Genomic DNA, 57,671 nt, shown 5'->3' with positions numbered 1-57,671 from the left:
GGCTGCGGCCGCCGCGGGCCTCGCTCAATGAAATGGGCCGGGCGCTGCGCCGGTCGGGCTGGGCGCTGTCGCTGCCGGTCTTCGTGCTGGGCGGCATGTATGCGGGCGTGTTCACCGCCACCGAGGCGGCGGCTGCCGGCGGCCTGGCGGCGCTGCTGGTGTCGGTGATCGTCTATCGCAATTTCGGCATCCGCGACCTCTGGGCCTCGGCCATGGATGCCGCGCGCACCTCGGCGATGCTGTTCATGATCCTGGCGGCGGCGGGCGTGTTCGGCCATGTGCTGACCAAGATGCGCGTTCCGCAGGAACTGGTGGAACTGGTGGTGCACTGGGAGGTGGGCGTCGCCGGCTTCCTGATCGCGATGATGCTGCTGATCGCCCTGCTCGGCATGTTCCTTGAGACGATCTCGATCATCCTGATCACCACGCCGGTGGTGCTGCCGGTGCTGGCCCATCTGGGCATCAACCCGATCTGGTATGGCATCCTGTTGACCATCAATCTGGAAATGGCCCTGATCACGCCGCCGGTGGGCATGAACCTGTTCACCATCAAGGCGATCACCCACGCGCCGATGGGTGAGATCATCCGGGGTGTGGCGCCTTATGTTCTGCTGATGGTGCTGGGGTTGGGGCTGGTGATGATATGGCCCGACATCGCCTTGTGGCTGCCATCGACCATGGCCTTGCGCTGAGACGGGAGGTGGCGCCCCGTTATTTCTCCCGGCCGGTAACCTTGCGCGCGAAAGCGGCGAGCGCCGGCCGGGTCTTCACATAGGCCTTCAACTGCGAGACATGGCGGTCGGCCTCGCTGCGCAGCGAGAACCGGCCCAGGCCCAGAATCTCGACCGGCGCGCCATACATCTCGCTGTGCTTCTCATGCGCGGTCGGGAATGCCTTGATCAGCGCGTCACGCCAGGTCTCGGACCATTCGGGCGCGCACAGGAACACCTTGCCCGGCGTGATCGCGAATGGCCGCAGCGGCGACTGATCGACGAGGATATGCCGGCCCAGCCCCGCCGCGACATCGGGCCAGTACGGGTTGAAATGGTCGTCCAGAATGACGATGCCGCCTTCGGCCAGCGCCCCGGCGGCGAGGCCCAGATCGTTCGCGGTCAGCATTTCGGTGTGCCCGCCATCGACGCTGAACAGTCGCACCGGACCGACGGTGGCACGAATGTCGCCAACGGTCATGTCGGTCGAACTGCCGGCGCGGATCACCACGCCCTCCTCGGTTCCACAATGCTTGCGCAGGTTCTCAAGGAAGCGGCCGCGATCGCCCTGGCCCGACAGGTCGACATTCAGTTCCTGCTGCTCGAACAGATCGATCGCCAGCCCCTGTTCGTCCTGGCGCAGCGTCAGTTGCAGAACCAGGAACAGTTTGCCGTGATGCACGCCGATTTCGGCCACGGCGCCTGCCACACCATGATCGCTCTGGCTGTCGCCGAGCCTCGCGATCACCGCCGCGCTGAAATCGTCGAGCCAGCCCTGAACACCGTGCAGGCCATGGTCGACATAGCGCGTGAGGCGGGCTTCGGAATAGCGACGGGGGCTCGGCATCGTGGTCATCCTCAGGCGCTGACGGGGCATATCTGATCACGGGAGACGATGCCGCGCTTCGTGTGGCGCCGCAAGCGTTACATCTGTCCGATGTGATGCCGCCCGATGGCCCCTGGCGCGGCGAACCGCCGGCGCGCGGCGTCAACCATGATTGATCGCCGGACGGGCGTGGCTGGCACGGGATGGGGCAATGATGGCATCGTCGCATCCGCAGCACCTCCCTCTGTCGTCGCCCGGTCGCCCCCGCCATCGACTGGCGGTCCGCTCCACGAGGTCATCATGCCGTCCCGTGCATCCGGCTTTCCGAGCTATCCGGCCCTGTATGCAGCGATCGAGCGTGCCTGCACGGATGCGGCCTTTCTGAAGAGCCTGGTTCAAAACCCCGCGCAGGCACTGGCAGAGGCCGGGGTGGAGGTGCCGGCGGATGCCGATCTCCGCATCCACCAGCCGCGACCCGGGCGGCTGCTGCTGACGCTGCCGCCGATGCTGGCCACGGATTGCGGCGACGTGGACGCCCTGCCGGATGATCCGGCGCTGCGGCCGATGGCCGAGGCGATGCTGCGTGCCGCGCGCGAGCCGGCATTCCGCGAGGATCTGCGGGTGGCGCCGGTCGCAACCCTGCGCGGCCAGGGCGTGGTTCTGGCACCGGGCATGACGGTCGACGTCATCGATGCCGAACCCGGACGGATCGACATCATCATTCCCGAGGTCATCCCCGAACCGGCGCCGACCGGCCTTGCCTCGTTCGCCGGCCGGCTGGCCCGGACCGCCATGTCCGATGACCCGGACCTGCCGGATGACATGCTGGATGATGATGATCTGGACGGCGTCGCAGGCGGCGCCCGTCCCGAGGAGCGCGCCGGTTCCGCAAGTCCCCGGTCCGGCGCGGGGGGCGAGGCGATCGTGGTGACAGGCGGCGCGGGGATGGTCGGCGCCTCGGCGCTGCTCACCCTGGGCGGCATGGTTGCCTTCGGTATCCAGCGCCATGGCCGCGCGGATTGAGAGCCGGGTGACCCGCCGCGGCGGCTGTTGAGAATTGCGTCAGGTCACAGAGCTGTTCTCACCGTCAGCCGCGGCGTCTGCTATGATCTGGCCGCTTTCGGCAAGGGGTCAGGGGAGATGGACGCGTGACGACGGGCGGTATTACCGGACTGGTTCTGACACTCGCCCTGCTTCTTGTCGTCATCGCCGCCATTCAGCCACTCGCCCGGCGGCTGGGGCTGGCATCGAACGTGCTGCTCGCGGCGGTGGGGGTCGCCATCGGCGCTCTGGCCGCTTTCCTGCTGTTCACCTCGTTTACCGATGTGTTCAACGAGGCAGCACGGGCGGTCGTCTATCTGAGGATCGACAGCCAGACCATCATCACGGTTTTTCTGCCGCTGCTGCTGTTCCAGACCGCGCTCACCATCGATGTCCGCCGGCTGTTGGATGACATCGCGCCGATCCTGCTGCTGGCCGTGGTGGCGGTGGTGGTGACCACCGCCGCGATCGGATTGGGGCTGTCGGCGATTTTCGGCGTGCCGATCCTGGGCTGCCTGCTGCTGGGCGCGATCGTGGCGACCACCGATCCGGCCGCGGTGGTGGCGATCTTCCGCGACATCGGCGCGCCGGCCCGGCTGACCCGGCTGGTCGAGGGCGAAAGCCTGCTGAACGACGCCACCGCCATTGCCCTGTTCTCGGTGCTGATGGCCGCACTGGTCACCGCGCGCGCAACCGGCGTCGAAGAGCCGGGCTCCGCCATGCTGCTGGATGCCGCCAACGATCTGGCCGTGGGGTTGATCGGCGGCGCGGTGTTCGGCCTGGTGGTCGGCCGGCTGGTGGTGGCCGGGCTGCTGCTGCTGGACGACATCAAGGCCGCCGAGGCGACGCTGACCCTGGCCGGCGCCTATATCATCTTCGTGGTCGGCGAATACACCCTGGGGGTGTCGGGCGTGGTGGCGGCGGTGGTGGCCGGGCTGGTGGTCTCGGCGCTGGGCCGGTCGCATGTGGCGCCCGAGAACTGGCGGCATCTGCTGAACGTGTGGGAGCAGATCGCCTTCTGGGCCGGGTCGATGATTTTCGTGCTGGCGGCGCTGATCGTGCCGCGGCTGATGGAAGACGTCGACATCTATGACATCCTGACCATCGCGACACTGGCGCTGCTGGCGCTGATCGGCCGGGCGCTGACCCTGTGGCTGCTGCTGCCGGTGCTGAGCATGCTGAGGCTGTCGGCCAGGGTCTCGCACAGCTATCGGGCGGTGATCCTGTGGGGTGGCCTGCGCGGCGCGGTCACGCTGGTGCTGGCGCTGGGTGTGGTCGAGGCGCCCGGCCTGTCCGACGGGCTGAAGCGCTTCGTGGCGGTGACAGCGACCGGCTATGTGCTGTTCACGCTGTTCATCAACGGCACCACGCTCCGGCCGCTGATTTCCTGGCTGGGGCTGGACCGGCTGTCACCGGTGGGCGAGGTGCTGCGCCGACAGGTGCTGGCCCTGTCGCTGACCGATGTCAGGGGGGCGGTCGAGGATGCCGGACGGCGCTATGACGTGAGCCCGACCGTGGTGCGCGAGGTGGCCCAGTCCTATGCCCGGCGCGCCGAGCAGGTGTCGAGCGATACCGATATCGAGACCGAGATCGCCGATCGTGAACGGCTGGGCGTGGGGCTGGTGGCGCTGGCGGTGCGCGAGCGCGGGCTGATCCTGGATCTGCATGAACGCCGCACCCTGTCGACCGCCACCGTCGACCGGCTGCTGCGCCTGACCGAAGCGCTGCTGGAAGGCGGCCGCAATGAAGGCCGCCTGGGCTATATGCGCGTGGTGCGCACCGCGCTCGATTTCGAGCACGGATTCCGCGTCGCCTATTGGCTGCACCGGCGGATGCGCATCGACCGGCCGCTGGCGCGCCGGCTGGCCAACCGCTTCGAGATGCTGCTGGCCTTCCGGCTGTCGATTCAGGAACTCAGGCCCTATGTCGACGAGCGGATCCGGCCGATGCTGGGCCGGCGCATCGCCGAGCTGATCGCCGATATGCTGGATGGCCGCGCCCGCCAGGTGGCCGGTGCGCTGGACGCCATGCGGCTGCAATATCCCGATTATGCCGAGGCGCTGGAGCGACGGTTCCTGGCGCGGATGGCCGAACGCCACGAACTGGCCCGCTATGACGCGCTGGCCGAGGAAGGCCTGCTGGATGCGGAACTGCATGACGATCTGCGCCGGGGCGTGACCGCGGCCGAAGCCCGCCGCGATGCCCTGCCACGGCTGGATCTGGGCCTGGACACCAACGAGCTGATGCGCCGCCTGCCCCTGTTCGTGGAACTGGGCGATGACATGCGCGCCCGTGTCCGCCAGTTGCTGCGGCCGGTCTTCGTGCTGCCGCGATCGGTGATCTTCCGGGCCGGCGACAAGGGCGACGGGGTGTATTTCATCTCGTCGGGCGCGGTCGAGGTGCGGATCGAGGACCGGCGCATCCGGCTGGGGCGTGGCGATTTCTTCGGTGAGATGGCGCTGCTCGACAACCGTCCGCGCAGCGCCGAGATCGCGGCCCTTGGCTATTGCCAGCTCCTGTTTCTGGATGCCGGTGACTTCCGCCGCCTGATCGGCGGCGATGCTGATCTGCTGCACAAGTTCGAGACCATCGCCAAGGCGCGCGCGGCCCAGAACCGCAGCGCCGCCACCTAGCGACGGAGATGCGGCGGTTGGCCGCCTATTAAGTCCCGATGCGGCAGCGGGTCAGGCGGGTGCCGCCATCCAGAAGCAGGGTGGTTTCGGCGGGGGCGGTGCGCGCGATGATCCGGCCGGCACGGATGACCGACAGCCGGGTCGCGCGCAGGCGCAGGGCCTCGACCTCGTCGCCGGCATCCAGGATCACCATATCGGCCCGGCATCCGACATCGAGACCATAGCCATCCAGGCCCAGCAGGCGGGCGGGGTTGGCGGTCACGGCCTGAAAACAGCGGCGCATGTCGTCGATACCGGTCATCTGCGCCACATGCAGGCCCATCGACGCCACGTCGAGCATGTCGCCCGATCCCAGCGGATACCACGGGTCCATGGCGCAATCCTGACCGAAGGCAACCGTCAGCCCCGCGGCCATCAGTTCCGGCACCCGGGTCATGCCGCGACGTTTGGGATAGGTGTCGTGGCGGCCCTGAAGGGTGATGTTGATCAGCGGGTTGGCGATCACGCCCAGATCGGCCTCGGCCATCAGCGGGATCAGCTTGGACACATAATAATTGTCCATGGAATGCATCGAGGTGAGATGCGAGCCGGTGGCCCGGCCGTGCAGCCCCAGGCGATGAACCTCGGCGGCGAGCGTTTCCACATGGCGCGACAGCGGGTCGTCGCTTTCATCGCAATGCATGTCGACCCGCAGGCCCCGTTCGGCCGCGATCTCGCACAGCCGCGCCACGCTGCGGGCGCCATCGGCCATTGTCCGCTCGAAATGCGGGATGCCGCCGACCACGTCGACGCCACGATCCAGGGCCTCGATCAGCAGAGCTTCGGTGCCCGGGCGGCGATAGAGGCCGTCTTGCGGGAAGGCCACCAGTTGCAGATCCAGCCAGGGCTTCACCCGCGCCTTCACGTCCAGCAGCGCATCCACCGCCAGCAGCCGGGGATCGCAGACATCGACATGGCTGCGGATCGCCAGCAGGCCGCGCGCGATTGCCCAGTCGCAATAGGCGAGCGCGCGGTCGACCAGCGCCTGATGGGTCAGTTCGGGCTTAAGCTCGTTCCACAGCGCGATGCCTTCCAGCAGCGTGCCGGACCGGTTCACCCGCGGCATGCCATAGGAGAGGGTCGAGTCCATATGGAAATGGGCGTCGACGAAGGGCGGGGTGACCAGGCAGCCCGCGGCATCGATGGTCTCGGCGGCGGCGGCGCCGCGCGCGGCGATGCCCGGCGCCACCTCGACGATCCGCCCGCCGGCCACGGCGATGTCGACCAGTGCGGTGCCGGCGGGTGCGCGGCGGGCGTTCAGAACCAGAAGATCGAGGGCCATGGGTTCAGCGTTCTCCCTTGCGGAACGGCACCATCAGCGCCTGAGGATAGGCGGCACGCCTGGACATGACCACCAGTGCCAGAATGCTGAGCACATAAGGCAGCATCAGGAACAGTTGATAGGGCAGGGCGCCGCCGGTCATCTGTTGCAGGCGGGTCTGAAGCGCATCGAAGAAGGCGAAGAGCAGCGCGCCGAGCAGGGCCTTGCCCGGCCGCCATGACGCGAACACCACCAGCGCGATGCAGATCCAGCCGCGCCCGCCCATCATGTTGAAGAAGAAGGCGTTGAAGGCCGAGAGGGTGAGAAAGGCGCCGCCAACCGCCATGAAGGCCGATCCCACCATCACCGCCAGCATCCGCACACCGGTGACCGAGATCCCCTGGGCATCGGCGGCGGCCGGATTTTCACCGACCATCCGCACCGCCAGCCCGGCGGGTGTGCGGTACAGCACCCAGGCCACCGCCAGCACCAGCACCAGGGCCAGGATGGTGGGGGCGGTCTGCTGGCCGATCACCTGGCCCAGCCAGGGCAGGGCCGACCACCAGCCATCGCCGAGCGGCGCGAAGGGGTCGACTGAGGGCGGCGTGCTGATCTGCGGCAGTAAAAGGCGATAGGCGAAATAGGACAGGCTGGTGGCCAGCATGGTGATGCCAAGGCCGGTGACATGCTGCGACAGGCCGAGCGGCACGGTCAGCGTGCCGTGCAGCAGCCCGACCAGCATGCCGGCCATGGCGGCGGCGGCGATGCCCACCCACAGATCACCACCCTGATAGACCGTCATCCAGCCGACCATGGCGCCCAGCGTCATGATCCCCTCGATGCCCAGGTTCAGAACGCCGGCGCGCTCGCAGATCAATTCGCCGAGCGTGCCGAAGATCAGCGGTGTGGCGATGCGCAGCACGGTCGCCCACAGGCCGGCCGAGATCAGAAGCTCGATGATGTCCATGACGGGTCAGCTCCGGAAAATCGGCCGGGATCAGCCACGGCGCAGGCGGTAGCGGGCAAACAGCATCGCGGTCAGCATGCACAGCAGCGAGACCGCGACCAGCACATCGGCGATATAGGTGGGCACGCCGACCGCGCGGCTCATGGCGTCGGCGCCGACGAAGATACTGGCGACCATCAATGCCCCCAGGATCACCCCCAGCGGGTGCAGTTGGGCCAGCATGGCGACCACCACGCCGCCGGTGCCATAGCCGGGCGACATGTCGAGGGTGAGATAGCCGGTGCGGCCGGCAACCTCGCTGACACCGGCGAGGCCGGCGAGGCCGCCTGAGATCAGCGCCACCAGCAGCATCACCCGGCCGGTGCTCATGCCCGAGAACCGGGCCGCGCGCGGGCTGGCGCCGACCGCGCGCATCTCGAAGCCCAGCACCGTGCGGGTCATCATGATGTAGATCAGCACCGCCGCGACCAGCGCCAGGATCAGCCCGCCATGCAGCCGGGTGCGCGGGATCAGCCGTGGCAGTTCGGCGGCCATCGGCAGAGTGTCGCTCTGCGGCCAGCCCATGGCCATCGGATCCTTCATCGGCCCTTCGATCATCATCGACACGAACAGCAGCACGATGAAGTTCAGCAGCAGGGTGGTCACCACCTCGTCGACGCCGAAACGGGTTTTCAGCACCGCCGGGCCCAGCAGCAGCAGACCGCCGGCGAGGGCGCCGGCCAGGATGACGGCCGGCAGCAGCAGCGCATCGGGCAGGCCCAGCGGCGCGGTGCCGATCCAGACCGCGGCCAGCGCGCCACCGTAAAGCTGACCCTCGCCGCCGATATTCCACAGCCGGGCGCGGAAGGCGACGGCGGCGGCAAGCCCGGTCAGCATCAGCGGCGCCGCGCGGGTGAGGGTTTCGGTGATGGCGAAACGGCTGCCGAAGGCGCCATCGGCCATCGCGCCATAAGCGGCCGGCACCGAGGCGCCGGATATCAGGATCAGAACCGCCGAGATGGCGAAGGCGGCGGCAAGGGCCGCCACCGGCACCAGCACAGACAGCCAGGCGGGGGTTTCGGTGCGGCGTTCAAGTCGCATGGGCAGCCTCGGTGGCGGATGCGGTGTCGCCGGCACCGGCCATCAGCAGGCCGAGACCGGCTATGGTGACCGCCTCACGTCGGGCAGGCGTGGTCAGATGACCGTCATGGATCACCGCCACCCGGTCGGACAGGGCCAGGATCTCGTCCAGATCCTCGGAAATCAGCAGGATGGCGGCGCCGCCGTCGCGGGCCTCCAGCAGACGTTCATGGACATAGGCGACGGCGCCGATATCCAGGCCACGGGTGGGCTGGTTGGCCAGGATCAGCCCCGGATGCAGGGCCAGCGCCCGGCCCAGGATCAGTTTCTGCATGTTGCCGCCGGAAAGCTGGCGGACGGTGGCATCCACCGACGGGCAGCGCACCTCATAGGCCCTGACCAGATCGGCCGCATGGGCGCGCGCCGGCCCCCGGCGCAGAAAACCGGCGCGGGAGAAATCGGGCCGGTTGCGGCGTTCGGCGATGACGTTCTCCCACACCGTCATGTCGCCGATCAGGCCTTCGCTGTGGCGGTCTTCCGGAATGCGGCCAACCCCCATGCGCACCATCCGCGCCGGATCGGGACGTGTGATCGGCTGACCCAGAATGGTGATGCGGCCGGCCTCGGGCCGGGCCATGCCGGCGATCAGATCGGCCAGCAGTGACTGGCCATTGCCCGAGACGCCGGCGATGCCGACGATTTCACGCGCATTCACCGAAAGCTGCACATCATGCAGCCGGGGCTTGCCGCCGGGGCCGGTCGCCGAGACGCGGTCCAGGATCAGGGCCGGCGCGCCGGCCGCCACTGGCGTGCGCATCGGCCCGGTGACCTTGCGCCCGACCATCAGCTCGGCCAGCATCGCGCGGTCGAGCCCGGCCGCGTCGCGCTGTTCGATCAGCCGGCCGGCGCGCAGCACCGCCACCCGGTCGCTGACCGCCATCACTTCCGGCAGCTTGTGGCTGATGAAGATGATCGACAGCCCGCAGGCGACCATGGCGCGGAGCGTGACGAACAGCCGCTCGCTTTCCTGCGGGGTCAGAACGGCGGTGGGCTCGTCCAGGATCAGGATCCGGGCGTCGCGATACAGCGCCTTCAGGATCTCGACCTTCTGGCGCTCACCCACCGACAGGGCGCCGACCCGGGCATCAGGGTCGACCGTCAGGCCGAAACGGGAACCCAACTCGGCCAGGCGCCGGCGGGCCTTCGCCCGATCGCGCCGCAATGCCCATAACGGCTCGGTGCCGATGGTGACATTGTCGATGACGCTCAGATTCTCGGCGAGGGTGAAGTGCTGATGCACCATGCCCAACCCGGCCGCGATCGCGGCCCTGGGCGAGCCGCCGGGCAGCGGCCGGCCGAAGACCTCGATATCGCCCGCATCGGCCACGTAATGGCCGAACAGGATGCTCATCAAGGTGGTCTTGCCGGCGCCGTTCTCGCCCAGCAGCGCCAGGATCTCGCCCCGCCGCAGGTCCAGGTCGATGGCGTCGTTGGCCGTAAGCGCGCCGAAGCGCTTGGTAACGCCCGAGAGCCGGAGAACGATCTCCGGCGCCCGGCCCGTCGCCACCACCGCGGGTTCAGCGGATGTGGTCATGGATGCAAGCGCCCCGATGCGGATACGGTGTCGTGGAGGATGCGGCCCGAGGTGGCCGCATCCATGGTCGACAGTTTCCCTGCGCCAGCCGTTTACATCGTGGATTTGGGCTCGGTGTCGTCGACCGCGACCGTGAAGCCGCCATCCAGGATCGCGGCCTTCTTCGCCTCGACCCGGGCCTTCAGATCGGCCGGGATCTTGTCGTCGAAGGTGCCATAGGGGGCAAGCGAGGCGCCGCCCGGCTTCATGTTGGAATAGCTGCCGTAATCCTCGGCCTTGAAGCTGCCGTCCTTCACGGCCGCGATCGCCTTGTCGATGGTCGGCTCCATATGCCACAACGCCGAGGCGACGACCGTTTCAGGATACTGGGCCTGGGTGTCGATGACATTGCCGATCGCCAGAACGCCCCGCTCCTTGGCGGCATCCGACACGCCGAAGCGTTCGGCATACAGCACGTCGGCGCCGCGCTCGATCATGGCGAAGGCGCTTTCCTTGGCCTTCGGCGGATCGAACCACGAACCGATGAAGCTGACCATGAATTTGGCCTGCGGGTTCACCTCAAGCGCGCCGGCCATGAAGGCGTTCATCAGCCGGTTGACCTCGGGGATCGGGAAGCCGCCGACCACGCCGATGACGTTCGATTTGGTCATGCCGCCGGCGATCATGCCGGTCAGATAGGCGGGCTCCTGGATGTAATTGTCGAACACCGAGAAATTCGGATCCTGCGGCTTGAACGACGAGCCCATCAGGAAGGCGGTTTCGGGATAGTCGCGGGCCACGCGGCGGGCGGCCTGTTCAACCGCGAAGGCCTCGCCGACGACCATGTCGGCGCCCTTCTCGGCGTATTCGCGCATCACGCGCTCATAATCGGCATTGGTCACCGATTCCGACCATTCATAGTCGATGTCGCCGCGTTTGGCGGCGGCGTCGAGGGCAATGTGGATACGGCTGACCCACTGCTGCTCGATCGGCACGGTGTAGACGCTGGCAACCTTGATCTTGTCGGCGGCGTCAGCGTTGCCGGCCATCAGCGCCGAGACGGCGACGGTGGCGGCGAGGGCGGCGGCCCTGAGCTTTGCGAGCAGCATGGATGAGCGATCTCCGAAGGGTGTCGCGGAACTTTCATGATAACGCAAGGACTGCGCCAATGCCTCAAGATCCGCCAAATCCACGGGCAGAAAACCTGCGCTGCCCGTCGGTTGCCGCCGAATGCCTCAGACTTGTGCAGGCGGCGTGACCGATTGGGCAAATTTTGACCAAATGGTACGCAAATGCAATCGATGTTTCCGACGTGGTGCGGCTGGTCAGGGCGTGGCACCCATGCCCAGCACATCGCCGCTCTGGCCGCTATCGTTGCCCGCTTTTGCCCAGCGGCCATGCTCGACGGCGGTGAAGAAATCGGCCAGCAGGCGGTTGACGGTGTCGGGCTCTTCGAGATTGGCGGCATGGCCGGTCATCGGCAGCACGGTCAGGCCGGCCGCGGGCAGGGTGGCCTTCAGGAACAGATTGGCCTCGATCGCCGGCGCGTCGCTGTCGCCCACGATCAGCAGGACCGGCAGGTTCATCGTGCGGAATTCGTCTTTCAGCGCGAACAGCGACGGCCGCCTTGCCTGATAGCCGCGCAGGGTCTGCGCCGCGCCCAGCGGTGAATGATCCAGGAACACGGCCATCGCCTCGTCGGCGCCGCGCGGATCCTTGGCGGCGAAGGGCAGCCGGCCGGCCGACGACATGTAGCTGCGCCCGGCGGCCTCCAGGCCGTCCTCCAGGATACGGGCGGCCGTGGCCTCGCAATTCGCGGCGAAATCGGCGCGCTGCTCCGGCCGCGCGCCATAGCCGGCGCCGATCGCGGTGATCGATCGGGCGCGATCGGGATGACGCAGGCCGAAATGCAGCACGGCGAAACCGCCCATGCTGCATCCCACCAGATGGGCGCGCTCAATGCCCAGTCCGTCCATCACCGCGCGGATGTCGTCGGTCGCCTGCGCCTGGCCGTATTCGTCCACCGTCGCCGGCACATCCGATGGCGGATAGCCGCGAGCATCATAGGCGACACAGCGATGGCTGCGCGCGAAGCGCCGCATCTGCGGTTCCCAGCTCCGCCGGTCGCCGGCGAATTCGTGCACGAACACGATCGCCTCGCCATGCCCGGCCTCGATCACATGCAACCGCACACCGCCATTGGCGACGAAGCGCCCCTCGACACTGCCCATCGGTCATTCCTCCACATGCATCGGCATGATCCACGCCCTTGGTGGATCTGCCCTTGTCATTGGGGGAAGCCTAGCGGGGGCAACCGCCGGATGCCACTCCGCAGCATGCCCGTCCGTTCTTTCAGGGCGGGGCCTCGATCAGTGCGGCCATGGCCGCGGCATCGTCGCCGGGCTCGGCGCCAAGGCCTGCAATCACGCCCAGACGGTCGGCCCGGTCGCGGTTCTGGCTCACCTTCCATTTGCCCTCGATGCGGGCGATCGGAATGTCCAGACCGACAATGCCCTTCATCTGGGCGGCGATGAAGCCGGCCGGGGCATCGGTCATCGCCCAGGGTTGAGGGCGCCCGGTTTCCTGTGCGGCGGTCAGTGCGGTCAGTTGCGCCGACAGCCAGGCCGGATCGTCGGTGATCCGCGGCCGACCCCGCACCTGGACAGTGACATAATTCCAGGTCGGGACAACCTTGCCGTGCGCCGCCTTGGACGCATACCACGCGGGCGTGACATAGGCGGCCGGTCCCTGGAACACCACCAGCGCCTCGGCTGAGTCGCGGAGGTCATCGATCTGGGGGTTGGCGCGGGCAAGATGGGCGCGCAACAGGTGGTCGCCTCCAGCCGTCTCGATCAGGTCGAACGGCAGCAGATTGGCCATCAATCCGCCCGATCCGGCGGTGATCAGGGTGGCAAGCGGATGGTCGCGCATCAGCGCATGCAGCACCGCAGGGCGGTGTTCCTGAAAGATCCTGGGCTGGTACATCGGATGGCATTCTCTCGGCGGCGGGCGCGGGGGGCAGCGCCACTGTCGCGGCCGGATGGTCTGCCGTCCAGGGCCGGTTCTGGCCAAAGTGGCTGGTCCAATCGCCCGCCGCCGGCTAACCCTTGCGGCGCACCACCCGGTACAGATAGGTCAGCACCATCAGCGCGATCACGCCCTTCGACACCGGATCCATATAGGCGGCGACCAGATCGTACTGGCTTTCCAGCACATAGCCGGCAAGGGCGAGCAGGCTGGTCCAGATCAGCGAGCCCAGGGTGGACCAGACCAGATACCGCCCCATCGGCATCGCCGCGATGCCAGCCGGCACCGAGATGAGAGTGCGGATGGCGGGGATCAGACGCCCGAAGAAAACGGCCTTGCCGCCATGGCGCTCGAACCAGCCATGGGCCCGGTCGACCTCGTCGGGTGAAATCGTCAGCCAGCGGCCGTGGCGCTCGGCCAGATGGCGGATGCGCCGCCGCCCCAGCCGCCGCCCCAGCCAGTACCAGGGCAGGGTGCCGATGACCGACCCCGCCGTGCCGGCCAGAATGACGCCGGTGATGGTGAGGTCGCCGCGCGCGGCGGCAAAGCCCGCCACCGGCATGATCAGCTCCGACGGGATCGGCGGGAACAGGTTTTCCAGCGCCATCAACGCGGCGACACCGATATAGCCTGCGGATGAGACGACACCCACGATCCATTCGAACATTCCGGCTCCACTGGCAGTGACCCATGGCCGCAGGGTGCGGCCGTGGATGAGGTAAGCATGATCGGTAATGGACCAATGCCGAAGCAGGCCGCTTGTTCCAGAATGGCCGATCAGGGCGGGCTGCATGACAGTTCGCCGCAGCCATCGGCGGCGCGGGAGGGTATTCTGACGGCACTGCCTCTCGCCCACCTCGTCTCGTATCCGGAAACACGCTGCCGATGACCGATTGCCACGCCTCACCCTCCGCCCCCGACGCCGACCCGACCGGCACGACCATGGCCGCCAGTGACGCGGAGCGGGCCTATAACGCCCGTGCCGCCGTGCCCGACCACCCGGTGATCTTCGCGCGCTGGGCGTCGGAGGCGGCGGCGGCCCGGGCGGACTTCACCCGCAGCGGCCGCTTCCGGCCGGCGATCGTCTATGGCCGGCGTGGCGATCAGGTGCTGGATCTGGTGATGCCCGAAACCCGGCCCGTGGCCGGCGGCGGCGTGCCGGTGCCGCTGCTGGTGTTCTTTCATGGCGGCTATTGGCAGGCCATGAGCCGCGAGAGTTTCACGCAACTGGCACGGGGGTATGCGGCCAGAGGCGCGGCGGTGGCGCTGGTCGACTATACGCTCGCACCCGCGACCACGGTTGCCGGCATCGTCGAGGAAGCCCGCGAGGCCGTGGCGCTGCTGTGGCGGCTGGCGCCGGCGCTCGGGCTCGATCGCCGGCGCACCGTGGTCGCGGGCCATTCCGCCGGCGGCCAGATCGTCGGCATGCTGGCGGCCACAGACTGGGCGGCGCGCGATCCGGCGCTGGCGGCGGCGGCGCCGCTGATCGCGGGCGGCGTGGCGATCAGCGGCGTGTTCGATCTGGAGCCATTGATCGCGACCAGCATCAACGCGAAACTGGGCCTCGATGCCGCCGCGGCCCGCGCCGTCAGTCCGCACAGGCTGGCACCGCAGCCATGCACACGGCTGGTGCTGGCGGTGGGCGGTGACGAGTCGTCTGAGTTTCACCGCCAGAGTCGCGATTTCGGGCGCCGCTGGCGGGCCGCCGGTGCCCGGGTCGATACGATCGATCTGCCGGGTCGGCATCACATGAGCGCGGTCGAGGCGCTGGGCGAAGACGATCATCCGCTGATGCGCGCCACGCTCCGCCTGCTGGGCACGGACGACTGACCGGGGCGAGACTGCCCGATCAATCGCTGCTCTGGTTGATGCGGGCAACGGTGGCGGTGGTGGAATGGCCGGGCAGGATCGGCACGATCATCACCCGGCCGCCACGGGCGGTGACGACATCGGCGCCGACCACGGTGTCGGGGCGGTAATCGCCGCCCTTGACCAGCAGGTCGGGGCGGATGGCCGCGATCAGCTCGGCCGGGGTGTCCTCGACGAAGATCAGCACCAGATCGACATCGGCCAGGGCCGCCAGCACCGCGGCGCGGGTGTCCTGATCCTGCACCGGCCGCGACGGCCCCTTCAGCCGGCGGACCGAGGCGTCGGCATTCACCGCCACCACCAGCCGGTCGCAGGCCGCCCGCGCTTTGCCGATCACGTCCAGGTGGCCGCGATGCAGCAGGTCGAAACAGCCATTGGTGACGCCGACACTCAACCCGTCGCGCTGCCAGCCGGCGGTGATGCGGGCGGCTTCGGCGGCGCTGTCGACCACGCGGGCATGGCGGGGGGCACCGCCGGCCGCCACCGACCGCGCCTCGGCATCGCCGGCGGCCGCGGCCCGGATCTCGGTGGGCGTGACGGTGGCGGTGCCAAGCTTGCCGACCACGACGCCGGCCGCGGCATTGGCATACTGCACGGCATCGACCAGCGACCCGCCGGCGGCAAGCCCGCAGGCCAGGGCCGCGACCAGCGTATCGCCGGCACCTGAAACGTCGAAAACCTCGCGGGCGCGGGCGGGCAGGTGCACGGCGCTGCCATCGGCACCGACCACGGTGACGCCATGGGCGCCACGGGTGGCGACCAGATGCTGAAAGCCATGTGCCCGAACCAGCGCCAGGGCCGCGCGGGTGACGGCGTCGTCATCGGCGGGATCGATCGCCTCTCCCGCCGCCACCGCCAGTTCGGCGGCATTGGGGGTGAGAACCATGGCGCCGCGATAGCGGCTGAGGTCGCGGGCCTTGGGGTCGACCACCACCGGCCGGCCGGCGGCGAGGCAGCAGGCCATGATATCGGTGAGGATATCAGGTGCCAGGACGCCCTTGCCGTAATCCGACAGCAGCACGATGTCGGCGGCAGCCACCGCCTCGGCCACCGCCGCCATCAGCCCGGCATGGGCGGTCAACGACAGGCCGCCGGGGCCGTCCTCGTCGGAGCGCAGCAATTGCTGGCTCTGCGCCACATAGCGGGTCTTGACGATGGTGCCGCCATCGATATCGACCGCGAGATCGCCGGTGATGCGGTCTTCCGCCGCCAGCAGGTCGCGCAACTCGGCGGCCGCGGCATCGGGACCGACCACGGCGACCAGCCGGGCATGGGCGCCGAGCGAGGCCACATTGCGCGCGGCATTGCCGGCGCCGCCGATCATGGTGCGGCGGCGCTCGACCCTGAGCACCGGGATCGGTGCCTCGGGCGAGATCCGCTCCACCTTGCCATAGACGAAGCGGTCGAGCATGACATCGCCGATGACCGCGACCGTCACCGCGCCGAAACGCCGGTCGAGATCGAGGAAATCCACACGGGCGGCGCCGGCGGCACGGACAGAACTGGTCGACATGGCGGGTCCGGGCTGTTGGGAGAGGGACGGGCGGCCAAAGATCTGTTGGTCAGTTGCCGGAGGAGCGTTCGTCGGGAACCAGGCCCAGGGCGATTTCCAGCGCCCCGCACAGCATCTGGCCCAGCATGATGTGCATTTCCTGAATCCGGGCGGTGGTATCGCTTGGCACCACCAGCGCCAGATCGGCGCGCCCTGGCGTGTCGCCGCCATCGCGGCCGGTCAGCGCCACGGCGGTGATGCCGGCGGCCCGCGCCGCATCGAGCCCCAGCAGCACATTCGGGCTGCGGCCCGAGGTGGTGATGCCGACCGCCATGTCACCCGGCCGGCCGAGGGCTGTGATCTGGCGGGCGAAGAGCTGATCGAAGCCCATGTCATTGCCGATCGCGGTCAGGGCCGAACTGTCGGTGGTGAGGGCGAGCCCGGCAATGGGCGCGCGATCGCGGCGATAGCGCACCGCCAGTTCGGTCGCCAGATGCTGAGCGTCCGAGGCCGAACCGCCATTGCCGAAGAACATGATCTTGCCGCCGGCGCGGATGGTGACAAGCGCCATCGCCACCCATTGCCCGAAGGGCTGCTTCAGCACGGCACGGGTGCGGGCGAAAGCCGCCGCGTGTTCATCGAGTTCGGCATCGAAGAAGCTGTCGATATCCATGGCCCAGGTCCGATCTGCCGGTACGGCGCGTGTGCGCGGGCAACGATAGGAGGCGGCGTGGCCGGTGACAAGTCGCCAGGGGCCACTCGAACGCTTGTTTGACCTGCCGGCCGCGCCGACGGATGATCGTCGCAGACGTCCGCGCGCCGGACCAAGAAGCCGCGAGCCGGCCTTCGGGCCGCCCGACAACCGGGGAGGAGCAGAAACCATGACCGCCACAACCCAGCCGACCGTGCCGACGCACGCAACCGAGCCGCCAGCGCGGGTCACCATCGCCCGTGCCGATAGGGCCAGCTTCGCCGGCGACGGCCTGCGCGCCTTTTTCAGCTATCGCGACCTCGATATCGGCACGGCGACCCAGGGGCGGTTCCATGCCCATGTGATCCGCGCCGAAGAGGCGGTGACCGCCGGCACCGGCCGCCATGCCCACCGGCTGGATTTCCAGATGGTCTATATCCTGAAGGGCTGGGTGCGGTTCTGGTATGACGGCACCGGGGTGGTGGACCTGCGCGCCGGCGACTGCGTCTATCAGCCGCCGGGCATCGCGCATGAGCTGCAGGCGGGATCCGACGATCTGGAGATGCTGGAGATCACCTCGCCGGCCGATTTCGGCACCGATCCGGTCGCGCCCCCGCCAGCCACCGGACGCTGAACCCACGGCGCCGCCGAAGAGCGCCGGACCCATCCGAGGAGATGCCCCTTATGACCCGTCCTGTCGTAGACTTCCTGTTCGATGTCGGCAGCCCCGCCACCTATCTCGCCTGGGCGCGGCTGCCCGGCATTGCCGCGCGCACCGGCGCCGATATCCGCTGGCGGCCAATTCTGCTGGGCGCCGTGTTTCAGGCCACCGGCAACACCAGCCCCGCGGCGGTGAAGGCCAAGGGCCGCTATCTGATGGCGGATCTGACGCGCTTCGCCGAGAAGGCGGGCACGCCCTTCCGCTTCAATCCGCATTTTCCGATCAACACCCTGACCATGCAGCGCGGTGCCGTGGCTGCCCTGGCCGATGGCCGGATCGAGGCCTATCTGGCGGCGATCTTCCCGGCGCTGTGGGCCGATGGTCGCGACATGGGCAATCCGGAGGTGCTGGGCGCGGTGCTGGAAGCGGCCGGCTTCGATGCCGCGGCGCTGATCGCGGCCTGCGCCACGCCTGACGTCAAGGACCGGCTGAAGGCGGAAACCGAAGAGGCGGTTGCGCGCGGCGTGTTCGGGGCTCCCAGCTTCTTTGTGGGCGACACGCTCTATTTCGGTCAGGACCGGCTGGATTTCGTGGAAGAGGCGCTGGCGCGGCAGGCGGCGGCGTGACGTGCCTGGCCGCCACGAGGCGGCGGCCATGGCTGTGATGCCCGTTCAGATGTATGGGTCGTCGGACTGCAGATGGCCGCGCACATAGGCGGCGATGCCATCTTCCAGCTCGGTCATCGGCGCGGTGAAGCCGGCCTGCCGCAGCCGGTCGATCTTCGCTTCGGTGAAGTACTGATATTTCTCGCGCAGATGGACCGGCATGTCGACGAATTCGATCTCCGGCTGCCGGTTCATCGCCGCATAGACGGCCCGCGCCATATCGGCGAAGCTGCGTGCCTTGCCTGATCCCACATTGAACAGACCGCTGGCGGCGGGGGTGTCGAGCAGCCAGCGGACCACCGCCACGCAATCGCCGATCCAGACGAAATCGCGCAACTGGCCGCCATGCGGATAATCGGGCCGATGGCTGCGGAACAGCCGCGCCTCGCCGCCGTCGCGGATCCGCTCGAAGACCTGATGCGCGACGCTGCGCTGGCCGCCCTTGTGATACTCGTTCGGCCCATAGACGTTGAAGAACTTCAGCCCCGCCCATTGTGGCGGCAATGCCGCACCCCGGCGGGAAAGATCGACGATCCGGCGGTCGACCATGTGCTTCGACCAGCCATAGGCATTGAGCGGCCGCAGCCGCGCGAGGGCCCCAGGCTCGGCATCGTCGTCGAAACCCAGCGCGCCGTCGCCATAGGTGGCGGCGGAGGAGGCATAGATCAGACGCACACCATGGCGGGCGCACCAGCCGGTGAGGTCGAGGGTCAGGCGGATGTTGTTCTCGACGATCACATCGCTGTCACGTTCCTCGGTGGACGAGATCGCACCCATATGGATCACGGCCTCGATCGCATCGGCCCGGGCGTCCAGAAAGTTGAACAGCCGATCGGGCCGCACGACATCGGCCAGCCCGCGGCCGGCGATGTTGCGCCATTTATCGTCGGATCCGAGCGTGTCGACCACGACCAGGTCCGTCCGGCCATCGGCTTCCAGCCCGGCCAGGATGTTGGAACCGATGAACCCGGCTCCGCCGGTCACGACGATCATCTGCTGCTCCTGTTGTTCGATATGAAAGATATTCGGCACATCGGCTGACCTCGCCGGAGTTTGCCGCGCAGGTTCAGATTGCTTCCGTCAAGATCTGGAATCCGGTTCACCCTGCCTTAGTTCTTGCCGTGACATCCGGGGCTTTGCCGCATCTGTTGCCATGATGCCATCCATCGTCCCAATTCGCGGCCGACGGGCCTGTATACCAGATACCAGGGGTAGACAGGCCGACCATTGCAGCGCAGCATACCTATTGCGTCACGGTATCGGGGTTGCCCGACGGCACCTGTGTGCCGTATAACTGTTAACGCTAGCACCTACCCCATGGGGAATATCGGAGATCATACCATGATCAAGACCATGATCAGCGCTCTCGCTGTCGTGCTCGCCCTGGCGGGCATGGCGAGCGTTGCCAGCGCCCAGACCCCGCCGCCGGCGAACAACGTTGACGACGAAGGCGGCTATCTGTTCAACGACGAGCTGACCGGCCTGGCCATCGGTGGCGGCGCCGCGGCGGCCGTGGCGATTGCAATCATCGCCTCGGACGACGACGACAGCGGTTCGTCGACCTCGACCTCGACCTCGACCAGCACCCGCTGATCGAACGTCTGTTGGCCGACAGGAAGGGCGGTCCCGGAAACGGGGCCGCCCTTTTTGGTTGTGTGGGCGACTTTGGTTCTGTGGGTCTGCGCGAGGTCAGGGAATGGGGGCGGAGCGCAGCAGCGTGATGTCCATATCGCCCATTTCGGGCGAGATATGCTGAACGCTGCGCCAGACGCGGGTGCTGTCCGGCTCGTACCAATAGCGGTTGGTATACTGCCAGCGTATCACCTCGACCGTGCAGGTCTCGTCATAGACCACGGTATCGAACTGGTACTGGCCGATCTGCAACGGCTCCTGCCCCACCTCGGCCAGGCTGCAATCGGCGCGCGCGCCATAGAGCCGGCGGTTCGGCAGGTCGAAGATCCGGACGTAAGGCCGGGCACCCGCTGCCGCGGGCACGGGCGCCGAGGCCCCCTCCGGCAAGCCGTCGATCCGCACGATGCGCAGATTGTCGGGCAGGCCGACCGTGCGCACCAGAATGCCTTGCCGGGTATGGATTTCAGCCCGGTCGGCCGCCCGCCAGATCAGCGTGCCATCGCGGTTCCCGGCCAGAGCGACCCGCGCCGACCCGCGGCCGAAGCCGACCAGGATTGCCGCGACCGGCAGCTTGTCGACATCGATTTCCTGAGCGGTCGGCGCCGATGGCGGAAAGAACACCGCGTTCAGCGTGTCGAAGGGCGCCGGAAGGTCTGTGGTGTCGGTGCAGGCGCCGAGCAGAAGGGCTGGCAGCAGCATGGCGGTGAAACGGATACGGGCGAATGTCATCGCGGATGCGGCCCCTTTGTCATCGGTCAGCCGGGCAAAGCTACAGCAATCGGCACGGCATTGCAGCAACCGGGCTGGCGCAAATAACACAAATAATGATCGTTAATTAAAATAATATCCGATTAGTGTCTGGACAATCGGTGTGGATCATGTTTTCTGTCGGCCATCGGCATCCTGAACCCAGCCCGCCTGCCCGCTTTGCGCCAATAAGGGCGCGCCAGCCAGGGCCTGAGGAGCGATTGATCCATGGACCATCTCGACCGTCTTGAGGCGCAGAGCGTCTATATCCTGCGCGAGGCGTTCAACCGCATCGACAAGCTGGCAATGCTGTGGTCGATCGGCAAGGACAGCAACGTCATGGTATGGTTGGCCCGCAAGGCCTTTTTCGGCCATGTGCCGTTTCCCGTGCTGCATGTCGACACATCATACAAGATCCCCGAGATGATCGAATTCCGCGACCGCATGGCCGCGGAATGGGGGCTGAACCTGATTGTCGGGCAGAACCGGGCGGCGCTGGATGCGGGCATGAACCACACGCGGGGCCGCGTGACATGCTGCTCGGCCTTGAAGACCGATGGCTTGAAGGCGCTGCTCGACACCCACGGCTTCACCGGGGTGATCGCCGGCATCCGCCGCGACGAGGAAGGCACCCGCGCCAAGGAACGGGTGTTCAGCCCGCGCGGTCAGGACAATGCCTGGAACGTGAAGGATCAGCCGCCGGAGTTCTGGGACCAGTTCAAGACCGAATTTCCGGCCGGAACCTCGGTGCGGATTCATCCGCTGCTGCATTGGACCGAGGTCGATATCTGGCGCTATATCCAGCGCGAGGAGATTCCGGTGGTCAGCCTGTATTTCGCGAACGAGCACGGCCAGCGCTATCGCTCGCTGGGCTGCGCGCCGTGCACGCTGCCAATCACCAGCCGGGCCGCCACTGTCGCCGAGATCGTGACCGAGCTTGAGGGCAGCCGCACGTCCGAACGCGCCGGCCGCGCTCAGGACAAGGAATCCGAAGATGCCTTCGAGCGCCTGCGCGCCGAAGGCTATATGTGATCCGGGACGGGATGTTTTCACGATGACTGCACAGACTGCTCCGATCCAGGACCAGATCGCCGCCGTACCGTCCTCCGCATCCGAGACGGCCGCCGCCGAACGCGCGCTGATGCGGATCGTGATCGTCGGCCATGTCGACCATGGCAAGTCGACCCTGGTCGGTCGGCTGCTGAATGACAGCGGATCGCTGCCCGAGGGGCGGGTCGATGCGATCCGCGCGATGAGCGAACGCCGCGGCATGCCGTTCGAATGGTCGTTCGTGATGGATGCGCTGAAGGCCGAGCGCGACCAGGGCATCACCATCGATGCCGCTCAGATCTGGTTCAAATCGGCGCGGCGCGATTATGTGATCATCGACGCGCCGGGCCACAAGGAATTCCTGAAGAACATGATCACCGGCGCCGCCGCCGCCGAAGCGGCCGTGCTGGTGATCGATGCCGCCGAAGGGGTGCGCGAGCAGTCGCGCCGCCATGGCTATCTGCTGCATCTGCTGGGCCTGCGGCAGATCGCCGTGGTGGTCAACAAGATGGATCTGGTCGGCTTCGATCAGGCCCGCTATGACGCGGTGGTCGCCGAATACAGCGCCTATCTGGCTGGTATCGGCGTGACCGCGACCCACTTCGTGCCGGTGGCGGCGCGCGAGGGCGGCAATATCGTCGACCGCGCCACCGATACGATGCCGTGGTATGACGGGCCGACCGTGATCGGCGCGCTGGACGGTTTCACGCCCGCCCCGGTGCTGGACGATCGTGCACTGCGCCTGCCGGTGCAGGATGTCTATAAATTCGACGAGCGCCGGATCATCGCCGGCCGGATCGAAAGCGGCCGTCTGGCGGTGGGCGATACGGTGATGGTGTCGCCATCCAACAAGACCGTGCGGGTGCGGAGCATCGAGCATTGGGGCCGCGGCACACAGCCGGTGGTGGCCGGCACCGGCCGCAGCGTCGGCATCACCTTCGACGATCAGATCTTCATCGAGCGTGGCGACGTGATCAGCCATGTGGACCAGCCGCCGGTGCTGACCGACGTGTTCCGGGCCCGGCTGTTCTGGCTGGGCCGCACGCCGCTCGCGGTGGGCAGCAGCTATGTGATGAAGCTTGCCACCCGCCAGGTTCGGGTGACGGTGGACCGGATCGAGAAGGTCATCGATGCCGGCAGCCTGTCGGGCGCCGATGATGGCACTGTTCCGGCGCAGGTGGAGCGCAATGCGGTTGCCGAGGTGGTGCTGCGGTCGCGCGGCCTGCTGGCGCTGGATGCCTTCAATCGGCTGCCGAACACCGGCCGCTTCGTTCTGATCGAGGATTACGACACGGTCGGTGGCGGCACCATCTCGATGGACGGCTATCCGGACCAGCGCGATGCCGTGACCCGTAAATCGACCAACATCACGGCGGTGGAACATCGGGTGACGCCCGATGCCCGCGCGCGCCGCAATGGTCATACCGGTGGCGTGCTGTGGCTGACCGGTCTGTCGGGGGCGGGCAAGTCGACGCTGGCGATCGAGCTGGAACAGCGGCTGTTCGCCAAGGGCTATCAGGTCTTCGTGCTGGATGGCGACAATGTCCGCCATGGGCTGAACGCCAATCTGGGCTTCAGCCCCGAGGACCGCACCGAGAATATCCGCCGGGTGGGCGAGGTCGCGGCCCTGTTCGCCGAAGCCGGATTCCTGGTGGTCACCGCCTTCATCTCACCCTATCGCGCCGACCGCGACCGGGCGCGTGCCGCCGCCGGTGCCGGTTTCCATGAAGTGCATGTCCGCGCGGGGCTGGATGTCTGCGAGGGCCGCGACCCGAAGGGACTTTATGCCAAGGCGCGGCGCGGCGAGATCCGCGATTTCACCGGCATCGATGCGCCGTATGAGGCACCGGAGGCGCCTGAGCTGACGGTCGATACCGGCGCGCTCGGAATCGACGACGCGGTGCGGTTGGTGATGAGCTATATCGAGCGGACCTTCGCGATCAGCCGGGTGCTCTGAGACGATCAGACAGCCCTGGCATGGTCGCCATGGAAATGCCCCGGCCGGTTCGCAGGCCGGGGCATTTTTGTTCGCCCGCCCTGGAACCGTCGCGGCAGACATGCTTATCGCCCCGCAGAGCCGGAGGCGATGAGCGCCGCCGGCCAGACCACGAACAGCACAGGCACGAACAGCACAGGCACGAACAGCACAGGAGGGAGATCTCGAACTATGCGAAATCTCATGTCGACCTTTGCCGCCGCGACGTTTGCTTCCACCTTGGTGGCTGTGCCGGCATGTGCGGCCAACCAGACAAATCGGGCCGATCCGGAGCGCCAGACCGGCGATCCAACGGCTGCCAGCCGCAGCACCACGACGACCGCTCCCGCCGGCTCTGATCGGCAGGGAAGGATCGACGTGGTGACCCGCGCCGACGACGGTGAATGGCTGAGCCTGACCGGCGAGGTCAAGTCGGTGGAGGCGGACCGGTTCACGCTCAACTGGGCTGTCGCACCGTTGCCGTCGACACCTCGGGCATCGAGAACAGCCCGGTGGGCAGCAGCGTCGATGTCGTCGACCGGTTGTCGGTTTCGGGCGGGATGGACGATGCCGATCTGTTCGACCGGCGCGAGGTCGAAGCCAGTTCGGTGGTGATCCTGACCAACAACCGGGTCTGACCGGCGCCACCTCCGACTCCGACGGCAATTCTGCCGCCCGCACGGGGGCATGGCCGTGCGGGCGGTGCCGTTGCGGCAGTCGTCAGGCGCCAGCGCGGCCGTGCGCCAGCAGGGTCTTGGCGATCAGCGTCACCAGTGCCAGCACCGCAAGCAGCGAGGCGACCGCGAAGGCACCGACATAGTCATACTCGTTGTACAGAATTTCGACATGCAAAGGCATGGTATTGGTGAGGCCGCGGATATGACCGGACACCACCGACACCGCGCCGAATTCCCCCATCGCACGCGCATTGCACAACAGAACGCCGGCCAGCAGCCCGTTGCGGACATTGGGCAGGGTCACCCGGCGCATGATGGTGAACCAGCCCGCACCCAGAGTGAGCGCCGCTTCCTCCTCGTCGGAGCCCTGGGCCAGCATCAGCGGGATCAGTTCGCGGGCCACGAAGGGGAAGGTCACGAAGATCGTGGCCAGCACCAGCCCGGGGACCGCGAAGATGATCTTCAGGCCGTGATCTGCGGCCCATGGACCAAGCCAGCCATGGGCGCCGAACAGCAGCACCCAGACCAGCCCCGAGATGACCGGCGACACCGAGAAGGGCAGGTCGATCAGCGACATCAGCAGGCTTCGGCCAGGAAAGCGGAAGCGGGTGAGGGCCCAGGCGGCGGCGATGCCAAAGACAAGATTGGCCGGTACGGCAATGGCCGCGACCAGCAGCGTCAGACGGATGGCCGCCAAGGCATCGGGTTCGCGCAGCGCCTCCATAAACGGCATGGCGCCCTTCGCCAGGGCCTGCGCGAAGACGCTGACCAGCGGCAGGACCAGGAACAGGGCCAGGATGAGCAGGCCTGCCAGGGTCAGCGCCACGCGGGCCGCCGGAGATTCGGTGATGCGGACGCCGGGATGGGGGGATGATCGCAGACGGGCCATGGGATTCTACCTTTCCATGGCGTTGCGGCGGCGCGCGTCCAGGCCGTTCACCAGCAGCAGCAGAATGAACGAGGCGACCAGCATCACGGCCGCGATCGCACTGGCGCCGGCATAATCGTATTGCTCCAGGCTGATGACGATCAGCAAGGGGGCGATCTCGCTGATGCCGGGCATGTTGCCGGCGATGAAGATCACGGAGCCGTACTCGCCGACGCCACGCGCGAATGCCAGGGCGAACCCCGCGCTGATCGCCGGCGTCAGGACCGGCAGGATCACCCGCCGCAGGGTCTGCCAGCGCCCGGCGCCCAGCGATGCCGCCGCTTCTTCGATCTCGCGATCCAGATCTTCGAGCACCGGCTGGATGGTGCGGACCACGAAGGGCAGGCCGATGAACACCATGGCGACGATCACGCCTGCGGGTGTGAAGGCGATATGCAGGCCGAGCGCCGCCAATGGCGCGCCGATCCATCCGTTTGGTGCCGTGAGTGCGGTGAGCGCGATGCCGGCGACGGCGGTCGGCAGCGCGAAGGGCAGGTCGACGATGGCATCTGCCAGCCGTTTGCCCGGAAAGTCATAGCGCACCAGCACCCAGGCGACCACGATTCCCAGAAGGCTCGATATCATCGCCGCGGCCAGCGACCCGCCGAAGCTGAGCCGATAGGCCGCGAGCGCGCGGCCCGAGAAGGCGCGCGCGGCGATCTCGTCGAGACTGAGGCCCGCCGCCCGCAGAAAGACCGCGGACAGCGGGATCAGAATGATCGCCGACAGCCAGAACACCGTCAGGCCGAGCGCCGGTCCGAAGCCCGGCAGCGGCCCGGCCTGTTTCCGTGATGTGGGCCGGTTGGGCGGACCGATTTTGCGCATCAGGATCATTTCCCGGTGACGATCTGGTCGAAGATGCCGCCGTCGTTGAAATGCTCGGCCTGAGCCTTGCGCCAGCCGCCGAACACCTCGTCGATCGTCACCAGCCGGATATCGGGATAACGGTCGGCATGGCGGCCGGCGACGGTGGCATCGCGGGGGCGGTAATAGTGCCGGGCCGCAAGTTCCTGCCCCTCAGGCGTGTAGAGGAATCTGAGATAGGCTTCGGCCACGGCACGCGTGCCATGGGCATCGACCACTTTGTCGACCACCGCAACCGGCGGCTCCGCCAGAATCGACAGCGACGGAACCACGATGTCGAAGGCATCGGGGCCCAGTTCGTTCACGGCCAGCAGGGCCTCGTTCTCCCAGGCAAGCAGCACGTCGCCGATACCGCGCTGCACGAAGGTGGTGGTGGACCCGCGCGCGCCGCTGTCGAGGACCGGCACATTGGCGAACAGCGCCTGTACGAAGGCCTTGGCGCCGGCGGCATCCTGGCCCTGATCGAGCGCATAGGCCCAGGCAGCCAGATAGTTCCAGCGCGCGCCGCCCGAGGTCTTCGGATTGGGTGTGATCACCTGAAGGCCGGGCCTGACCAGATCGTCCCAGTCCCGGATCGCCTTGGGATTGCCCTTGCGGACCAGGAACACGATCGTCGAGGTGTAAGGCGCGCTGTTGTCGGGCAGGGCCGACTGCCAGTCCGCCTTCAGAGCGCCGCCATGGTCGGCGATGGCGTCGATGTCATAGGCCAGCGCCAGGGTGACGACATCCGCTTCCAGCCCGTCGATGACGCTGCGTGCCTGCTTGCCCGATCCGCCATGGCTCTGGCGGATGGTCAGCGTGTCGCCGGTCTGCTGCTTCCAGAGTGCGGCGAAGCGGGCGTTGACGTCTTTGTACAACTCGCGGGTGGGGTCGTAACTCACGTTCAGCAGGGTGATCTCGGCCGCAGATGCGGGCGTAATGACCGCGGCCGGAGCCGATACGAGGGCCGATAGGGCCAGGGCGCCGAGCAGTCTGGCCGGAGACGGGGCAAAGCGGCGCCAATGGGGGGCGATGACGGAAACCGTTGCAGGCATGGAAGAACCTCTCTGGGGCATGCAGGGCAGAAACCGCAACCGTCAATTCTTATGATCTTCATATCATGAAGACTCATATTTTTATGTGAATCAAGATTATTTAATCAATAAACAGTGAAGAACTGATATTTTATACATATATATAATGTATTTTGTGCTCAAAGAAATGCCGCCCGGCCGACGGATCGGGGGCGGCATTTCAGGTGTCGGGCGGGATCATCCGCCCGTGGCGCCGGATCAGGCGCTGTGGGTGATGGCGCGCAGATCGAGGTCGATGTCGCTGCCATGGCCTTCGAACGTCGCCATCAGCCGGCGGAAACGGGGCGCGTTCTCGCGATACCAGCCCACCACGCGCGGCAGGTCGTCCAGCAGATGCCGCTCGGGCGCCCAGCCCAGTTCGCGAATCTTCCGGCTGTCGATGGCATAGCGCCGGTCGTTGAACGGCCGGTCGGGAACATATTCAACCACGTCATCCAGCGCATAGCCGAAGGACTGAGCGATCATGCCGGCGACGACGATGTTCTCGAACTCATCTTCTGAACCGATATTGTAGATCTCGCCGATCTCGCCCTTGCGCATCAGCAGGACGATGGCGGCGGCGAAATCTTCGGCGGCCAGGAAATGACGGCGGTTGTTGCCGGCACCGTGAATGGTCAGCTTCTTGCCGCATTCCAGCAGCAGCGAGAAGCGCGGAATGATCTTTTCAGGGTACTGGCGGATGCCATAGATGTTGTTGCCGCGGACCGTCACGATCGGCATCCGGTAGGAATGCAGATAGCCCGAGATGATCATCTCGGCGCCGGCCTTCGATGCCGAATAGGGATTGGTGGGGTTCAGGACCGTGCTTTCGTCGGCGGCACCGTCCAGAACCTCGCCATAGACCTCGTCGGTCGACACATGGACGATGCGCTTGACGCCCATGCGGCGGCAGGCCTCCATGATCGCATGGGTGCCATAGACGTTGGTCATGGTGAACAGCAGCGAATTGCCGAACGAATTGTCGACATGGCTTTCGGCCGCGGCATGCACGACGTAATCGGCACCGTCGACGACCCGGCAGGCCAGGTCGAAGTCGCAGATGTCACCCACGACCAGCTCGATGCGCTCATTCGCCACCAGATGCTGGATGTTTCGGATATCGGCGGCATAGGTCATCTTGTCGAAGACGACCACGTCGTAATCCGGGAACTGCTCGCAGATGTGGTCGGTGATGTGTGACCCGATGAAGCCTGCGCCGCCGGTGATGACGATCTTCGGCATTATCCCAGAGCCCTTCCCAGATTGTGGCAGTAGGTGATGATGTCGTCGGCCGTCTCTCGAAGGCCGGTGGTCTGAACCAGACGCGATACGTCCAGATGGAATGCGTCGGCATGGCGTGGATCGATGATCCGCAACTGACCGCGGCCATGGCCGCGGATGACGGCGAGCGCAAGTTCACCGCACATCAGCCCGACACCCGACGACAGATTGTAGATGCCGGACAAGCCGTTCGTGATCGCGGCCGAAAGCTGCCGGGCGAAATGCCCGGCGGTCACGAAATCACGAGCCACGAACGGACTCATGTCGAACACGATTTCACCGGTCTCGGCAAGCGTGTTCAGCATGAACCCCATGAAACTGCGCCGTCCGGGAATACGTTCAGGCCCGATGACGTTGCCGATCCGCAGCACCAGCAGGCGTTCGGGGGCGATCAGCGCGGCCACGGCGGCTTCGGCCGCGACCTTGTTACGGCCATAGATGTCCAGGCCCGCCAGGGGCGATGTCTCGGCAGCGCCCCATTGTGCCGCCTGATCATAGACCTTGCGGGAACTGAGCATGACGAACCGTGCCGACGTCGCGGCGACCCGAACCGCCAGTCGGACGTCGACATCGCGGGCCGGATCGTGCGGCAGGCGCATATCGTCGGGGTGGCGGGCAAAGTTCACCACCACATCAACACCGTCGAGCAGGTCGGGGCGATCGATCTCGGCATGGCCGGCGACCCTGAGCTCGACCTGTTCCCGTGCAATGTCCGAAAAGGCCCGCGCAAGCAGGCTGTTGCCGCCGAAAACAAGAATCCGCATAGGAGGCGTCTGCTCCCGCCCTTCAGGCCGTTGTCGATGAAGCCGGCCCCATGATTAGCATTCCAGATGCCCGCCTCCAATCCAAAAACGGATGACGGGAGACGGGAGTGTGGCCGCAAGCACACGGTGTGGGTGAAATGTCGACTTGCAAGTTGCGCAGTGGGCGCCTTGGAACATGGTTAACGATCTGCTAACGTCATGACCGACCTTCATTCTTGACGCTTCCATCACGGACTGTCGCAGAAACGCCCCCCGTTCGGGGGATTTGTGCAGTGCGGAAAGCGGGTTGGCGGCAGGATGCGGGCAAGGTATAAACTTAAACCTGAAGCGACGCCCGGCCGACCAGAACATGCTGCTTTGACAGCACGGCCGCTGGCGTCGCCCCGACCGAATGCACCCCTGTCTGGACGCATGGACCTATATTGTCCGTGCGACACACTGGCGGCCGGGTGGGCAGAAACGTCAAGCGGGCAGCAGCATCATGACGGACGTCAACACCAGCCATGTGTTCGAGGCAAGCCTTGAACGCGGCGTGGTGCCGGCCACGACGGTCGGTGCACGCATTCTCAAGCGGCTTTTCGACATTGTCGGCGCTTCGGTGCTGCTGGTTCTTCTGTCGCCGTTTTTCCTCATCCTTGGCATTTTTGTCGCAATGACCAAGGGGCCGATCTTCTACGGCCACGAGCGGCTGGGTTATCGCGGCAATCATTTCAAGTGCTATAAATTCCGCTCGATGGTGCCGAACGCCGACAAGCTGCTGAAGGATCTGCTGGCCCGTGATGCCGAGGCGCGTGCAGAATGGGAGCAGTTTGAAAAGCTGCGCAATGATCCGCGTATCACCCGCATCGGCCGAGTGCTGCGCAAGACCAGCCTGGACGAGCTTCCGCAGTTGTGGAACGTGCTCCGCGGCGATATGAGCCTGGTCGGCCCCCGGCCCATGGCGCTGCATGAGACCTCGCGCTGGGGTGCCAGCCTGGTCGAGTACACCTCGATGCGCCCGGGCATTACCGGCATGTGGCAGGTGAACGGTCGGACCGACAGCGATTACGGGTCGCGGATCTCGTTCAATCGCACCTATCTTGAAAACTGGTCGCTGCTTCTGGATCTGAAGCTGCTGGTCCAGACGGTGCGTGTGGTCTTCTCGTCGAACAGCGGCGCGTACTGACCGTCATTCCAGACGATCTGTCGCGAAAAAGGGGCTGCCGTCGATCTGCGACGGCAGCCCCTTTTTCGCGTGCCCTTTTTCCTACACCACACCGCAGCGATCGCGATGCGACATGCCATCGGCGTCAACCGGCCATGAGGCTTCGGAAATAGCCGATCGCCTTGTCCAGCCCCTGTTCCAGAGGCACCTGCGGACGCCAGCCAAGCGTGCGCTCGGCAAAGCCGATATCGGGGCACCGCCGGACCGGATCATCGGCCGGCAGCGGCTTGCGGATCAGCCGCGAGGATGAACCGGTCATCGCGATCACCCGTTCCGCCAGTTCCAGAATGGTGATCTCGTGCGGATTGCCCAGATTCATCGGCCCGGTGATGTCGGCCGGACTGTCCATCAGCCGGATCAATCCGTCCACCAGATCGTCGACGAAGCAGAAACTGCGTGTCTGCTGGCCGTCGCCATAGATGGTGATGTCTTCACCAGCCAATGCCTGAACGATGAAGTTCGACACCACCCGTCCGTCATTCGGCAGCATCCGGGGGCCATAGGTGTTGAAGATCCGGGCGACCTTGATTTCCAGGCCATGCTGGCGGTGATAGTCGAAGAACAGGGTCTCGGCGCAGCGCTTGCCTTCGTCGTAACAGGCGCGCGGGCCGATGGTGTTGACGCTGCCGCGATAATCCTCGCGCTGCGGATGGACCTCCGGATCGCCATAGACCTCGGATGTCGATGCCTGCAGGACGCGGGCATGCGTGCGCTTGGCCAGGCCCAGCACGTTGATCGCGCCATGCACGGAGGTCTTGGTGGTCTGCACCGGGTCGAACTGATAGTGCACAGGCGATGCCGGGCAGGCGAGGTTGAAGATGCGGTCAACCTCGACGAACAGCGGGAAGGTCACGTCGTGGCGCATCGCCTCGAACCGTGGATTGTTCAACAGTGGCGCGATATTGGCGCGCCGGCCGGTGTAATAGTTGTCGACGCACAGCACGTCATGGCCGTCATTCAGCAGCCGGGCACACAGATGGGATCCGATGAACCCGGCACCGCCTGTCACCATTACGCGAAGTTGCGTCTTGATCGTCATGCCGGCCGTCCCTTCCGTTCGATTGCCGCCGCATTGCGCAGGGCGAGCATCAGGCCCGTGGCGAGCCAGAAGACCGCGCCATTCCAATTGTTGTAGAAGCTGCCATGGGTGGCCAGCGGCCACAATGTCAACAGCACGCCTATGGCGGCGCCAGTGACACGATCATCGCGGCCGGCGCCGCGCAGGGCCAGAATGAGGGCAATGATCATCATGCAGAACAGAATGAGGCCGGGAATGCCGTGTTCGGTATAGGCCTCGATATAGATGTTATGCGGGTGGGTGGCACAGAACTGGATCTCCTGCGGATCTTCGAACGCTGCGATCTCCGCGGCCTTGATCTCTGGACACAGCAGCCGGAAGTTCTTGCCGCCGACGCCGGTCCACGGCGCCAATGCCCCCACATCCAGCCCCGACTGCCAGTATCGGCCGTGAATGCTGTCGCCGATCGCCGACACGGTAGCCAATGTCGAGGTGATCTGCCGGTCATACAGACGGGGCGCCAGCACGGCGGTCAGCCCGCCCAGGATGATGGCGGCGGCAAGCAGTGCCAGCGTCAGGCGCCGCAGCAGGCGCGCGCGCACCAGCAGGCCCATGATCAGCATGCCGGCCAGCGCCATCAGCAGCGCCATCCGTTCGCCCGACAGCAGGATCGCCACCAGCAACACCGCGGCATATCCAAGAACCAGGCCGGTGCCGCGCGCCGATGCCCGTGCCGGACCGCCGGCGACCCGGTCGGCTGGCAGCAGCGCCCGCCAGGCCAGAAATCCCAACACCGGGAACATCAGCTTGACGATGAAGATACCGACCTTGTTATCCTCGAACGGCCCGGTCAGCCGGATCACCGGCTGTTCGTCGTTGATCGACAGGGCGATATCGATCCACTCAATCACCGCCCAGACCGCGGATGCGCCCAACACCACGGCCAGGCACAGCAACAGCCGCCGGCGCCATGTCACGTCGTCGATCAGCCAATAGCTGAGCGCGGCCGCGAACAGCGGAAAGCGGATGAAGCTTGCCGACACGCCGAAGGCGCTGCCGATATCGGCCAGGGCAAAGGGCGCGCTGGCCAGCAGCCACACCCAGAACACGAGCGCCACTTTCATCCATGGTGTCCGGAACGGCGCCGCGTCGCGCGCGATGGCCATGGCGACAAGAAACAGCAGAGCCACCAGACTGAGTGCGATATCGGCCGGCGCACGCCCGACGACCAGCAGGACCGGCATCAGCACGACCAGTATCCGTGCAGCCAGCCGCATGGCATCGCAAGCGGCCTGCGCGCGGCGCGACGGCGCGGGGGGCCGGGTCGGGGCGCCTGAGGAGATATCGGGAGCCGGGGGCTGCATGATGACGACTGTCTCCGGATGCGGCGGCGTTGGGCGGAGGCTCGGTGTCCGCGCAGAGCCTATCTGTCCCGCCACTTGCGTCAAGCGCCATGGCGCGGGGGCCTGAAACCTTTCCCGGGCAATGCTTCACATCCGCGCGCGGCGCGGCTACTTTCACCCACGCCTCGTCCTCATCGCATCGCGGATCCGCTGACCATGACCGTCCTCGTTACCGGTGTTGCCGGATTTATCGGATCGCATGTCGCCCTGTCTCTGCTCGACCGCGGCGAGGCCGTGCTGGGGATAGACGACCTGAACGACTATTACGATCCGGCATTGAAACGGGCGCGGCTGGCCCGGCTGGAAGGTCGGGCAGGCTTCAGTTTCCGCCGCATCGATATCGCCGACAGGCAGGCGGTGCAGGCCCTGGCCGGCCATATGCCTCGGATCGACCGGATCGTGCACCTGGCGGCGCAGGCCGGCGTGCGCTATTCGATCGAAGCCCCGCACAGCTATACCCGCGCCAATGTCGAAGGCCATCTGTGCCTTCTGGAACTGGCGCGTCATCTGCCCGGCCTCAGGCACATGGTCTATGCCAGTTCGTCGTCGGTCTATGGTGCCAACCAGGATCTGCCGTTTTCCGAGGCCGACCGGGTAGACACGCCGCTGTCGCTTTATGCAGCCACCAAGCGGGCAGGGGAACTGATGGCCTATACCTATGCCCATCTCTATGGGCTGCCGCTGACGGGCCTGCGCTTCTTCACCGTGTATGGCCCCTGGGGGCGGCCGGATATGTCGGCCTGGATCTTCACCCGTGCCATCCTGGCCGGCCAGCCGATCCGGGTGTTCAACCAGGGCCGGATGCAGCGCGACTTCACCTATATCGACGACATCACCAATGGTGTGATCGCTGCACTGGACGCGCCACCCGCGGCAGGCGGCGCCCCCGGCGCGGTCAGTCACCGGGTGTTCAACCTGGGCAACAATGCGCCGGTGGCACTCGGCGATTTCATCCTGGCGATCGAGGCCGCGCTCGGCCGCGACGCCGTGAAGATCCTGGAGCCCATGCAGCCAGGCGACGTGCCCGCCACCTATGCCGATATCGCACCGGCGCACGACCTGCTGGGCTTCAGCCCGACGACGCCGATCGCAACCGGCATCCCGCGTTTCGTGGCCTGGTATCGCGATTACCACGGGCTCTGATCGCCGCAGGCGCGCCCAGGCGTGCCGCGCACCGGATTTCATGCTGAACGGATGCACCAACATGTCGCCTGCCGCCGGAATCGACCCATTCCTGGACCCGCCCTTCACGGCCGGTATTGATGACGCGGTCCTCGCCGTGGTCGGGCTTGGCTATGTGGGTCTGCCGCTGGCGGTGGCATTGGCGGCAAGCGGCCGGCGGGTGATCGGCTTCGATATCGATGCCGCGCGTGTCGGGCGGATCGCCGCCGGCCGCGATGACACCGGCGAAGTGGACGGCTGCGGGCTTTCGGCGGCACTTGCCGCCGGGTTCCGGCCGGCCTCCGATCCCGATGCGCTTGCCGGCGCAGGGGTGGTGATCGTGTGCGTGCCAACGCCGATCACCGGCGACCGGCAGCCCGATCTCGGCCCCTTGCTGTCCGCCTGCGCCACGATCGGCCCGCGGCTGCGGCCGGGCAGCGTGGTGGTGTTCGAGAGCACGGTCTATCCCGGCGTCACCGAGGATGTCTGCGGCCCGGCGCTCGCGGCGGCATCCGGGCTGGTCGTCGGCCGCGACCTGCTGCTGGGCTATGCGCCGGAGCGGATCAACCCCGGCGACCGTCTGCATCGGCTGGATACGATCGTCAAAGTGGTCGCGGGCCAGACGCCGGCGCTCGCCGATGCGCTGGCGCGGCTTTACGGCGCGCTCAATGGCGGCCAGGTTCATGTGACGCCATCGATCCGGGTGGCCGAGGCGGCGAAAGCGATCGAGAATGCGCAGCGCGACATCAACATCGCCTTCGTCAACGAGATCGCCCTGATCTTCGAACGCATCGGTTTGTCGGTGCATGACGTGCTGGATGCGGCGCGCACCAAGTGGAACTTCCTCGACTTCAAGCCGGGGCTGGTGGGCGGCCACTGCATCGGCGTCGACCCCTATTACCTCAGCCACCTGTCGCAAGTGGTCGGCCATGAGCCCGACGTCATCCTGGCCGGCCGTCGGTTGAACGATCATATGGCGGACGAACTGGCCGACCGTATCGCGTTCCGGTTCCGCGAGGTGGCGCCCGATGTGGTGCGGCCGCGGGCGCTGATCCTGGGGTTGACCTTCAAGGAAGACGTGCCGGATCTCAGGAATTCGAAAGTGCCGCAACTGGCGGCGCGACTGGTCCGGCACGGCTTCACGGTCGATCTGCATGATCCGGTTGCCGATGCCAGCGACGTCGCCCTCAAGCTGGGGCTGGCGCTGGTGGATGTGCCGGCAGACATGGGCGTGCCCATGTTCGATCTTGTGGTGCTGGCGGTGGGACATCGGGCCTTCGCGGGCCTGACGCCGGACGACGTCGGGCGCATGGTTCATCCGCAGGGGCTGATCGCCGATCCGAAAGGCGTCTGGCGGCATCGCGCGGCCTGCTTCGAACAGGCGTATTGGAGCCTGTAACACCGCGCTGCACTTGGAATTTCGTCACCAGATCTCCGCCGTGTGCGCCGCACAATGATGGCGTTTTCCGGCGTTGCCGTTCCGCCGGCTTGTGGTAGGGTGTGGATCGCTTCGTGATGGCCGTCACGTCGGCGCGCCGATATCAGCTGTTCAGGTCTGAGGTCGGCACCGGCAGGCGCGCTTCATAAGCGTCGATTTCGAACTATTTATCGCATCGAACAGGCACGGGACGCAGCATGATCCTCGATAACGCTTCACTCCGCAGATCCCTCGTGACGAGATCGCGCAGCGCTACCCGACGTCTGGTCGGTCTGGCCCTGGGACTGGGGTTGGCGGCGACCATGGTGATGGACGTGTCCGTCGCACGCTCGCAGACGCTTCTGGATCTTCAGGGGCAGATCGAGGCTGCCACGCAAAGCCTGCAGCAGACGCCGCAGGGCGATGGGAGTGCCGCTACGCCGCTGGATCCGTCTGCGCCGGACCGCGGTTCAGCCGACGCCGATGCCGATGCCGATGCCGATGCGGCTTCCGAGGACGAGATGGACGAGAATGGCGAAGCACAGCGCCTTGGCCGTTTCGCGAATCCGTCGTCGATCGAACGCGACTATGCATTGCGCACGGGACATGCGATTTCCCAGTATGGTTATCGTGTCTTCGCGCAGGCACGCCGCACACCGCTGACCTCCGGCGAGATAAGCCCGAACTATGTTTTGGGGATCGGCGACGAACTGGTCGTGACCTATCGGGGGCAGGTCTCGCGGACCGTCAGTGTGGTGGTCAATCGTGACGGTGACATCGTTCTTCCGGAAACCGCACCGATCAAGGCCGTTGGCTCGACCGTTGGCGATCTGCGTAGTCAGGTGCGCGAGCAGACCGCCCGCAACATGGTCGGCACCGATGTCTACATCTCTGTTGGCAGCATCCGCCTGATCAGCGTTGCGGTGCTGGGCGAAGTGAGGAGGCCGGGCACCCGTGCGGTGAACAGCTTCGCCACTATCGTCGACGCCATCGGCGATGCCGGCGGCGTGCGGCGGTCGGGCTCACTGCGTCGGATCGAGCTGATCCGGAATGACGGCACGCGTGTGCCGGTCGATCTCTATGACTATCTTTCCGGCGATGCCAGCAATGCCCAGACCGTGCTTCGCGATGGCGATCGTATCGTCGTGCCGCTGATCGGTCCCACGGTGGCTGTCGACGGTGATGTCGCGCGTCCGGCCATTTTCGAGACGGCGCCGGGGCAGTCGACCATGGCGATGTCGACGGCTCTAGGTCTTGCCGGTGGAACGCTTCGCCCCGCGGGCAATCGCCTGATGCAGATCTCGTTCGATGACCAGGGGGTTCAGAACGTCTCGACGGTGAGCGGTCGCTCCGGCTCGTTGCGGCGTGGGGAAATCCTTCAGGTCTTCATCGACCGCAACGTCGTCGGCGGCACCGTGTTCGTCGAGGGCGCGGTGTCGACCCCCGGCCCGCGCGCCATCGACAGCCGTGGCAGCCTGAAATCGCTGCTGGCGAATATCGACCTGCTCAGCGGCTCTCCATACCTGCCATTCGGCGTCGTGTTGACACGCGAGCCGACGACTCTTCTGCCCCGTATGGTGCCGGTCGATCTGGTCGCGGTGCTCAACGGCGACCAGGACATGACCCTTGCGTCTGGCGACCGCTTCATTGTGCTTTCAGCCAGTGACATCGTGTTCCTGTCGACCGCGGGTGTTGCCGAGGCACTGCGTGGCGATGGCAGCCCGGGGTGTGGCGCGACGGGTTATTTGCGCGACATCGCCAGTCGTACACAGGCTGAAAGCTTCATCAGTGCACGGCAGTTCCTGGCGCAGTCCGGAACACCGTCACAGGCGTCTGTCGTTAACTGCCCGCCGACCATCGATCAGTATCCGGCCCTGCTGCCGCTGATGCTTGAGAATGTGTCGGCGATCACCGGTGATGTCCGCCGTCCCGGCCTGTATCCGATCGTGCAGCCGGTGCCCTTGCGGCTTCTGCTGAACGCGGCCGGTGGTTTGGGACGGTCGGCGGATATCTCGCATGTCGAGGTCACCCGTTATGATGCCGGCGTCGGCGCGACCACCTCGGACATCCGTCGTGACGTGCTGGACCTGACGCAGATGAGCCTGGACAGCGTTATCGTCCGCCCCGGCGACATGGTCCGGATTGCCACCCGGGTCACGACCCGTGAACGTGGCTTCGTGACGCTGCGTGGGGAGGTTCTGCGTCCCGGCTCCTATGATATTCGGCGCGGCGAGCGCTTGTCGGATCTGATCGGGCGGGCCGGTGGCCTGACGGCTGAGGCCTATCCCTTCGGCACTATTTTCACCCGGGATCGAGTGAGGCAGCTGGAGCGGCAGGCCAACCGCCGTACGGCGGACGAGCTTCAGAAGGGGATCGTCTCGCTACTGGCGCGCCAGTCGCAGCGGTCTTCGTCTAGCCCGGGTATCGCCGATGCGATGGGCGTGATGCGCGAACTGGTTGTTGATATTTCGTCGGTGGAGCCGTACGGCCGCGTGGTTGTGGAAGGTGACCCCGCGGTTCTCGCTGCCCGTCCTGAGCTGGACACCGTGATGGAGGCGGGCGATGAGGTGTACATTCCCAAGCGGCCGAATTTCGTGCTCGTGGTCGGCGAAGTGCTCAATCCGGGCGCACAACAGTTCATGAGCGGCCGGCGGCCGAATGAGTACATCGACTCCGCCGGCGGCCTGGCGCTGGACAGCGATGAGGATCGTGCCTTCGTGGTGCTGCCCAATGGCGCTGCCGAGGTGTTGTCGCTCGGATCTTGGAATACCAGCGACGCCAACATCCCTCCGGGGGCGATGATCGTCGTGCCGCGTGACCTTGCGCCATTCGACTTCCTGGCTGTGACAGGTGACGTCACCCGCATTCTCAGCGGTCTCGCCCTGACGGCGGCGTCGCTGAAGGTCGTCAGCGACGACTGATGCGGCGATCGGTGGACGGATGGCAGACATGGACGGTGGTCGCAGGCTTCACGCTTGCGGCCACGTTAGCCGCGGCGGCAATCCCCGCCGCCGCGCAGCAGTCGGCGACGGAATACCGTCCGTGGGAACGGACGGTTCTTCCCAATGTGTCGGACTATGGCGGGATCGGTGCGTTGCAGACGCCGACGGCCCGCTTCGGAAAAGATGGCCAGTTCCTGGCCGGCATTTCCTATGTCTCTCCATATCACCGGTACTTCATCAATCTTCAAGTGCTGCCGTGGTTGGAAGGCACGTTCCGCTATACCCGGATCACCGACCGGCCATACAGCACGGTTCCCGGTTTTGCCGATGGCCAGGACTATAAGGATCGCAGTGTCGATCTGAAGGTCAGGCTGTCGCGCGAAGATGCCGACTGGCCGGAGATCGCTGTCGGACTGAGGGATATCGGCGGTACGAGCCTCTTTGGCAGTGAATACGTCGTCGCCAGCAAGAGCTTCGGCAATTTCGACGTCACCGGCGGGCTGGGCTTCGGATCATTGGGTTCCCGGGAACATTTGGATAATCCCCTCGGGTTGTTCATGGACCGGTTCGACGAGCGGCTCGGTACCTCACGCAATCCCGGCTCGGTTGGTGCCGCTTTCTTCACTGGCCCGATCGCGCTGTTCGGGAGCGTCGTCTATCGTCTGCGAGATCTGCCCCTGCTGGACAATGATCTGGTCCTGATCGCGGAATATGATCCGAACAACTACAAGGACGATCCCGCTTTCAGCGATCTGACGCCGAAATGGCCGGTGAACTTTGGCGTGAGCTATCAGCCTTCAAGCTGGGTGCAGCTGTCGGCAGGCTTCGAGCGCGGCGATACGGCCATGCTCAGAGCATCGATCTTTGCCGATTTCAACAATGACTCGAATCCGCTGATGAACCGCGGCGTGCCGCCTGAAATTGCCGTGCGTGGCCGGGATGGTCCGCGCGGCGTGGAGGCGGCCGCCATCGATCCGCAGCCATCGGAGGCGGCATGGCTGCCCGAACTCGCGCAGGCAAGCGTCCGCGCGGTGGCCGCCGATCGCCAGATGGATATGCGCCGTTTCGACGTGTCGGGCGACCGGGTCGACATCGTGCTATCGGGCGGGATGCCGGGGCGTGAAGTGACCGATGCTGTCGCGGTGGCGGCGAGTGCCGCGCGTGCCGTGCCGGCCACGGTCGATACTGTCGCTGTAGCCCTGGTGCCGGCCGGCGGCGGCAAGCCGCTCATGACTTGGACATTGCCGCGGGAGCGCCTGCTGGCTGCCAATGCGATTCTGGATGCCGAGGCGGATCCGCTCATGACGGATGACGCCCGCGTCGTCCCGGTGGTGTTGCGCGATCGTGCGGCGAAACAGGACATTGCGACGCGTCTGTTTGCCGCGGCGGCCGAGAATGACATCGAACTGGATCGTATGGAGCTGAACGGCGACACGGTCCGGATCTTTGTCGGTGACATGCCGTTCCGGAACTACATCATTTCGGCGGGCCGCGCCGCCCGGGTGGCAACCCAGGTGATGCCGCCAGAAGTTGAGCGGTTCACGATCGTGCTTGGCAGCGATGGTCTGGCCGCCGCCGAACTGACAATCCTGCGCAGCCATCTTGAACGACTGGCGCAGGACCAGGCGACGGTGGACGAGGTTTGGCATCAGGTCCAGGTCAATCAGGGCAGGCCGGCCGGAGGCGATGCGATCCTGAATGATGAACGCTTCCCGGCCTTCGACTGGTCGGTTGCGCCCCGGTTGCGCCAGCAGGTCGGTGGTCCTGACAACTTCGTCCTGTATCAGCTCTATCTGCGCGCCCGTGCCTCGGTGAAGCCGACGCCCAATACCGAAATCGACGGCTATGCCGGTCTCAACATCACCAACAATTATGATCAGCTTGAACTCGATTCCGACAGTCAGCTTCCGCGGGTTCGAAGCAACATCGGCGAGTATCTGAAGCAGGGCGAGACCTGGATCGGTCGCCTGCAGGGGGCGTACTATACGTCTCTGGCGCCGGGCGTTTATGCGACAGCATATGCGGGTCTTCTTGAAGAGATGTTCGGCGGCATCGGCGGCGAGGTTCTCTATAAGTCCGTCGGATCGCCCTGGGCATTCGGATTGGATGTCAATTGGGTGAAGCAGCGCGATTTTGATGGCATGTTCGCATTCCGTGACTACAGCACGGTCACCGGCCATGCTGGCGTGTACTATGACCTGCCGTTCTGGGACTTGAACGGGTCCGTGCGGGCAGGCCGTTATCTCGCCAAGGATTGGGGTGCGACATTCGAATTGGCCCGCGAGTTCGAGAGCGGTATCCGTGCCGGCGTGTTTGCATCCTTCACCGATGTGTCGTCGGAAGAATTCGGCGAAGGCAGCTTCGACAAGGGCTTCTTCCTGAGCGTGCCTTTGGATCTCTATGCGACACGGCCGACGCAGACCCGGTTCGGCATCACCTATCGTCCTGTCACCCGTGATGGCGGGCAGCAACTGAACCGGTCCAGCGCGCTGATCGGCCGAGTCGGTGCCTATGACGCCGACGGTATCCAGCGGAACTGGCCTGCCCTGCTTGACTGACCCGGAGAAGGCGCGGCGCGGCCGAGCCGTGTGTTCCTGGCGAAGACGTTAACCATACCGTCGTGCCGCACGCCCCCGATATGGGGGGCGTGCGGCATAAAGCGTCGCGTTCTGTGGCCAAATGCACTGAAAAATCAAGGATATCCCGCAGGTGCGTTGAGTGCCGCGCCGCTTGTGACAGCCGCCTCGCCATGGTATACGGATCAGGCACGATCGGAGCGAACGACCGCCGATGCGGCCGTGCCCGTCGCCGGATGGCGCGGGCGGCCTGTATCGCGGCCTGCAAGAGGCGACAAGACCGCAATCATGACTCCTTCTTCGGTTCCTGTTTTCATCCTCTGTGGCGGGCTTGGCACGCGCATCAAGGAAGAAACCGAATTTCGTCCCAAGCCGATGGTGCCAGTGGGCGACAAGCCCATCATCTGGCACATCATGCGGACCTATTCGCATTTCGGCTTCAAGAAGTTCGTTCTCTGCATGGGGTACAAGTCGGAGGTGATTCGCAATTACTTCCTGAACTTCTATTCCATGAACAGCGACGCGACGGTCCACCTCGTCGACAACAGCGTCACCTATCATCAGATCAATCATGATTGTGATTGGGAAGTGACGCTCGCCTACACCGGCGAGAAGACGATGACCGGCGCACGTATCGCCATGGCCTTCGATCGCTATATCGGCGATGCCGGCACCTTCGCCGTGACCTATGGCGATGGCGTGACCGATGTCGACCTTGCCGCGGAACTGGCCTTTCATCAGGCGCATGGCAAGACCGGTACGGTGCTGGGCGTCAACCCGCCCTCGCGTTTCGGTGAATTCCGGATGGATGAAGACCGGCTGCTCGCCTTTGCCGAGAAGCCCGAGATCACCCATGCCTGGATCAATGGCGGCTTCTTCTTCTTCAACCGCGGCTTCCGCGATTACCTGTCGCACGACCCGGCGCTGGTGCTGGAGCAGGCCCCGCTGTCGAAGCTGGCGGCCGATGGTGGGCTGCACGTCTACAAGCACCCGGGCTTCTGGCAGTGCATGGACACCCAGCGCGATCGCGAGCACCTGACCGCGCTGTGGGAACAGGGCAAGGCGCCCTGGGCGTATAGCGACGACAAGTGATCGGTCATGCGGCCGGCCGGCTATCCGGGCGGCCGCATTCCGCGTACCGGCCAGACGTGGTGCGTGCCCCCCTGGCCGGCCTGCAGGCGATGGAAGCGATATGAGCAGCGAACTGCCGTTCGAGAATGTTTTTGCCGGCCGTCGGGTGCTGGTGACCGGCCATACCGGTTTCAAGGGCAGCTGGCTGTGTGCCTGGCTGCTGAAGCTGGGCGCCGACGTGACCGGATTCGCACTGCCTCCGGCAACCAGCCCGTGCCATTTCGACCTGCTGGGCCTTGAAGGCCGTATGCGCCATATCGTCGGTGACCTGCGGGATCCGGCGGCGGTGTATGACGCGGTTGCCACGGCGAAACCTGATGTCGTGTTCCATCTGGCGGCACAGGCGCTGGTTCGCTACTCGTATGACGAACCGATCGAGACCTTCGATACCAATGTCATGGGCACCGTCCATGTCCTGGACGCGGTTCGTCGTGTCGGTGGCGTTCAGGCGGTGATCAACATCACCTCCGACAAGGCCTATGACAATAAGGAGTGGATCTGGGGCTATCGCGAAAGCGATGCCATGGGGGGGCGCGATCCGTACAGTGCATCGAAGGGTGCGGCGGAACTGGTCTTCCACGCTTATGCCCAGTCGTTCCTGACCCCGCTTGGTATTAGATCGGCATCGGTGCGCGCGGGCAATGTCGTCGGTGGTGGCGATTGGGCGGCGGACCGGATCATTCCCGACTGCATCCGCGCGATCGAGCGGGGCGAACCGGTATTCCTGCGCAACCCGACCGCCGTGCGCCCCTGGCAGCATGTCCTGGAGCCGCTGGGGGGGTATATGATGATCGCCGCCAAGCTGATGACCGGCGCGCCGCAGATCCAGACCGGCGAGGGCTGGAATTTCGGCCCTTCGGCGCGTGATTGTCAGCCGGTCCTCCGTCTGGCGGAAGCGGTGGTCAAGCATTGGGGCAAAGGTGCCGTCGAGGTGGCTCCGGCCACCGATGGCGCCGCCAAGCACGAGGCGCATCTGTTGCGCCTGAACTGCGACAAGGCGAACAATATCCTGGGCTGGTGGCCCGCCTGGCGGTTTGAGGACACGATGCGCGAGACGGTCGGCTGGTATAAGGCCTGGGCTGGTGGCGCCGATGTCTGGGATCTGACGCAGGCGCAGATTGCCGCTTATGAACAGGCAGCCCTGCTTGCCAACACGCCGGAGGCCGCATGAAGTTCACCCCCGCACCGATCCCTGGCGGCTTCGTCATCGATCTTGAGCCGATCGGCGACGAGCGCGGCTTCTTCAGCCGCATGTTCTGCGAGACCGAATTCGGCAAAGCGGGGCTCGAGACCCGCTTCGTGCAGATGAACGACAGCTACAGCGCCAACAAGGGCACGCTGCGCGGCCTGCATTATCAGCTGGCGCCGTCGGCCGAGGTGAAGGTGGTGCGCTGCATCCGCGGTGCCGCCTGGGACGTGATCCTGGACCTGCGCCAGGATCAGCCGACCTTCGGTCAATGGTTCGGTGCCGAGATCACCGCCGAGAACCGGCGTGCGATGTATGTGCCCCGCGGTTTCGCTCACGGTTTTATCACGCTGCGGGACGATACCGAACTGGTCTATATGGTATCGGACTTCTACGACAAGGCGCGGGAACGTGGGGTGCGCTGGAACGATCCGCGCTTCGCCGTCGGTTGGCCGATTGAACCGACAGTGGTGTCGGCGCGCGATCAGGGCCATCCTGATTTCGACCCCGACCTTCACCTCCGCTAAGGACGTCCGGCCATGCGCATCCTGCTGACGGGCGCCAGTTCCTTCACCGGTCTCTGGTATGCCGAGGCGCTGGTTGCGGCGGGCCACCACGTGACCGCGACATTGTATCGTGCCCGCGCCGATTATGCCGCCGATCCGCTGCGTGAGATGCGGGTCCGGCGGCTTGAGGCGTTGGCGCCACGGCTTGCGCTGATCGAGCGGGTGACGTTCGGCACCGACCGGTTCAGGTCGCTGTTCGATGAGGCCGTGGCCGCTGGCCGAGCGTTCGATGTGCTGTGCCACCATGCGGCCGATGTCCGCGACTATAAGAGCCCCGATTTCGATCCGGTGCAGGCGCTGGCCGATAATGCGCGCGGGCTGGTCGACACGCTGAGAACGATGAAGGCGGCGGGCTGCCTGCGGCTGGTGCTGACCGGGTCGGTGTTCGAGCAGCGCGAAGGGGCCGGCACCCAGCCGGCAACCGCTTTTAGCCCATACGGTCTGTCCAAGGGGCTGACGGCCGACCTCTATGCCTATTACGCGGCCCGCGAGGGCATTACGCTTGGCAAGGTGGTGATTCCGAACCCGTTCGGCCCCTTGGAAGAGCCGCGCTTCACTGCCTATCTGATGCGCAGCTGGGCCGAGGGCAAGCGGCCGGGCGTGGCCACGCCGGCCTATATCCGCGACAACATCCATGCGAGCCTTCTGGCGGCGGCCTATGCCGATCTGGTGGGCCGCATGCCCGCGGACGGGGGCTTCCATGTCAGCCGCCCGAGTGGTTATGTCGAGAGCCAGGGTGACTTCGCCCGCAGGTTCGCGCGCGAGATGCAGGCCCGGCTTATGATCGCGTGCCCGCTGGATCTGGCCCATCAGACCGATTTTCCGGAACCGCCGATCCGGATCAACACCGATCGCGTCGACATCGACCGGCTGGGCTGGGACGAGGCTGCCGCCTGGGATGCGATTGCCGATTTTTATGCCGAGCGCCTGAACCTGCCTCGCCGCGGGGCTGCCACCGAGGGAGACCGGCCATGAGCCAGAGCCTGCCTGAGACCGTGATCCGCGAAGCGGCCCCCTGGATCGCCGAGGGCCGTGCCCCGACCATCGGCGTCGCCGTGATCACCTACACCGCCAAGAAGATGCTGCCGCATTGCCTGCCGCCCTTGCTGGCGTCGCCCCTGAAGCCGCGGGTTCTGGTGATGAACTCGTCGTCCAATGACGGGACGGTGGAAATGGCGGAAGAGATGGGCGCCGACACCCTGGTGGTGCCGCGGCGCTCGTTCAATCATGGCATGACCCGCGAACGCGCCCGGCAGGCCCTGGGCACCGACATCGTGGTGATGATCACGCCCGACGCCTATGCGACGTCGCCCGACATGATCGGCCATCTTGTCCAGCCGATCGTCGATGGCCGCGCGGCGGCGACCTATGCTCGTCAGATCCCGCATCATGGCGCCGGCTTCTTCGAGAGCTTCGCGCGCGACTTCAACTATCCCCCTGAGAGCCACATCCGCAGCTATGACGAGAAGGCGAAATGGGGCAGCTTCCTCTATTTCTGCTCCGACAGCTGTGCGGCCTGGTCCAACCCGGCGCTGGAGGCGATCGGCGGCATCGGCCCGACATTGACCATGGAAGATGCGATCAACGCCGCCAAGATGCTGAGGCGCGGCCACCGCATCGCCTATGTCGCCGAGGCGGTGGTGCATCATTCGCACACCTACAGCCTGGAGCAGGAATTCCGGCGCATGTTCGATGTGGGTTATGAGCGTCGACGCCAGAAGGATCTGCTGCTCGACGGTGTGCGCGACGAGAAGCGCGGCGGCAGCTATGTAAAGGCGATGCTGGGCAAGCTGATGCGTGAAAAGCCACAGCTTGTTCCCTATGCGATCCTTCAGACTGGTGCCAAATATCTGGGCTACAAGATCGGCTATAACGCCCACCGGCTGCCGCGCTCGTGGATCCCCAGGATCAGCGGGCAGGATTTCTATTGGACCAGCGAGGCCTTCGATCTGCGCGAGGGCCGCGAATGGGGCACGGCCAGCCCGCATACCGCTGGCTGACGACATTTGAAGCGGGCCGCCTTTCGGGCGGCCCTTCCCGGAGACAGACATGGGTTCGACGGTAGCGATCATCCCCGCACGCGGGGGATCGAAGGGCATCCCGCGCAAGAACGTGCGCATGGTGGCGGGCAAACCGCTGATCGCGCATTCCATCGAGCAGGCGCTGAACAGCGGCCTGGTCGACGCGGTCTATGTGTCCACCGATGACGACGAGATCGCCGCCGTCTCGGAGCGGTTCGGCGCGAAGGTGGTGCGGCGCCCCGATGCGCTGGCCTCGGACACCGCCAGCTCGGAAGCGGCCCTGATCCATGCGGTCGACGAGATCGAGGCCCGCGACGGGCCGGTCGATCTGGTGGTGTTCCTGCAGTGCACCTCACCGATCCGGGCCGCCGATGACATCGATCGGGCCATCACGACCCTGCGCGGCGATGGCGCGGACAGTCTGCTGTCGGTGGTGGTGTCGCATCGCTTCTTGTGGAAGCGCGGTGACACTGGTGCCACAGCGATCAATTATGATCCCGCCAACCGGCCGCGGCGACAGGATATGACGCCGCAATATGTCGAAAACGGGTCGATTTATCTGTTCCCGCCCGAAATGCTGCGGACCAGGAACAACCGATTGGGCGGCCGGATCGCTCTGCACGAGATGGCGGAAGAGACGGCCTATGAGATCGACAGCGAAGTCGATATGGTCGTGATCGAGACGCTGCTTACGCAAATGCGGTAAGTGGCGGTATCATCAGGGCCAATGGGGGCAGGGCGCGCGCCCCCGCGATGTTGACGACGGTCCGGCGGGACCGCCCCCATGTACCGCCGACCCCCAGCTAGAGCCGATCGGACACCGATGATCATCGAAACCAAGATCGTTCCCTACCTCACCTTCGTCGAGGAGACGATCGCCACCGCGCTTCGCAAGATCAGCGAGAACAAGCACGGCATCGTGTTCGCCGTGTCCGAAGCCGGACGGCTGGAAGGCGTTCTGACCGACGGCGACTTCCGTCGCTGGGTGGTGGAGCAGCCGGCCATCGACCTGGAGCGGCCCGTATCCGAGGCCATGAACCGGACCTTCCGGTCGCTGCCGCGCGATGCGGCGCCTGAACGGATCGCGGCCGAATTGTCGGAGCGGATCACGGCTCTGCCGCTGGTCGACGATCAGGGGCGGATCGTCGCCGTCGCCCGCGTGGGTGCCGCGGTCGTGCGGATCGGCGATCGTGAGATCGGCCCCGATCATCCGGCCTATATCATTGCCGAGATCGGCAACAATCATCAGGGCGATCTGAGCCTGGCCAGGCGGCTGATCGACCTTGCCGCCGATGCCGGCGCCGACAGCGCCAAGTTCCAGATGCGCCAGTTGGACAAGCTGTACCGCAACGCCGGCAACAACAATGATGCCGCCGAGGATCTTGGATCGCAGTACACGCTGGACCTGCTGGCCAAGTTCTCGCTGTCGAACGACGATCTGTTCCGCGCCTTCGATCACGTGCGCGCCCGCGGCATGACGCCGCTGTGCACGCCGTGGGATCATGAGAGCGTCGAGCTGCTGAACAATTACGGCCTGGAAGGCTTCAAGGTCGCCTCGGCCGACATGACCAATCTGGACCTGTTGACGGCGCTGGCCGCGACCGGCAAGCCGCTGATCGTGTCGACCGGCATGTCGACGGATGCCGAGATCAAGCAGTCGTCGGGCCTGCTGCACCGCCTGGGCGCGCCCTTCGTGCTGCTGCACTGCAATTCCACCTATCCGGCGCCGTTCAAGGACGTGAACCTGCGCTATATGAAACGGCTGGCCGAGATCGGCGATTGCGTCGTCGGTTATTCGGGCCATGAGCGCGACATCAACGTCTCGATGGCGGCGATCGCGCTGGGCGCCAAGGTGGTGGAGAAGCACTTCACGGTCGACAAGGGCCTTGAAGGCAACGACCACAAGGTCAGCCTGCTGCCCGACGAGTTCCGCCGTCTGGTCGACGGCATCCGTCAGGTCGAGGAAGCGATGGGCGAGGGCGGATCGCGCCAGCTATCGCAGGGCGAGCTGATGAACCGCGAAACCCTGGCCAAGAGCCTGGTCGCGAAACAGCAGATCGCCATCGGCACGGTGATCACGGCCGACATGGTCGACGTCAAGAGCCCCGGCAAGGGCATCCAGCCCAACCGGCTGGCCGATCTGGTCGGCCGCACGATGCGGCGTGAAGTTCCGGCCGGCGATTTCTTCTATCCGAGCGACCTGACCGACGGCGCGATCGAGCCCCGGCCCTATGACTTCAAGCGCCCCTGGGGCGTGCCAGTGCGCTATCACGATTTCCAGCGCCTGCTGGACAAGACCAACCTGTCGCTGGTGGAATTCCACCTCAGCTACAAGGATCTGGACATCGAGCTGGCCAAGTATCTGGAGGGTCGCTACCCGATCGGCTATGTGGTGCATGCGCCGGAGCTGTTCGCCAACGACCACACCATGAATCTTGTGTCCGACGATGCCGAATACCGCGCGCACTCCGTGAAGGAGATGCAGCGGGTGATCGACGTGACCCGGCGCCTGCGCGAGTATTTCGACCAGCCGACCGACCCGCTGATCGTGACCAATGTCGGCGGCTTCACCACCGACCGGCATCTGCATCCCCGCGAATGCACCGCGCTGTATGAGCGGCTGTCGGACAGCCTGAAGCTGCTCAGCCGCGACGGTGTGGAGATCATCCCGCAGACCATGCCGCCCTTCCCCTGGCATTTCGGTGGGCAGAGCTTCCATAACCTGTTCGTGGATGCCGAGACCATCAACAGCTTCTGTGCCGCCGAGAACATGCGGATCTGCCTCGACATCTCGCATTCGAAGCTGGCCTGCAACCACTACAAATGGTCGTTCGAGGGCTTCTGCGAGGCGGTGGCCGCGGTGACCGCCCATATGCACATCGCCGACAGCAAGGGTGTCGATGGCGAGGGGCTGCAGGTGGGGGATGGCGATATCGACTTCCGCGCCTTCGGCCACGTGCTGGACCGCACCCAGCCCGGCGCCAGCTTCATCCCTGAAATCTGGCAGGGTCACAAGAACGACGGCGAAGGCTTCTGGATCGCCCTGGAACGCCTGGAGAAGGCATTCGTGGCCTGACCCGGCCGCGACGCCCATCGCCCAGCCGCCCCTGACGGCCGGCCCCTGCCGGCAGAGATGCGAGACATCATCCCCATGACCACCAGCATCATTACGCCTGTGATCCTGTGCGGCGGCGGCGGCACCCGCCTGTGGCCGCTGTCGCGCAAGGCGCTGCCCAAGCAGTTCCTTGCGCTTGCCGGCACCGATACCATGCTGCAGGCCACGCTGAAGCGGGTCGATCCCGAAGCGGGGTTCGGGGCGCCGATCCTGGTGTGCAACGAGGACCACCGCTTCCTGGTGGCCGAACAGGCACGCGCGGCGGGTATCGAGCCGGCGGCGATCCTGCTGGAGCCCGTGGGGCGCAACACGGCGCCTGCGGTGGCGGCGGCGGCACATGCGGCGCTGGCGCATGATCCGGATGCGCTGATCCTGGTGCTGCCGTCGGATCATGTGATCGGCGACGTCGCGGCCTTCCGGAGTGCCGTGGCCGCTGCGGCCGTGCGGGCGACCGCCGGCGATCTGGTGACCTTCGGCATCCAGCCGACACGTCCCGAGACCGGCTATGGCTATATCGAGGCGGGCGATGCGCTGGACGGGTGTTCCGCGCGCATCCGCCGCTTTCACGAGAAGCCGGCGCGCGAGGCGGCGGAACGCTATCTGGCCGAGGGCCGGTTCTATTGGAACAGTGGCATGTTCCTGTTTCCGGCCAAGATCGTGCTGTCCGAACTGGAGGCGAACGCCCCGGCGGTCGCCGAGGCCGTGGCCGCCGCCTATGCCGGCCGTACTGCCGATCTGGATTTCGTCCGCCTGCCGCGGGAGGTCTTTGCCGGTGCGCCTGATCTGTCGATCGATGTCGGCGTGATGGAGAAGACCAGCCGCGGGGCGGTGGTGCCGGCCGATCTGGGATGGTCGGATGTCGGCGCCTGGGACGCGCTGTGGGCGATCGGCGACAAGGATGCCGCCGGCACCGTCACCTTCGGAGACGTCGTTGCCGAGGATGTGGCCGACAGCTATCTGCGCAGCGAGGGCCCGCTGGTGGCAGCGATCGGTGTCCGCGATCTGATCGTGGTTGCCACCAATGATGCCGTGCTGGTGGCGCCCAAGCATCAGGCGCAGGCCGTCAAGACGATCGTCGAGCGCCTGCGCGCGGCGCGACGGCCCGAGGCCGAGACCGGATCCCTGACCTATCGCCCCTGGGGCAGCTATCAGGGCATCGATCTGGGCGAGCGGTTCCAGGTGAAACGGATCGTGGTCAAGCCGGGCCGGAAGTTGTCGTTGCAGATGCATCACCACCGCGCCGAGCACTGGATCGTGGTCAGCGGCACAGCTGAGGTGACGTGCGATGATAAAACGTTCTTGCTGCACGAAAACCAGTCGACCTATATCCCGCAGGGTGCGATACATCGTCTTGGAAACCCTGGCAGAATATCATTGCATCTCATTGAGGTGCAGTCAGGTGGCTACCTTGGTGAAGATGACATCGTTCGGATTGCGGATGAGTTCGGCCGAGCTTGAGTAGCTCTCTTCGTCGATACTATCGCTGTGGCACGTGATGAAGGCGTCCCAGGCCCCTTGTCAGGATGGCTGGCGGCCGAGGTATGCTCGTCATTTGAGAAGGCAGATCAATATGGAGTTCGGCATCAGGAGCATTCTGGCTGCGCAAAAGCGTGGCTGGTTTACTTTTCTATTCTTTATCACTTTCTTTCTGTTGGTTGTGTCGGCTCTGTCATTACTGCCCAAGCGTTACGAGGCGATGATGATTGTTGCGGCAATGGACGCGAATCCCATTGCTGAAGGAACACCGAGCGCCGGGGGCCTTAGCCTGTTTGGTGCGGGTATGAGCGAGAAGGTTACCAACTTCCAGATGTATCTCAACGTTCTGCAGGGACAGAGCGTGGCGGAGGCATTGATGAAGCGCCCGGATCTTCTGCGTGAGCTTCTTTCGGGTTGGGACAAAGAGACGAAGCAATGGGAATCGTCGGAAAACGTTTTTGATCGTTGGTTTGAGTATCCAGTCCAGCGTGAACCTGTAGTAGATGACGTAATTGACGAGTTGTCGAGCAAGATTAAGGTAAAACAGCGCAACTCCCCCGATTTCATTCCGGCACCTATTTTTGAGATTAGTCTTTCGCTTCGTGATGGGAAGGCAGCTGAAGAGATACTCCGGCTGGCGCATGAAACTGCGGACGAAGTTGTGCGTAATGTGGAGCTTCGGCAGCTAGCGGTGTGGCAGGAATTTCTCCAACGGCAGATCGGCGAAATTTCCACTGTGGATGCCAAGGCTGCTCTCACCCGCGTCTACAGCCAATACTATACACGCAGCATCATGGCGAACGTGAAGGGAAGCTTTTCGGCGAAAGTTATCAATGGTCCCCAGGTCGCAAATTATCCCACGCTGCCCCGGCCGATGTCTTTGGTCGTGATGGCAATCATCTTTGGTTTAATCGCGGGATTTGCGCTGAATTTTGCCCTTTACACACTGCGTCACCTAACGGGCGCCCGCAAATGACGATGATGTGACGACTGGTGGCGGGACAGGAGAGAGCCATGATCCTTTCATATGAAGATCGAGTGGTGCAGCGTGTAGAGTTCGCCCCTGCGTTTGCGCTTTTTTTTGGCTTCTCCTGCGCATTCTTCGCTCTGCCTGTTGTCGGCGCGGTGCAGATATTTTTGTCCCATCTGATCTACATCACGATGATTGCTTTTGCGGGAGCCTATTGCGCGGTCATGAACCCGCGCTTTTTTGGCTTCTTCGTTATGTGGCTCGTGGTCATCTGCGCGTTGAACTTGTATTCCGCCTTGAATGTCGGGCTTGGCGACCGCTATGCATCCGACATTATGAAGATCTTGATTTACGCATCGTCTGCCGCCTTTGTTTCTCATTTTTTGAGTTTACGGACGATGACCAACATCGGGTTCGGCCTGGGAATCGGGCTTCCCATGTTCATCTTCGTATCGGTCTTTGCCTTGGGGACGATCAGCTTCACGGGGGGGCGGCTGTGGCTGGAAAATGCCGGGGGCCCGAATACCTTCGGCGCCATGCTGACCCTGTCGATGCTGATGATCATTTCCCATCAGGGAAAGCACATCGTTGTCAAGGCACTGCTGCTGAGTGTTCTTCTGATTACGTTGCTGAGCACAGGCTCGCGTGCGAACCTGCTTGGACTGCTGATTGCGTTCCTGTACGGCCCGCAGATTCTGAAGCGGATTTCCATCATGGGCATGGTTTCCCTTGTCCTGCTGTTGCTGGTTGTGGTGACCATCGATATCGATCGATTGTTGGACACTCTTAGTGGCATTGAGCGCGTCGTATCTATCACAGAAGGTTCTGACCCGTCATCGGGACGGGTGGATATCTGGGCGAATCTGATCAGGGATCTGCTCTCGACGCCGCAAGCACTTCTATTTGGCAAGGGCCCAGGTAGCGCAGAGATTATGAGCCTTCGAATATTTCCGGTATTCTGGGTGAAAAATCTTGCGAGTCCTCATTCAACTTGGGTGGGTAGTTTCTACTATTTCGGAATTTTCGGAATTACATTTTTGATCTGTATGCTTATTTACTTGGCGATTCATGTATTCAGGCGTGGAAATCTACTTCAGCAGCGTTTATTTATTTATTACATGATGGTGACGCCTTTTGACAATCATTTCATTGGCTCACAGGGGATCGTCTATCATGCTCTTGCTCTGGCCATTCTCTTTACGAATCCAAGTAAGGTGGAGCCGAAGCGGCCTGTGGCACTGGATGTGATGCCGCGCCTGAGTTCGTCGGGAGACCTAGCGGCGGCGGCCGGCAGAGGGGGCTGAAGTTTAAGCTGAAGACACGATTCACGCAGTAGCTTGCCTATGAAAGAAAGTTTCTACATGGCGAATTACGCAAAAATGGATCATGAGGGTGGCGAAGATACGATTCCGCCGAGGAGAAAGGCAGGCTTCCGATATCCCGCGTCGCTTCATTACGTGCTTGGTGTCAATATGGATGCTGAAGGTGCTTTTAATTTCTGCTCGCCGGCAACTGATCGCCCTGACCTGCGGATGCTCTTTTGGCAATCATCCTGCATGAGAAACAGCGCGAGCCAATATGATGGAACAGATGTCGAATTAGGCACACCAATGCCCCTGAAAATGGTGCGCTGATGTCGCTGGCCCGGACGGTTTTCATTATCGGTGGTACGCTCTCTCAGCGGGTTGGCAATGTTTTCCTGTTGCCGGTGATGGTCGCGACGATGTCGGCAGCTGATTTCACGCGATTCGGCCTGTTTACCAGTGCTGTCGCCGTGGCGGTGCCGCTATTGACGCAGAATCTTCATATGTCGGTTGGACGTATGTATTTTGATTACGCGACGCCGGAGGACAGGGCAGCGGCCTTCCTGTCCACGCTCGTCGTCGCGCTTTTCGGAATTGTCGCCGGCGGCGCGGCCATCATCGCTGTATTGCAGGCCATCGGGGTTCAGGATCCACTCACCTTCGGAAGGCTGGATTTCCGACTTCTCCTGATTGCGTGTGCTTTTTTTCTGGTTGTCATGCAGGCTGGTGCGATTTTTTCGCGGGTGAAGGACCGGAATATTCTGTTTGCAGCAGCATCGACAATATCGGGTTTCGGTCTGCTGCTAGGCTACGTCATTTTGGAGCCATTTTTTGCCGATAAGGTGCTTGCGCTGGTTTACAGCTATATAGTTGCGCAAGGCCTGGCGTTTCTGTGCACGACGCCAATCTACGGAGAAGCCATACGTGCCGGGCGTCTCCGTCCTTACCATATTGGTCCGGCCTTTGCCTATGCCAGCGGAACCACGATCTATGTCATCTCAACCTGGGTCATCGCTCAGGCAGGACGCTGGGTCGGTGGTTTCACACTGCCTGAAGCGGCTGCGGCCGGATTTACGCTGATCTCCTATGGCATGGTCGTGCTCAGCGTCCTTATCAATGCCTATGCTGAGACACGCCGTATCCCGTTTCTGAACGCCTTTGTCGCCGGCAATCTGAGCGACGCCTTGGCGATTATGTTGCGGGTCACTCGGCGCAATCTATTCGGTATTGTCGGTTGTTATGCTGTCGGAGTCGTTATCATTTACTATAAAGACATGCTCCTGCCTGTGGATTACGAGCTCCAGATGCGCTGGCTCCTCCCGGCACTGTTATATTCTGTCGGGGCAGTGTTCTTCAACCTGGCGTTCTGGTTGTTCGGAGCATTGAAGGAGACATGGTGGTTGGCTGTCGTGAGCGTCTTGGCGGCGGCTTCTTATGCTGGGTTACTCTTCTGGTTGCCGATGATCGACGTCTCTACCTTGTTGTGGTGTTCTGCGATCGTTATGGCTGTGCAGGCTGTGGTCCTCCTTGTTCTTGTCAGGTGGAGGATACGGCAGCGTCTGGCTGGGCTCCGTTCTGAAAAGGTGCTGTGAGTGATGATTGGCGATCATGGTGCGATGCCAGTTCCCATATTGCCTGATGATGTCTCAGCGCATGTTTTCATCTGCACTGGATTCGAAACTCTGCGTGCTGCAATCATTTTAATTGAAAAATTGGATAAAGCAGTGCCGGTCTTTCTGTTGTGGTTCGGTGGATCGGATTGTCCATATCCGCCACAGCATGGAAATGTACATGTAGAAGAATTTCCTACCTCTTATCGTGCAAGCTTGCGGGTATTTCATGATGTGCTTGATAGATACCCTCCGCTGAGATCTGGAGCGTGTGCGGTCTATATCCCTCATATTATACACTTCGCAGCCAATTTCTTCGCGCGCCCCGGCCGATATCGGCGGCTTGCCCTTCTGCCGGATGGCATGATCAACTATGCCGACAGGCGCCCGTCGCCAAGCGAACGCGTGAAGTCATGGGCGAAGGCCGGCTTAGGGCTTATGCAGGGAGTGCCTTATCGGCCCATCTGGGGACTGGGGCACATCACAGGATATGATCGCCTGCCTTATGATCTGACTTACACCTTTGATGAAAAAGGATTGATCAGCCGATGCGGGCAGTTGATCGTGCTGCCGCGCAGTGCATCGGGCGCAATTGCTGCTGCTGATCCACGTGTAGCGGTGGTGCTTGATCAGGAAATTTCCGAGCTTCTCGACACCGCGGCGGATGCGTCATTGAGACGCGGATTGATTGGCTATCTAACGTCCAGGGACTTCGCGACAGTCTATTATAAGGCACACCCGAAGGGAGTTTCGCGGCATGAGGAACTGGTGGGTGCATTGACAACTCAGGTCGTTGAACTGCCGGGGGCGATGCCTGTCGAAGACGTCGTTACTGAGTTGGGGGCCGGGGAATTCGTTTCGTTTTACAGTACCGGACTTGTGTCATTGCGTCAGATGACGAATGCACGTGTGACTGCGGTTCTGCCGTCGAATCCTCCTAGCAAATGTGCTGCATTCTTCCGGGATGTAGAGGGGGTGTTTCGTGAGCGGGATATAAGTATCCACAAGGTTGTGATGAAATGAGCTGGTAGTTGCCATTGTCGCGGGGCGGGAATGACATGCGGCTTGACCTGGAAGGTGTGCGCTCAGCGGGACGTCGCCCAGCCAATCTAGTTGTTAGAACCCAACAGACGATTCCCAAACGGATCAGCCTGTGCGAGTCTCTGCCGATGCGCGAAGGTATCACTGTCAAAGCGAGCGCCGCCGACCGTGCCCGATTGGAAGCGGTCGTCGCGGGCCGGAACCGCCGGCAGAAGCATGTCCGGCGGGCGGGCATCGTCCTGACGACGGCCGACGGTGCGGGGACCGCCGAGATCATGCGTCACACGGGCAAGTCCAAACCCTGGGTCTGGCGTTGGCAGGCGCGGTTCGTGGCCGAAGGCGTGGAGGGCCTGCTGCACGACCGGGCGCGACCGTCGCGCATCCCGCCGCTCGAACCAGAGGTGGCGGAGCGCGTGGTGGCGCTTGACCTTGGCCGGTCCGCCAGCCGAGGTGATCCACTGGACCGGCGCGATGATGGCGCAGGCCGTTGGCATCAGCGTTTCTGCGGTGCAGCGCATCTGGCGCTCGGACGGGCTGTGGACGCACCGGGTCGAGCGGTTGATGCTCCCCAACGACCCGCAATTCGTGGAGAAACTGCGCGACGTGGTGGGGCTCTACATAGACCCGCCGTCCCATGCCATCGTCCTCTCGTTCGACGGAAAGAGCCAGATCCAGGCCCTCGACTGCATCCAGCCCGGCCTGTGCACGAAGAAGGACGGGTCGGCGCCATGACCCACGACGACAAACGCCATGGCACGACGGCCCTGTTCGCCGCGCTGAACGTCCTGGACGGGACCATGATTGGGCAGAACATGCAGCGTCATCGCCACCAGGAGTTCATCCGCTTCCTCAATGCCGTTGAGGGCTTCTTCGCCAAACTCTCCAGGCGAAGGCTCCAGCGTGCCGCCTTCCACTCCGTCGTCGACCTCCAGGCCGCCATCAACCGCTTGGCGCGCGAGCACAACGCCAAACCCAAGCCGTTTGCCTGGACAGCCGATCTCGACGCCATCATCGCCGCTGTCGCATGCAGGCATCAAACGTAGGATTCGCACCGCTAGAAGCTGTTCCTCTAGACGGTTCCCGCTGATGTAACTCGTTTTCCTGTGGAGTTTAAATGAAGATCTGCTTCGTCAATGACAGCACAAGCCAGAACAACTGGGGATGTCGCGCGACCACATACGCCATGTACGATCTCATTCGACAGACTGATGCGGAAGTCGTCAGCGTGGTCAAACTGGGCGCGTTGAACGGCGTCGGTATGGATCTGTTCAGCCTGAAGTCGCGTGCGATTTCGCTTTTGAAGGAGTATGCCTACGACAAGCCGCGCTTACGCGCCTCGCTGCGTTTCATGCAGCATGCAGCGCGTCGTAAGCGTCACGGGAAGCTTGCGGATCCTGTGACTCTGGCTGATTTCGATATGACGGCGCGCGAAGTGCAAGCGGGGCGGCTATTCCCCGTCACACGTGCCGCCATCGATCAGGCTGATCTTATTCTCGTGAATGGGGAAGGCAGCATTTATAATTTTGAGAAAAAGGGGAGAATGACTCTTTTCTGGATGTACTATGCGAAAAAATATGCCAAGAAAAAGTGTGCTATTGTCAATCATACTGTCCAACTAAATGATCCGCGGATGCTTGAGATTTTCAAGGCGGTTTATCCAATTCTTGATGATGTTGTCTTTCGTGAGCCGGCTTCATATGATGAAGCTATGCGTTATTTTCCATATTTGGAGGAGGACTTGGCAGCCGATGCTGCATTTCGCTGGAAGCCCCTTATGGGGGATCACTTCCTTGAATCCTATGGGCGTTTAGGTGCATGCTCAATCTTTCCATACGATGCAGGGGACTTTGATCCGTCCAAGCCATATTTGTGCATTACCGGCAGTTCCGCACTTGTGCGGGCGGAAGATAAAGACCCGATTGACCGCGCACCATTTTTTGAGCTCTGCGCTCGGTTGAAAGACATCGGCGGCCAGGTCGTTGTCGTTGCACCGGACATCACTGATGAGACACTGCTTGCGCCAGTTGCGCGCGAAATGAAGTTGCC

At 64.6% G+C, this 57,671-nt stretch carries 50 protein-coding genes and 1 pseudogene (2 of these 51 only partly in view); 30 read left to right on the top strand and 21 right to left on the bottom strand.

Going from position 1 to position 57,671, the window contains the following annotated elements; translation table 11 throughout:
* Positions 1–692: the 3' portion of a TRAP transporter large permease gene (locus WG924_RS24890; protein ID WP_345935744.1), read on the top strand. 586 nt of this gene lie to the left of the window's left edge; only the last 692 of its 1,278 coding nucleotides appear in the window; its start codon lies beyond the left edge, outside the window; the stop codon is at positions 690–692.
* Positions 693–711: 19 nt separating this feature from the next.
* On the opposite strand, the gene WG924_RS24885 is transcribed toward WG924_RS24890, so the two are convergent.
* A complete protein-coding gene (locus WG924_RS24885) occupies positions 712–1,557 on the bottom strand; it encodes a class I SAM-dependent methyltransferase (protein WP_345935743.1) in 846 nt (281 codons plus the stop codon).
* 279 nt (positions 1,558–1,836) lie between these two features.
* Here WG924_RS24885 and WG924_RS24880 point away from each other — a divergent pair, with 279 nt between their 5' ends.
* Both WG924_RS24880 and WG924_RS24875 read left to right on the top strand, forming a co-directional pair.
* Positions 1,837–2,559 carry a hypothetical protein gene (locus WG924_RS24880; RefSeq protein ID WP_345935742.1) on the top strand — a complete coding sequence of 241 codons (723 nt, stop codon included), beginning with the start codon at positions 1,837–1,839 and terminating at the stop codon, positions 2,557–2,559.
* A gap of 125 nt (positions 2,560–2,684) precedes the next feature.
* The gene (locus WG924_RS24875; protein ID WP_345935741.1) at positions 2,685–5,210 is read left to right on the top strand and encodes a cation:proton antiporter; all 2,526 of its coding nucleotides are present in this window, start codon (positions 2,685–2,687) and stop codon (positions 5,208–5,210) included.
* 28 nt (positions 5,211–5,238) lie between these two features.
* Here WG924_RS24875 and WG924_RS24870 read toward each other — a convergent pair whose 3' ends face one another.
* From WG924_RS24870 to WG924_RS24835, 8 genes are all read right to left on the bottom strand, one after another.
* Positions 5,239–6,531, bottom strand: coding sequence for an amidohydrolase family protein (locus tag WG924_RS24870; RefSeq protein WP_345935740.1), 1,293 nt, complete (start codon positions 6,529–6,531; stop codon positions 5,239–5,241).
* Between the two features lie 4 nt (positions 6,532–6,535).
* The gene (locus WG924_RS24865) at positions 6,536–7,477 is read right to left on the bottom strand and encodes an ABC transporter permease (protein WP_345935739.1); all 942 of its coding nucleotides are present in this window, start codon (positions 7,475–7,477) and stop codon (positions 6,536–6,538) included.
* Between the two features lie 30 nt (positions 7,478–7,507).
* On the bottom strand, positions 7,508–8,557 hold the full coding sequence (locus WG924_RS24860; protein ID WP_345935738.1) for an ABC transporter permease: 1,050 nt from the start codon (positions 8,555–8,557) through the stop codon (positions 7,508–7,510).
* A complete protein-coding gene (locus WG924_RS24855) occupies positions 8,547–10,130 on the bottom strand; it encodes an ABC transporter ATP-binding protein (protein ID WP_345935737.1) in 1,584 nt (527 codons plus the stop codon). The genes WG924_RS24860 and WG924_RS24855 overlap by 11 nt, the downstream gene beginning before the upstream one ends.
* A 92-nt stretch (positions 10,131–10,222) precedes the next feature.
* Entirely contained in the window at positions 10,223–11,218 is a 996-nt protein-coding gene (locus WG924_RS24850; RefSeq protein WP_372044814.1) for a BMP family protein, read from the bottom strand.
* 216 nt (positions 11,219–11,434) lie between these two features.
* Positions 11,435–12,340: an alpha/beta fold hydrolase gene (locus tag WG924_RS24845; RefSeq protein WP_345935736.1), complete on the bottom strand. Its 906-nt coding sequence runs from the start codon at positions 12,338–12,340 to the stop codon at positions 11,435–11,437.
* Between the two features lie 121 nt (positions 12,341–12,461).
* A complete protein-coding gene (locus tag WG924_RS24840) occupies positions 12,462–13,094 on the bottom strand; it encodes an FMN-binding negative transcriptional regulator (RefSeq protein WP_345935735.1) in 633 nt (210 codons plus the stop codon).
* 115 nt (positions 13,095–13,209) lie between these two features.
* Entirely contained in the window at positions 13,210–13,803 is a 594-nt protein-coding gene (locus tag WG924_RS24835) for a DedA family protein (protein ID WP_345935734.1), read from the bottom strand.
* A gap of 218 nt (positions 13,804–14,021) precedes the next feature.
* Here WG924_RS24835 and WG924_RS24830 point away from each other — a divergent pair, with 218 nt between their 5' ends.
* Positions 14,022–14,966 (top strand): alpha/beta hydrolase, encoded by a 945-nt coding sequence (locus WG924_RS24830; protein WP_345935733.1) that lies wholly within the window; start codon positions 14,022–14,024, stop codon positions 14,964–14,966.
* 19 nt (positions 14,967–14,985) lie between these two features.
* On the opposite strand, the gene rfaE1 is transcribed toward WG924_RS24830, so the two are convergent.
* The gene (gene rfaE1, locus WG924_RS24825; RefSeq protein ID WP_345935732.1) at positions 14,986–16,518 is read right to left on the bottom strand and encodes a D-glycero-beta-D-manno-heptose-7-phosphate kinase; all 1,533 of its coding nucleotides are present in this window, start codon (positions 16,516–16,518) and stop codon (positions 14,986–14,988) included.
* A gap of 49 nt (positions 16,519–16,567) precedes the next feature.
* Positions 16,568–17,170, bottom strand: a complete 603-nt coding sequence (locus WG924_RS24820) for an SIS domain-containing protein (protein ID WP_345935731.1) — start codon at positions 17,168–17,170, stop codon at positions 16,568–16,570.
* 208 nt (positions 17,171–17,378) lie between these two features.
* Between WG924_RS24820 and WG924_RS24815 the strand changes: the two genes are divergently transcribed.
* Positions 17,379–17,822 carry a cupin domain-containing protein gene (locus WG924_RS24815; RefSeq protein ID WP_345935730.1) on the top strand — a complete coding sequence of 148 codons (444 nt, stop codon included), beginning with the start codon at positions 17,379–17,381 and terminating at the stop codon, positions 17,820–17,822.
* Positions 17,823–17,872: 50 nt separating this feature from the next.
* Positions 17,873–18,475, top strand: a complete 603-nt coding sequence (locus tag WG924_RS24810) for a 2-hydroxychromene-2-carboxylate isomerase (RefSeq protein WP_345935729.1) — start codon at positions 17,873–17,875, stop codon at positions 18,473–18,475.
* A 45-nt stretch (positions 18,476–18,520) separates the two neighbouring features.
* Here WG924_RS24810 and rfaD read toward each other — a convergent pair whose 3' ends face one another.
* On the bottom strand, positions 18,521–19,507 hold the full coding sequence (gene rfaD / locus WG924_RS24805) for an ADP-glyceromanno-heptose 6-epimerase (RefSeq protein ID WP_345935728.1): 987 nt from the start codon (positions 19,505–19,507) through the stop codon (positions 18,521–18,523).
* Between the two features lie 348 nt (positions 19,508–19,855).
* Between rfaD and WG924_RS24800 the strand changes: the two genes are divergently transcribed.
* Entirely contained in the window at positions 19,856–20,107 is a 252-nt protein-coding gene (locus WG924_RS24800; RefSeq protein ID WP_345935727.1) for a hypothetical protein, read from the top strand.
* 96 nt (positions 20,108–20,203) lie between these two features.
* Here WG924_RS24800 and WG924_RS24795 read toward each other — a convergent pair whose 3' ends face one another.
* Positions 20,204–20,875: a YjbF family lipoprotein gene (locus tag WG924_RS24795; protein WP_345935726.1), complete on the bottom strand. Its 672-nt coding sequence runs from the start codon at positions 20,873–20,875 to the stop codon at positions 20,204–20,206.
* A 246-nt stretch (positions 20,876–21,121) separates the two neighbouring features.
* Here WG924_RS24795 and cysD point away from each other — a divergent pair, with 246 nt between their 5' ends.
* Both cysD and cysC read left to right on the top strand, forming a co-directional pair.
* The gene (gene cysD, locus WG924_RS24790) at positions 21,122–21,925 is read left to right on the top strand and encodes a sulfate adenylyltransferase subunit CysD (RefSeq protein ID WP_345935725.1); all 804 of its coding nucleotides are present in this window, start codon (positions 21,122–21,124) and stop codon (positions 21,923–21,925) included.
* A gap of 22 nt (positions 21,926–21,947) precedes the next feature.
* A complete protein-coding gene (gene cysC, locus WG924_RS24785) occupies positions 21,948–23,900 on the top strand; it encodes an adenylyl-sulfate kinase (protein WP_372044813.1) in 1,953 nt (650 codons plus the stop codon).
* A gap of 104 nt (positions 23,901–24,004) precedes the next feature.
* On the opposite strand, the gene WG924_RS24780 is transcribed toward cysC, so the two are convergent.
* A complete protein-coding gene (locus WG924_RS24780) occupies positions 24,005–24,253 on the bottom strand; it encodes a hypothetical protein (protein ID WP_345935724.1) in 249 nt (82 codons plus the stop codon).
* Positions 24,254–24,322: 69 nt separating this feature from the next.
* On the opposite strand from WG924_RS24780, the gene WG924_RS24775 reads away from it, so the two are divergent.
* Positions 24,323–24,556: a hypothetical protein gene (locus WG924_RS24775; protein WP_345935723.1), complete on the top strand. Its 234-nt coding sequence runs from the start codon at positions 24,323–24,325 to the stop codon at positions 24,554–24,556.
* A gap of 82 nt (positions 24,557–24,638) precedes the next feature.
* Here WG924_RS24775 and cysW read toward each other — a convergent pair whose 3' ends face one another.
* From cysW to WG924_RS24750, 5 genes are all read right to left on the bottom strand, one after another.
* Positions 24,639–25,484 carry a sulfate ABC transporter permease subunit CysW gene (gene cysW / locus WG924_RS24770; RefSeq protein ID WP_345935722.1) on the bottom strand — a complete coding sequence of 282 codons (846 nt, stop codon included), beginning with the start codon at positions 25,482–25,484 and terminating at the stop codon, positions 24,639–24,641.
* A gap of 6 nt (positions 25,485–25,490) precedes the next feature.
* Complete coding sequence (cysT, locus tag WG924_RS24765; protein WP_345935721.1) at positions 25,491–26,348, bottom strand: sulfate ABC transporter permease subunit CysT; 858 nt, start codon at positions 26,346–26,348, stop codon at positions 25,491–25,493.
* Positions 26,349–26,353: 5 nt separating this feature from the next.
* Complete coding sequence (locus WG924_RS24760; RefSeq protein WP_345935720.1) at positions 26,354–27,421, bottom strand: sulfate ABC transporter substrate-binding protein; 1,068 nt, start codon at positions 27,419–27,421, stop codon at positions 26,354–26,356.
* A gap of 237 nt (positions 27,422–27,658) precedes the next feature.
* Positions 27,659–28,681, bottom strand: a complete 1,023-nt coding sequence (locus WG924_RS24755; protein WP_345935719.1) for a dTDP-glucose 4,6-dehydratase — start codon at positions 28,679–28,681, stop codon at positions 27,659–27,661.
* A complete protein-coding gene (locus WG924_RS24750) occupies positions 28,681–29,484 on the bottom strand; it encodes an NAD-dependent epimerase/dehydratase family protein (RefSeq protein WP_345935718.1) in 804 nt (267 codons plus the stop codon). Before WG924_RS24750 ends, WG924_RS24755 begins: the two co-directional genes overlap by 1 nt.
* Before the next feature lie 481 nt (positions 29,485–29,965).
* On the opposite strand from WG924_RS24750, the gene WG924_RS24745 reads away from it, so the two are divergent.
* Complete coding sequence (locus WG924_RS24745; RefSeq protein WP_345935717.1) at positions 29,966–30,649, top strand: sugar transferase; 684 nt, start codon at positions 29,966–29,968, stop codon at positions 30,647–30,649.
* 124 nt (positions 30,650–30,773) lie between these two features.
* On the opposite strand, the gene WG924_RS24740 is transcribed toward WG924_RS24745, so the two are convergent.
* Positions 30,774–31,727: a UDP-glucuronic acid decarboxylase family protein gene (locus WG924_RS24740; RefSeq protein WP_345935716.1), complete on the bottom strand. Its 954-nt coding sequence runs from the start codon at positions 31,725–31,727 to the stop codon at positions 30,774–30,776.
* Positions 31,724–33,070, bottom strand: a complete 1,347-nt coding sequence (locus WG924_RS24735; protein WP_345935715.1) for an O-antigen ligase family protein — start codon at positions 33,068–33,070, stop codon at positions 31,724–31,726. Before WG924_RS24735 ends, WG924_RS24740 begins: the two co-directional genes overlap by 4 nt.
* Before the next feature lie 195 nt (positions 33,071–33,265).
* On the opposite strand from WG924_RS24735, the gene WG924_RS24730 reads away from it, so the two are divergent.
* From WG924_RS24730 to WG924_RS24640, 19 genes and pseudogenes are all read left to right on the top strand, one after another.
* Positions 33,266–34,252 (top strand): NAD-dependent epimerase/dehydratase family protein, encoded by a 987-nt coding sequence (locus WG924_RS24730; RefSeq protein ID WP_345935714.1) that lies wholly within the window; start codon positions 33,266–33,268, stop codon positions 34,250–34,252.
* Between the two features lie 61 nt (positions 34,253–34,313).
* Positions 34,314–35,669 (top strand): nucleotide sugar dehydrogenase, encoded by a 1,356-nt coding sequence (locus tag WG924_RS24725; protein WP_345935713.1) that lies wholly within the window; start codon positions 34,314–34,316, stop codon positions 35,667–35,669.
* Positions 35,670–35,905: 236 nt separating this feature from the next.
* The gene (locus WG924_RS24720) at positions 35,906–38,608 is read left to right on the top strand and encodes an SLBB domain-containing protein (RefSeq protein WP_345935712.1); all 2,703 of its coding nucleotides are present in this window, start codon (positions 35,906–35,908) and stop codon (positions 38,606–38,608) included.
* An 11-nt stretch (positions 38,609–38,619) separates the two neighbouring features.
* Complete coding sequence (locus tag WG924_RS24715) at positions 38,620–41,187, top strand: YjbH domain-containing protein (RefSeq protein WP_345935711.1); 2,568 nt, start codon at positions 38,620–38,622, stop codon at positions 41,185–41,187.
* A gap of 306 nt (positions 41,188–41,493) precedes the next feature.
* Entirely contained in the window at positions 41,494–42,297 is an 804-nt protein-coding gene (gene rfbF, locus WG924_RS24710) for a glucose-1-phosphate cytidylyltransferase (RefSeq protein ID WP_188579585.1), read from the top strand.
* A 100-nt stretch (positions 42,298–42,397) separates the two neighbouring features.
* Positions 42,398–43,507, top strand: a complete 1,110-nt coding sequence (gene rfbG / locus WG924_RS24705) for a CDP-glucose 4,6-dehydratase (RefSeq protein ID WP_345935710.1) — start codon at positions 42,398–42,400, stop codon at positions 43,505–43,507.
* The gene (rfbC, locus tag WG924_RS24700; RefSeq protein WP_345935709.1) at positions 43,504–44,049 is read left to right on the top strand and encodes a dTDP-4-dehydrorhamnose 3,5-epimerase; all 546 of its coding nucleotides are present in this window, start codon (positions 43,504–43,506) and stop codon (positions 44,047–44,049) included. Before rfbG ends, rfbC begins: the two co-directional genes overlap by 4 nt.
* A 12-nt stretch (positions 44,050–44,061) precedes the next feature.
* Positions 44,062–45,063 (top strand): NAD-dependent epimerase/dehydratase family protein, encoded by a 1,002-nt coding sequence (locus tag WG924_RS24695; protein ID WP_345935708.1) that lies wholly within the window; start codon positions 44,062–44,064, stop codon positions 45,061–45,063.
* Entirely contained in the window at positions 45,060–46,088 is a 1,029-nt protein-coding gene (locus WG924_RS24690) for a glycosyltransferase family 2 protein (RefSeq protein WP_345935707.1), read from the top strand. The genes WG924_RS24695 and WG924_RS24690 overlap by 4 nt, the downstream gene beginning before the upstream one ends.
* A gap of 49 nt (positions 46,089–46,137) precedes the next feature.
* The gene (locus WG924_RS24685) at positions 46,138–46,815 is read left to right on the top strand and encodes an acylneuraminate cytidylyltransferase family protein (RefSeq protein ID WP_345935706.1); all 678 of its coding nucleotides are present in this window, start codon (positions 46,138–46,140) and stop codon (positions 46,813–46,815) included.
* Positions 46,816–46,932: 117 nt separating this feature from the next.
* Positions 46,933–49,185: an N-acetylneuraminate synthase family protein gene (locus WG924_RS24680; RefSeq protein WP_345935705.1), complete on the top strand. Its 2,253-nt coding sequence runs from the start codon at positions 46,933–46,935 to the stop codon at positions 49,183–49,185.
* 75 nt (positions 49,186–49,260) lie between these two features.
* Complete coding sequence (locus tag WG924_RS24675; RefSeq protein ID WP_345935704.1) at positions 49,261–50,682, top strand: mannose-1-phosphate guanylyltransferase/mannose-6-phosphate isomerase; 1,422 nt, start codon at positions 49,261–49,263, stop codon at positions 50,680–50,682.
* Between the two features lie 112 nt (positions 50,683–50,794).
* A complete protein-coding gene (locus WG924_RS24670) occupies positions 50,795–51,676 on the top strand; it encodes a hypothetical protein (RefSeq protein WP_345935703.1) in 882 nt (293 codons plus the stop codon).
* Positions 51,677–51,714: 38 nt separating this feature from the next.
* Positions 51,715–52,974, top strand: a complete 1,260-nt coding sequence (locus WG924_RS24665) for an O-antigen ligase family protein (RefSeq protein WP_345935702.1) — start codon at positions 51,715–51,717, stop codon at positions 52,972–52,974.
* Positions 52,975–53,031: 57 nt separating this feature from the next.
* On the top strand, positions 53,032–53,304 hold the full coding sequence (locus tag WG924_RS24660; protein ID WP_345935701.1) for a hypothetical protein: 273 nt from the start codon (positions 53,032–53,034) through the stop codon (positions 53,302–53,304).
* A complete protein-coding gene (locus tag WG924_RS24655; RefSeq protein ID WP_345935700.1) occupies positions 53,304–54,566 on the top strand; it encodes a hypothetical protein in 1,263 nt (420 codons plus the stop codon). Before WG924_RS24660 ends, WG924_RS24655 begins: the two co-directional genes overlap by 1 nt.
* A 3-nt stretch (positions 54,567–54,569) precedes the next feature.
* The gene (locus tag WG924_RS24650; RefSeq protein ID WP_345935699.1) at positions 54,570–55,607 is read left to right on the top strand and encodes a polysialyltransferase family glycosyltransferase; all 1,038 of its coding nucleotides are present in this window, start codon (positions 54,570–54,572) and stop codon (positions 55,605–55,607) included.
* 146 nt (positions 55,608–55,753) lie between these two features.
* A pseudogene (locus WG924_RS24645) lies at positions 55,754–56,668 on the top strand (IS630 family transposase).
* Between the two features lie 71 nt (positions 56,669–56,739).
* Positions 56,740–57,671: the 5' portion of a polysaccharide pyruvyl transferase family protein gene (locus WG924_RS24640; RefSeq protein WP_345935698.1), read on the top strand. The gene runs 343 nt beyond the window's last position; the window shows 932 of its 1,275 coding nt (coding positions 1–932); the start codon lies at positions 56,740–56,742; the stop codon falls past the right edge of the window.

The organism is Tistrella arctica (assembly GCF_039630945.1).
GTDB classification, from domain to species: Bacteria; Pseudomonadota; Alphaproteobacteria; order Tistrellales; family Tistrellaceae; genus Tistrella; species Tistrella bauzanensis.
Note: the sequence above shows the minus strand (reverse complement) of the source record. Positions and strands in the feature narration are given on the sequence as shown.

What these genes read in the sequence shown, in the direction of transcription:
- WG924_RS24820 (WP_345935731.1), bottom strand. Translation starts at nt 17,170, where the DNA reads ATGGATATCGACAGCTTCTTCGATGCCGAACTCGATGAACACGCGGCG.
- rfbC (WP_345935709.1), top strand. Translation starts at nt 43,504, where the DNA reads ATGAAGTTCACCCCCGCACCGATCCCTGGCGGCTTCGTCATCGATCTT.
- WG924_RS24725 (WP_345935713.1), top strand. Translation starts at nt 34,314, where the DNA reads ATGTCGCCTGCCGCCGGAATCGACCCATTCCTGGACCCGCCCTTCACG.
- WG924_RS24670 (WP_345935703.1), top strand. Translation starts at nt 50,795, where the DNA reads ATGGAGTTCGGCATCAGGAGCATTCTGGCTGCGCAAAAGCGTGGCTGG.
- WG924_RS24690 (WP_345935707.1), top strand. Translation starts at nt 45,060, where the DNA reads ATGAGCCAGAGCCTGCCTGAGACCGTGATCCGCGAAGCGGCCCCCTGG.
- rfbF (WP_188579585.1), top strand. Translation starts at nt 41,494, where the DNA reads ATGACTCCTTCTTCGGTTCCTGTTTTCATCCTCTGTGGCGGGCTTGGC.
- WG924_RS24865 (WP_345935739.1), bottom strand. Translation starts at nt 7,477, where the DNA reads ATGGACATCATCGAGCTTCTGATCTCGGCCGGCCTGTGGGCGACCGTG.
- WG924_RS24810 (WP_345935729.1), top strand. Translation starts at nt 17,873, where the DNA reads ATGACCCGTCCTGTCGTAGACTTCCTGTTCGATGTCGGCAGCCCCGCC.
- WG924_RS24880 (WP_345935742.1), top strand. Translation starts at nt 1,837, where the DNA reads ATGCCGTCCCGTGCATCCGGCTTTCCGAGCTATCCGGCCCTGTATGCA.
- WG924_RS24755 (WP_345935719.1), bottom strand. Translation starts at nt 28,681, where the DNA reads ATGCCGAAGATCGTCATCACCGGCGGCGCAGGCTTCATCGGGTCACAC.
- WG924_RS24675 (WP_345935704.1), top strand. Translation starts at nt 49,261, where the DNA reads ATGACCACCAGCATCATTACGCCTGTGATCCTGTGCGGCGGCGGCGGC.
- WG924_RS24745 (WP_345935717.1), top strand. Translation starts at nt 29,966, where the DNA reads ATGACGGACGTCAACACCAGCCATGTGTTCGAGGCAAGCCTTGAACGC.
- WG924_RS24740 (WP_345935716.1), bottom strand. Translation starts at nt 31,727, where the DNA reads ATGACGATCAAGACGCAACTTCGCGTAATGGTGACAGGCGGTGCCGGG.
- WG924_RS24845 (WP_345935736.1), bottom strand. Translation starts at nt 12,340, where the DNA reads ATGGGCAGTGTCGAGGGGCGCTTCGTCGCCAATGGCGGTGTGCGGTTG.
- cysW (WP_345935722.1), bottom strand. Translation starts at nt 25,484, where the DNA reads ATGGCCCGTCTGCGATCATCCCCCCATCCCGGCGTCCGCATCACCGAA.
- WG924_RS24840 (WP_345935735.1), bottom strand. Translation starts at nt 13,094, where the DNA reads ATGTACCAGCCCAGGATCTTTCAGGAACACCGCCCTGCGGTGCTGCAT.
- cysT (WP_345935721.1), bottom strand. Translation starts at nt 26,348, where the DNA reads ATGCGCAAAATCGGTCCGCCCAACCGGCCCACATCACGGAAACAGGCC.
- WG924_RS24650 (WP_345935699.1), top strand. Translation starts at nt 54,570, where the DNA reads ATGATTGGCGATCATGGTGCGATGCCAGTTCCCATATTGCCTGATGAT.
- WG924_RS24730 (WP_345935714.1), top strand. Translation starts at nt 33,266, where the DNA reads ATGACCGTCCTCGTTACCGGTGTTGCCGGATTTATCGGATCGCATGTC.
- WG924_RS24735 (WP_345935715.1), bottom strand. Translation starts at nt 33,070, where the DNA reads ATGCAGCCCCCGGCTCCCGATATCTCCTCAGGCGCCCCGACCCGGCCC.
- WG924_RS24655 (WP_345935700.1), top strand. Translation starts at nt 53,304, where the DNA reads ATGTCGCTGGCCCGGACGGTTTTCATTATCGGTGGTACGCTCTCTCAG.
- WG924_RS24680 (WP_345935705.1), top strand. Translation starts at nt 46,933, where the DNA reads ATGATCATCGAAACCAAGATCGTTCCCTACCTCACCTTCGTCGAGGAG.
- WG924_RS24800 (WP_345935727.1), top strand. Translation starts at nt 19,856, where the DNA reads ATGATCAAGACCATGATCAGCGCTCTCGCTGTCGTGCTCGCCCTGGCG.
- rfaE1 (WP_345935732.1), bottom strand. Translation starts at nt 16,518, where the DNA reads ATGTCGACCAGTTCTGTCCGTGCCGCCGGCGCCGCCCGTGTGGATTTC.
- WG924_RS24855 (WP_345935737.1), bottom strand. Translation starts at nt 10,130, where the DNA reads ATGACCACATCCGCTGAACCCGCGGTGGTGGCGACGGGCCGGGCGCCG.
- cysC (WP_372044813.1), top strand. Translation starts at nt 21,948, where the DNA reads ATGACTGCACAGACTGCTCCGATCCAGGACCAGATCGCCGCCGTACCG.
- WG924_RS24860 (WP_345935738.1), bottom strand. Translation starts at nt 8,557, where the DNA reads ATGCGACTTGAACGCCGCACCGAAACCCCCGCCTGGCTGTCTGTGCTG.
- WG924_RS24750 (WP_345935718.1), bottom strand. Translation starts at nt 29,484, where the DNA reads ATGCGGATTCTTGTTTTCGGCGGCAACAGCCTGCTTGCGCGGGCCTTT.
- WG924_RS24830 (WP_345935733.1), top strand. Translation starts at nt 14,022, where the DNA reads ATGACCGATTGCCACGCCTCACCCTCCGCCCCCGACGCCGACCCGACC.
- WG924_RS24885 (WP_345935743.1), bottom strand. Translation starts at nt 1,557, where the DNA reads ATGCCGAGCCCCCGTCGCTATTCCGAAGCCCGCCTCACGCGCTATGTC.
- WG924_RS24720 (WP_345935712.1), top strand. Translation starts at nt 35,906, where the DNA reads ATGATCCTCGATAACGCTTCACTCCGCAGATCCCTCGTGACGAGATCG.
- rfbG (WP_345935710.1), top strand. Translation starts at nt 42,398, where the DNA reads ATGAGCAGCGAACTGCCGTTCGAGAATGTTTTTGCCGGCCGTCGGGTG.
- cysD (WP_345935725.1), top strand. Translation starts at nt 21,122, where the DNA reads ATGGACCATCTCGACCGTCTTGAGGCGCAGAGCGTCTATATCCTGCGC.
- WG924_RS24795 (WP_345935726.1), bottom strand. Translation starts at nt 20,875, where the DNA reads ATGACATTCGCCCGTATCCGTTTCACCGCCATGCTGCTGCCAGCCCTT.
- WG924_RS24870 (WP_345935740.1), bottom strand. Translation starts at nt 6,531, where the DNA reads ATGGCCCTCGATCTTCTGGTTCTGAACGCCCGCCGCGCACCCGCCGGC.
- WG924_RS24695 (WP_345935708.1), top strand. Translation starts at nt 44,062, where the DNA reads ATGCGCATCCTGCTGACGGGCGCCAGTTCCTTCACCGGTCTCTGGTAT.
- WG924_RS24665 (WP_345935702.1), top strand. Translation starts at nt 51,715, where the DNA reads ATGATCCTTTCATATGAAGATCGAGTGGTGCAGCGTGTAGAGTTCGCC.
- WG924_RS24760 (WP_345935720.1), bottom strand. Translation starts at nt 27,421, where the DNA reads ATGCCTGCAACGGTTTCCGTCATCGCCCCCCATTGGCGCCGCTTTGCC.
- WG924_RS24815 (WP_345935730.1), top strand. Translation starts at nt 17,379, where the DNA reads ATGACCGCCACAACCCAGCCGACCGTGCCGACGCACGCAACCGAGCCG.
- WG924_RS24685 (WP_345935706.1), top strand. Translation starts at nt 46,138, where the DNA reads ATGGGTTCGACGGTAGCGATCATCCCCGCACGCGGGGGATCGAAGGGC.
- WG924_RS24835 (WP_345935734.1), bottom strand. Translation starts at nt 13,803, where the DNA reads ATGTTCGAATGGATCGTGGGTGTCGTCTCATCCGCAGGCTATATCGGT.
- rfaD (WP_345935728.1), bottom strand. Translation starts at nt 19,507, where the DNA reads ATGATCGTCGTGACCGGCGGAGCCGGGTTCATCGGTTCCAACATCCTG.
- WG924_RS24775 (WP_345935723.1), top strand. Translation starts at nt 24,323, where the DNA reads ATGGCTGAGCCTGACCGGCGAGGTCAAGTCGGTGGAGGCGGACCGGTT.
- WG924_RS24660 (WP_345935701.1), top strand. Translation starts at nt 53,032, where the DNA reads ATGGCGAATTACGCAAAAATGGATCATGAGGGTGGCGAAGATACGATT.
- WG924_RS24850 (WP_372044814.1), bottom strand. Translation starts at nt 11,218, where the DNA reads ATGCTGCTCGCAAAGCTCAGGGCCGCCGCCCTCGCCGCCACCGTCGCC.